Origin of the sequence: Monoglobus pectinilyticus (assembly GCF_002874775.1) — a bacterium.
Lineage (GTDB): Bacteria > Bacillota > Clostridia > Monoglobales > Monoglobaceae > Monoglobus > Monoglobus pectinilyticus.
The window spans coordinates 749,729-807,399 of sequence record NZ_CP020991.1 but is presented as its reverse complement, the minus strand read 5'-3'; the positions used below and the strand labels follow the sequence as shown (position 1 = coordinate 807,399).

Genomic DNA, 57,671 nt, shown 5'->3' with positions numbered 1-57,671 from the left:
GATATAATGTAACGAAATGTCTATATTGGAAATTAAATAGACTGAGATGTGCAGATATTTATGGAGGTGTAGTAATGTATAAAATTGTTAGAAAAGAAGTGCTTAATCCATCTGTTTCACTCATTGAAGTAGAGGCACCGTACATAGCCAGAAAGGCAGAGCCGGGTCAGTTCATAATTTTAAGAGTGGATGAGAAAGGCGAGCGTATTCCTTTCACAATAGCTGATTATGACCGTGACAAGGGGACGGTTACTGTTATTTTCCAAATAGTAGGAAAGAGCACGGAAAGTTTGAACGAACTCGGTGAAGGTGACAGTCTTCAGGATATGGTAGGGCCTTTAGGAGTCGCTTCAAATTTTGAGGGTGTAAAAAAAGTTGCTGTTATCGGCGGCGGTTTAGGTACCGCCATTGCGTATCCGCAGGCAAAAAAGCTTCATTCTATGGGCGTTTCTGTAGATATGATTAATGGATTCAGAAATAAGGATTTAATAATAATAGAAGATCTGTGCAAAGCTGCCTGTACAAATTTATATACAATGACAGACGACGGATCAAACGGGAATCAAGGATTTGTTACAGCAAAACTTGAGGAACTTATAAATTCCGGTGAAAAATATGATTTAGTAGTTGCAATAGGTCCGCTCGTTATGATGAAAGCGGTTTGTGACCTAACTCGCAAATATGATATAAAGACAATAGTGAGCATGAACCCGATTATGATAGACGGAACCGGTATGTGCGGAGGCTGCAGAATAACTGTGGGCGGAGAAACTAAATTTGCATGTGTAGACGGACCTGACTTTGATGGTCATTTGGTTGACTTCGACAGCGCTATTGCACGCTCGAGAATGTTTAAAAATCAGGAGGCAGAGTCGAGAGAACGCGCGCATAAATGTAGATTGGAGGGAATGAACAATGCCTAATATGTCACTTGAAAAGGTGCCAATGCCCGAGCAGGAACCAAATGTGAGAAATAAGAATTTTAAAGAAGTTACTTTGGGATATACTGAGGAAATGGCTGTAGAAGAAGCTCAGAGATGTCTTAACTGTAAGCATAAACCTTGTATGCAGGGGTGTCCTGTAATGGTTAAAATTCCTGAATTTATTGCGCTTGTTGCTGAGGGAAAGTTTGAGGAAGCATATAAAAAAATCCAGGAAACCAGTTCTCTTCCGGCGGTTTGCGGCAGGGTTTGTCCGCAGGAAAATCAGTGCGAAAAGTTCTGCGTCAGAGGTATTAAGGGCGAGCCGGTAGCTATAGGCCGTTTAGAAAGATTTGTTGCAGATTGGTATATGGAAAATTGTAAATCAGTTTCTGAAAAGCCTGAGAGCAATGGAAAAAAGGTGGCTGTTGTAGGGGCAGGACCGTCAGGCTTGACATGTGCCGGAGACCTTGCAAAGCTTGGCTATAAGGTTACTGTATTTGAAGCTTTTCACACACCGGGCGGAGTATTGGTGTATGGTATTCCTGAGTTTAGACTTCCTAAAGATATCGTTGCTGCTGAGGTTAATAAATTAAAGGAGTTAGGCGTTGAAGTTATGACTAATATGGTCATAGGCAAGGTGCTTTCCGTTGAGGAGCTTCTTAATGAAGAAGGTTACGACGCAGTATTTATAGGAACTGGGGCAGGGCTTCCGAGCTTTATGAAAATAGAGGGTGAATCTTTAAATGGAGTATATTCTGCAAACGAGTTTTTAACAAGAATAAATTTGATGAAGGCTTATAAATTCCCTGAGTATGACACGCCTGTTTATGTTGGTAAGAATGTTGTTGTTGTGGGCGGCGGAAACGTTGCCATGGACGCGGCGCGTTCTGCAAAGAGACTTGGGGCAGAGAATGTTTACATAGTTTATAGAAGAAGCGAAGAAGAGATGCCTGCGCGTCTTGAAGAAGTTCATCATGCGAAAGAAGAGGGAATAGAGTTTAAACTTCTTAACAATCCGGTTAAGATAAACGGCGACGAGAACGGCTGGGTTGATAGTGTAACTTGTATAAAGATGGAGCTTGGAGAGCCTGACAAGTCCGGAAGGCGCAGACCTGTACCGGTTGAAGGCAGTGAATTTGATTTGGATGCTGATGTTGTAGTAGTAGCAATCGGTCAAACTCCTAATCCGCTTATAAAGAATACTACTCCTGACCTTGAGACTAACCGATATGGATGTATTGTTGCTAAGGAAGAGACCGGAGAGACAAGTAAAACCGGAGTATATGCCGGCGGTGATGTTGTTACAGGAGCGGCTACTGTAATTTTAGCTATGGGAGCCGGAAAAACTGCTGCTGCGTCAATTGACGAGTATTTATCACAGCGTAAAAAATAATTAATTATATATATTATAATGAAAAGGAGAATTATGAACATGGCAATTTCAAACGGTTATTTAAAGAATGTTTTTGAGCAGGTTCAAAAGAGAAACGCAAACGAACCTGAGTTTCTTCAGGCAGTTGAGGAAGTTTTAGAATCTTTGGAGCCTGTTGTAGAAGCGCATCCTGAGTATGAAGCTGCTGGACTTATTGAAAGACTTGTTGAGCCTGAAAGAGTAATTTATTTCAGAGTGCCCTGGGTAGACGACAATGGAAAAACTCAGGTAAACAGAGGTTTCAGAGTTCAGTTTAACAGCGCTATAGGTCCTTATAAGGGCGGACTGAGATTTCACCCGTCCGTATACCAGGGTATCATCAAGTTCTTAGGATTTGAGCAGGTATTTAAAAACTCTCTTACAGGTCTTCCTATCGGCGGCGGTAAGGGCGGAAGCGACTTTGATCCTAAGGGTAAATCTGATGGTGAAGTAATGAGATTTTGCCAGAGCTTTATGACAGAGCTTTCTAAGCATATCGGAGCTGACACTGATGTTCCTGCTGGAGATATCGGAGTAGGTGCGCGTGAAATCGGATTTATGTATGGACAGTATAAGAGACTTAGAAATGAATTCACCGGAGTGTTGACAGGTAAGGGTCTTACTTACGGCGGTTCATTGGCTCGTACTGAAGCAACAGGCTTTGGACTTTGCTACTTTACAGAGGCAATGTTAAAAGCTAACGGTAAGTCGTTTGACGGCAAGACTGTTGTTATCTCAGGTTCAGGAAATGTTGCTATTTATGCTACAAAGAAAGCTACTGAACTCGGCGGTAAGGTAGTTGCTCTGTCTGATTCCAACGGATATATATATGATAAGAACGGTATTGACCTTGATTGTGTTAAACAAATCAAAGAGGTTGAGAGAAAGAGAATTAAGGAGTATGTAAATACTCATCCTGAGGCTGAATATCATGAGGGATGCAAGGGAATTTGGACTGTTCCATGTGATATTGCACTTCCATGCGCTACACAGAATGAGCTTGATGAAGAATCAGCAAAGGCTCTTGTTGCTAATAACTGCTTCGCTGTTGCTGAGGGCGCAAATATGCCGTCAACACCTGAAGCTATAGCTGTATTCCAGAGCAATGGAATACTGTTTGGCCCTGCTAAGGCAGCTAATGCCGGCGGTGTTGCTACATCTGCTTTGGAAATGAGCCAGAACAGCATGAGATATTCATGGACATTTGATGAAGTTGACGCTAAACTTAAAGGTATCATGGAAGGTATTTTTGAAAAGTGCGACAGCGCTTCAAAGGAATATGGCAAAGAAGGAAACTATGTGATGGGCGCTAATATTGCCGGATTCCAAAAAGTTGCTGAAGCAATGATGGCTCATGGTATAGTTTAATATAAATATAAGTTTATAAATTTGATTTAAAAAATATAATATATAATGAAAGCGGCTAAAAAGCGGCGACCTCTATAGTTAGACATGAAATCTAACAGTAGGTGGGTCGTACACAAAAAATCAGCCGCTTTTATTATATTTAATCAAAAATTTGTATCAGTCTCAAAAACTAGTCAATAACATTCCATTTATTTTTCGTAATATTTTAATCTTATAATTTTTTATTAAGAGAATATACTTTTAAATCAGAGTATTCACCTATAAGAGGAGCCATTTGCCTAAAACCGATTTTACCTCCGTCTAAAACTTTTCCATATTCATTCCCATCATCCTGCCAGGAAAATATATTAAGCTCATCTATGAAGAACTCAATTCTGCCTTTATATTTTATAATTTTTAATTCATAAAATTCTTTTGCGTCTTCGCAGTTCGGAAGCGGGTCTGCTCCTTGACACACAAGATGAAATCCGTTGCTTTTACGTAAATTACATGTGTGGAAACAGCGCTCTCTGTCCCATTTGCGCCTAAAATATGATATATGATATGTATTTATATCTCCATGTGTATATTGCCCATATTGTCCGTCCCGGGGAGAAAGTGAATAGTCAAATAAATCTTCTCCGTTAATTCCTTTCGCAGATAAAAACATTATGCAGAGCCCCGGCTCTTTAATAGGACGAAACTTCCACGATATTTCTATATCTGACGGAAACTCTTCCGGGCACCAATATACAAAATTTGATTTTTGTCCTTCATTTTCAGAAAGTCTATTCTTCATACGCATTTTTTGATTTACAAAATAAACATCTGCCTTGCCTTCCATTATAAAATCTTTGACATCTTCAGGACATGACAGAGGATTTTTATATATTATCTGCTTTTCCATAATAAACTCCTTTTACAGTATATTTTTAATGTTTTAATTTATATATTTCTTACCTTGTGAGTAATTTTCTGCTTTTTACAGAGAATAGTGATACGGTTGTTAATACTGCGATAAAATCACTTATCGGCTCCGCCAGAAACAGACCCCAAACTCCCAGGGCGCCTATTTTTGGTAATATTAGTGCTAACGGAAGCAACAATATTAGCTTTCTTTCTATAGCCAAAAACACTGATTCTTTTGCCTGCCCTAGAGCAAGGAAAGTCTGCTGACAAGCGGTCTGCATACCCATTAATGACATTGATAACATAAAGACCCGAATTGCGTTTTTACCTATTTCAATTATTTGTGCGTCCGATGTAAACATACCGATAAAAAATTGTGGGAATAATTCCAAAATTACAATTATCGACATTGAAAATACGAGACATAAAATAAACAATTTTTTGAATGCTGAAAAAACGCGCTCATTATTTCCAGCGCCGTAATTAAAACTAATTATCGGCTGAACTCCTTGGGCAAATCCCTGCATAGGCATCCATACCAACTGCATAACACTAAACAATATTGACATTAATGCGACATATGAATCATTGCCATACTTAAGCATTCCGTTATTAAAGACTAATTGAATAAAGCAGTCTGTGGACTGCATAACAAAAGGTGAAATCCCTAATGAAATAACCAAAAATACAATTTGTTTTGAAAGACGAAGATTTTTAATGCGTATTTTTATATGTGTCTTATTCCCTGTCAGAAATTTTAAAACCCATATACAAGAAATTCCCTGAGATATTATTGTTGCAAGCGCAGCACCTTGCACACCCAAATGAAAAACAAAAATAAAAATCGGGTCAAGAATTATATTTAAAACTGCGCCGATACAAATTGTTATCATACTGGTTTTAGTAAATCCCTGGTTAGTGATAAACGCGTTAAGCCCAAGAGTCAGCTGTAAAAACATTGTCCCGATGAGATAAATAGTGATATACGAAGACGCATATGGCAGTGTGTTTTCACTGGCGCCGAACATGATTAGAATTTTATCTTTAGTAATCATAAAAAAGACGGATAAGATTATAGAACAAATAATAAGCATCATAGTACAGTTGCCAAGAATTTTTTCCGCACGCTCATTATCATTGCATCCCATTGCTATGGCGGCTCTTGGTGCGCCTCCTGTGCCAAGCAGCGCTGAAAACGCTCCTATAAATATTATTATCGGAAATGTTACACCCAATCCTGCAAGAGCAAGTGAGCCTATTTCATTTATGTGTCCGACAAAAATACGGTCTACAATATTATATAATAAGTTTACCAACTGCGCCAAAACTGTAGGAATCGCGAGTTTTAGCATCAGTTTTCCTATCGGTTTGCTTGCAAGAATATTTTCACTTTCCATTATAATATTTTTCTCCTTATATTTTATACTTAAATATAATCATACTGCTAGGCTGGAAAATTTACTAGTCAAAAAATATAAAAATTAACTCAAAAAGTATAAAGCAAATAGCGTATGTTTGGATATAAATTTTTTATGATTCATGGTAAACAGTATTAACTAAATTTATTTTATTTGAGAAATTCAAAACAGGTTATAAATTTATTAGAAAATATTAATTAATATGCAGGGACAGTCATTATATGAAGAATTTAATTTCGTGCATATTTAAAGCGATTACCTACAAAGATAAGAATTAAAATATAAAAAAACATGTTTTAAGCTAACAAATATATTAGAAGCTCGATAATATAACAACGCCTGTTATAGGACGACGAAAAGCTATAGGTTCAAATTTGATAACCGGTAAAATAAGAAGACAATTAAATTTTAAAAAATTAATTATTTAGTAATAAAGAGGAAATATAGTTTTTAGAAACATCATGTATCCAATAATGTATTGCAACATTATTGGATACATGAAATAATTGATTTTTTAATATCGTTATACATATATAGTGTTCCCAATATTATCAGTGGTGTATTTGATTTATTGGAAAATGAAACAGCTGAACTTACAGCTTTGGATATATCGGTTTGATATTCCGAATTGACGTTGTTCTTTTTAAACAAATCTGATAATTCTGCGCCGTTTAAAGCTCTTTGATTATTTGGGGTAACGGTATAGACTTGATTTATATATGGACTTATAATATTTACCATTTTTTTATAGTCCTTATCCGCCATAACCCCCATGATTAAATTCACTTTCATGCCGGAGAAATATTCTTTTATACTATTAACAGTTGCAGTCATTCCCTGAGGATTGTGTGAACCGTCATATACTATTGGCGGATTGTCCGAGAATATTTCAAATCTACCGGGCCATTCAGTGACCGCTAATCCGTTATATATAGAATTTTTGGAAATATTAAAGCCTGACTTGTTTAAAATTTTGATTGAATCAATAGCGACCGCAGCATTGCCGGGTTGATACAGTCCGGCTAATTTTATTTTTAAGTTTGTGTATTCATTATAATTGAAAACAGACCCTTTTAAACCTGATGAGATAATTTCAGCGTTTTCTCTTTTAGTCAATAAAAGAGATGAGGAAAGTTTATTAGCTGCGGTTTGGATAACATTAAGCGCTTCCGGGTTATTTCCGCCGAATACTGTGGGACAGCCTGGTTTTATTATTCCGGCTTTTTCAGAAGAAATTTCTGAAATCGTATTTCCCAGGTAATCCATATGGTCGAGGGCGACGTCAGTTATTACAGAAAGAACAGGCGTATCTGAGATATTGGTTGCGTCAAGTCTTCCGCCCATACCAACCTCTAAAATTACAACGTCACATTTTTTTTGATAAAAATACCAAACAGCCATAGCCGTTTCAAACTCAAAGCTAGTGGGCTTATCATCCATATTTTCCTCAACAGTTTTTATATGAGAAACAGTTTCAGAAAAATCGGATTCAGATATATTCTTTTTATTAATTCTAAAACACTCGGTTTCGGAATCAATACACGGAGAGGTAAACAGTCCTGTTTTATATCCTGCTTCTGTCAGAACGCTTTCTAACATTCTGCATACAGAACCTTTGCCGTTTGTTCCGGCTACATGTATAATTTTTAATAATCTTTGGGGTTCGCCCAAAAGTTTTAGAATTTCAAGAATGCGAGACAGCCCGGGGCGGCTGCCTCTGTTTGATATACTTTTTAAGTAATCCAGCGATTCATTATAATTCATCTCATTTGCACTCTTTCCAGCTGATTTGCGAAGGTTTTGTTTTTCATAAGAAGATAAATTATATATCCTTCAACGGTGCCAATTACTATATAGAGAGGAATTCTCATTAATATTAACGGCATTGAATAGCTGAAATAGATATATAAGCCTATAGACTTTATAATCATAGAACCTATTATATGAGCAAGACCCACAGCGGCAATAAGCTTTAATTTAGGGTTGTCTTTAAACATATAAAAATAAATTGAACCTGAAATCAAGCCTATAGAAGCCGCGCCGAGCGTAACTAATGGATTTATAGCATACCCGACGATAATACAGCCGATAACATCGGCGCATATTCCGACCGTCATACCAACCAGCGGACCAAACATTATTCCTGCCATTAAAATGGTCAGGTTTTCAAAGCTGATTCGTATCGGACCCATAGTGAATGATAATTGTTTGCCCAGCACAATGCTTAAAGCAATGAACAATCCGGAAATAAGCAAGACTTTTAAATTTCCGAATAGGCGGATTCCGCCCAGAGATTTGTAACTTTCGTTTTTAGAAATTTGCATAAAAATAACAGCCTCCTTTCACCTCACTCATATAGCAAGGAAAGAAGACTGTGAAAAACAGATTCAAAACTTTGCTGTATGAAGCGGGATGCAGAACACGAACCGCAAGTCAAAGACTTTTCGTTTGCCTGGCAACTCCCCGTCCAAGCAACACTTAACGCACGCATTCTTACTCTTCAAATAATTTCGTACCCATTATAGCATATTTTAGAATTTTGTCAACAGTAATTTTATAATTAATTTTAAATTTTAAAAATCAATAAGATTTATCTGTAATAAAGGATTCAAAAAAATCTGTTTCAGGCAAAGGAGTGCTGTAATGATAACCCTGAACCGTATCAGGAAGATATTTTTCAATTATGTTTAAAGACTCTTCGTTTTCAACGCCTTCAACACAGATTTTGATTTTGAGTGAGTGACATAGGTCTGACAAGTGTTTTAAAATATCCCGGTCTATTTTGTTCTCTGAAACCTGCATAACGAAACTTTGGTCTATTTTTATCCAGTCCGCAGGAAGAGCTTTTAATATATCAAGAGACGAGTATCCGGTTCCAAAATCATCCAGAGCAATTTCGGCGCCCAAACGGTGGATAGCATGTACAAAGTTTTGAATAGACTTTATATCTTTAATCTGATATGTTTCGGTAATTTCAAAGGTTATATCAGAGCCATTAAGACCGTTCTTTTTTATCTCATCAGCGATAAAAAGCGGCAAATCATAATCTCCTATCTGAGGCACCGCAATATTTATATTAATGTGCATGTCAGGCTTGCATTTTTTCCATTCTCTAAGATGTTTCAAAGCTGTGGAAATTATCCACTTTCCGAGAGGAAGAATAAGACCTGTGGATTCTAAAACTTTTATAATATTTTCAAGACCATACTTATATGAAGCCGGATTTTCCCATCTTAAAAGAGCCTCAGCAGAGCGGATTGTATCTGTTTTAGGGTTTATTATCGGCTGAAAAAATAAGCAAAATGAGTCGAGATTTTTTACTGAACATATTAACTCGTCATAAAAGTCAATTTTTTCAATAGCCTGTTTAAAATCATTTTGTGAAAAAAACAGCGGAACGTCATACATTTTGTTCTTTTTTGCCAAATCAGAACAGTAATTTAGTCCTTTATAAATATTGCTTAATTCCGGCGGTGAAAAATCTTTGACTATAACTGCAGCGCAGGATACATTAATCTCAAGCTTATCATATTTGTGCTCATTTTTTATTTGTTCTTGAACTGTGCTTTTTATGTTTTTAAATAAAGTTAAAACATCATTTTTATCAGCTTCAGGATAATATAACAGTATATGATTTCCTTGACCGCGGTATAGTTTACCTTTTGTTGGGCATAAAAGAGTAAGTTCGCGTGCAAAAATAGAAAATATCCCGTTTACAAAACTATAAGAATATTTTATATTCATCTTTTTAATATCGGCGATTGAAAAATCCATTATTGCGCCTGTTAGCATATCTAATTCTATATATTGGCATATATCCCGTTTAAAAGCAAAAATATCTAAAAGACCGGTAATATTGTCAGAACCGTAATCAGCAGTGAGATTTTTAATTACACCTGTCATTATTTCCGGTCTGCCATCTCCTGTTCGGTTCACAAATCCGCGGCTCTGTATCCAATTGTATAGACCGTTGAGATTTTTTATTCTAAAATCACATCTAAGATTATTACTTTTTACGTTATAGATATTATTAATTTCATCAGTATACATTTTTATGTCGTCAGGGTGTATTATTTTCAGCCAATAATTTTGTGCCTGCGATATTTTTCTTACGTTGGATATATCAGTTATTTTTTTAATTTGTTCTGACCAAATAATTTCATCCGCCTCAAAATCAACAACGAAAATAATGTCATCAGTACATTGTGACAGTGATTTAAAAAGTAATTCATAATTATTTTGTGCTTTTAAATTCATTGAAATCACCTGCGGTCTAAATATAAATTATGTTGTTATGTAAAAATTTATATAATTATTTCCTTTTAAAAAATTCAGGAGTTGAAACAATTAATGACGGTAGTGCAAAGGTAAAAACACAAACGGTGATGTTCGGCGGAAACGAAGCAGAAGCAGCATTGCGGACCAGAGGTTTTCTTATTGTTCCGTCTATAGCCATACTGAAAAAATAATTATCAGATTATATTTAGTTTTAACATAATTCTCCATACTATTCCATTTCGTATAACTTGATTCTTAATCATTTTAACTATATTACAATATTTAAGAATTTCAATAAAAAATAAATATATAAAAAATAACAAATGAACTTTACTCTTATGAAATAGAAGATGATATCAGAATAATTAAAGTTTTTTATAATTACTTGACTTTGAAAATGTAAACTGTCAGATCAAGAAGTCAATTTATAATAGAAATCTCAGGTGAGTAATGGGTTGCGGATAGTTATATTTGTTATAAAAGGCGTTCAAATCAAATATAAGTTTGTAGCATACCATATACTTAGTTTAATTTTATATTATAGTTTGTATTTTATCTTTAACGCTCGAATATATATTTACAAAATATATTTGATATTATATTTTATAATTTTTATGATTACTTATTAAAAACTTACAAATAATAAGAAAGATAAAAGTTAATCGTCAAATTACTTGATTTTTTTTACAAATTGTGGTTAAATATAAAGATAGATTATTATGGTGGATTATGCCTAAAAATTATATTCATTTTTAGGTAATAGATAAAGTAATCGTATGAATTAATTTTTAGGATTTATAGTGATTTTAATATAGTACTATTGTATTTGAAGGAGTGTTTTAATGATATACGAGGAAAAGACGGTATCAACAGAAGAAATATTTGACGGTAAGATTTTAAAACTCAGGGTTGAACAAGTTGAAATGCCGGGCGGAAATCTTGCTGTTCGTGAAATAGTGGAACATCCGGGCGGAGTTGGAATCGTTGCTGTGACAGATGAAGATGAGATTATACTGGTTAAACAGTTTAGAAAACCTGTAGAAAAGGCAATATATGAGGTGCCTGCAGGGAAGCTGGATAATAATGAGGACCATAGAGCATGCGGAATTCGTGAGCTTAGCGAAGAGACCGGTTACAGTGCTGAAAATTTTGATTATCTTGGATTTATGTATCCATCCCCGGGATTTGCTGACGAGGTTACACATTTGTATCTTGCTACAGGTTTGACTAAGGGAGAAAATCATCTTGACCCTGACGAATATCTCGATGTTGAATTTATTCCTATAGACGATGTTAAAAAAATGATTATGGATAATGAAATTAACGATGCAAAAACTGTGTTTGGAGTATTTAAAGCGCTTGAAGTTTTAGGGAAATAATTTACTCTGAGAGATGAAAGAGGTTGTACTATGGAAGATAACACAAAGATGGAAGTAAAAATTAATAATATGGAATATACCATCGTCAGCAATGAGTCCGAGGAGTATGTCCAGCGCGTTGCGCTGTTGGTGAATAAGAAAATATCTGAGGTTAAGTCTCAGAACAGCCATTTAAGCACTGCAATGCTTGCCGTTATGGCCGCTATGAATCTAGCTGACGAGCTTTTAAAAAGTGAAGCTTCGGCAAGCAAACTGCGTACTGAAATAGGCGAGTATATGGTGGAATCCAGGTCAGAAAAAGCCGAGCTTGACGAGAAAAAACTTGAAGTAGAAAACCTTAAAGAAGATATGCATAAGTTGGAAATTGAGCTTGCTAAACGTGAAACAGAGTTAGAAAATCTGCGTTCATCACATTCGATGACTAGGGGAGCCGGTTCTGTAACCCAAAGCAGTGTCTCAAGACAGCCGAGAAGCACATCTGTTCAGCCTGGAATTAGAAGCGCAGGAGCGGCAGAAAACTTAGCCAAAAGAACTGTGGAAGATGAGCGGACTAAAAAAAACGGATATCCTTATGGTAACGTAATAGGACGCGGTGATGGTATAAAGAAAGACTGACGATTTATTTTTGTAATTAATATTTTATCTGGAGGATTTTATGTCTCTTACTGGTAACAGTGCTTCAGCAGCCAGCAGTATGAAAAAAGAAAAAAATATTTTACCTGAACTTTTGTCTCCGGCCGGAAGCTTTGAATCTCTTGCGGCGGCAGTTAATATGGGGGCTGATGCAGTATATTTGTCGGGTAAAAATTTCGGAGCTAGAAGTTACGCCGATAACTTTGACAATGGCCAGCTTGAAAATGCTGTAAGATATGCACATCTTCGGGGAGTTAAGGTACATATCACTGTAAATACTCTTATAGGTGATAAAGAATTTGCTGAACTTGAAGAATATTTAAAGTTTTTAAATTCCTTGCATGTTGACGCTTTAATAATTCAGGATTTAGGAGTATTAAGTCTTGCAAAAAACTTAGGTCTTTGTATGCAGTTTCACGCCAGCACTCAGCTTACTGTTCATAATTTAAGCGGTGCTTTGGCGGCTAAGGAATTAGGTTTTGACCGTGTGGTTCTATCCAGGGAACTTTCTTTTAAAGAGATAAAATATATATCGGAAAATTGCGGTATAGAGACAGAGATGTTTATTCACGGCGCTATGTGTATGTCGTATTCCGGGCAGTGCCTTATGAGCAGCGCTCTTGGGGGCAGGAGCGGGAACAGGGGACGATGCGCCCAGCCGTGCAGACAGTTATATAAGTCGGGTGAGAATAAAGAAAAATATTTTTTAAGTCTAAAAGATATGGCTTTGATTGAACGATTGGACGATATAAAAGAATCCGGAGTTACTTCTTTAAAAATTGAAGGAAGAATGAAAGGTCCGAGTTATGTTGGATGCGTAACGAAGATTTATAAAAAGTGTCTGGAAGAAGGCAGGCAGCCATCTAAATCAGAGATAAACGATTTAAACAGGATATTTTTTAGAGGAGGTCTGAGTTCCGGATATTTTGATAATAAAAAAGGCAGAGCAATGTTTGCTTTTAATAAACCGGACAATCCTTATAAAAAAGAAACGAGCAGTTTAGAAACAAAAATTTTAGATGAAATCAAGGATAGGGAAGATAAATTTAAAATTCATCTGACAGCCAAAGTAAATATTGCTGTAGGTGAAAAGATTAAACTTATTGTATTATATAAAAATAAGACAATTACGGTGAGGTCGAATAATACTGTTGAAGCGGCGTCTTCAAATCCAACTGAGAAGGAAAGGGTTATTCAGCAGATTTCAAAGACCGGAGGCAGCGTCTTCATATTTGATTCAATATCGGTTGAAGTCACCGGCAGAGCGTATGTTCCAATTAAAGATTTAAACTACATCCGCCGCGAAGCGCTGAAAATGATTGAAGATGAAATATTGTCTGACAGCATTGATATACAAAATAGAAATGAATCTATATCTTTAAATCATTCTGCTGGATGCGACAGCAGTTTGAGCGGTATGACAGCTTCAATATTTTCATATGAACAGTTCACTGCTGTTAAGGAGTTTGAAGAATCGACAGGGAAAATTTTTAGACTTATATATGTGCCGGTTCGCTTATTAGGGGAAGATTATAAACGGTTTATCTCTGATAAAGACAGGATAGTTATAGAGCCTCCTTCAATAATACATGATTCTGAGTATGAAAAATATATTGATTTTATAATGAGGCTGTTTAACTTGGGATTTAATAAGATTAGAGTACACAATATATCTGAATACCGCAGAATTTTTGATGGTTTTAAAATTTTTGGCTCTTACAGAATGAATATTACAAACAGTAATTCAGTAAAATTGTGTTCTGTTATAATGGGGTTTAGCTCGGTTATGCTGTCACCTGAACTGAGTATCCCTCAGATAAGGGATATAGCAAAGGGTTCAGATATACCGACAGAAGTATGCGTCTATGGTTATCAGCCGTTAATGCTGACTGAGAATTGTATTCTTAAAAATTTGGACAGCAACTCTTGTAAGTGTAATAGTATTGGCTGTATTACTGACAGATTGGGAAAAAAGTTTCCGGTTATAAAAGATGGGACAAATTGCAGAAGTGTGCTGCTGAACAGCTGTCCTACATTTATGGCAGACAAGATGGAAGAGCTGAAATGTTATAATATTAAAATGTATAATTTAAACTTTACTGTGGAATCACCGAATGAAATTAAAAGAATTTGCAAAGCCTATCTTTGCGGTGAAAATTACAGACCGGAAGAGTTTACAAGAATGCACTTTTATAAAGGAATATTTTAGGTTCACATTAAATATAATAATTTAGTTTTAAGAGGTTGAATATGAGATTTATATTAGCATCCGCTTCTCCGAGAAGAAGAGAGATTTTAGAAAACATTTCACTTGATTTTGAAATAATTGCCGATGAATCTGAGGAAATAATGATCGAAGGCGAAAAACCATACGACACCGTAAAGCGGCTGGCGATGCAAAAGGCAAAAAATATAGCCGCAGGAATTGAATCCGGTGAAAACACTATAGTTATCGGAGCGGACACAGTCGTTTCAATTGATGGAAAGATATTGGGCAAACCAAACGATGAAATAGAAGCTAAGGACATGCTTTTGACTCTTTCGGGCAGAATAAATACTGTGTATACCGGTCTTGCTGTAATTGAAACTCAGAGCGGGAAAGAGGTAAGTGATTTTGTTTCAACAGGCGTAAAATTCAGAAACTTGAGCGAAAAAGAGATAGAAAACTATATAAGATCCGGTGAACCAATGGATAAAGCCGGAGCATATGGTATTCAAAAAATAGGCGGATTGTTTGTTGAGTCTATAAACGGAGATTATTTTAATGTTGTTGGTCTGCCTCTATGCAGATTAGGAGAAATACTTTCAGAAGAGTTTGGTATAAATTTGATATAAATACCTGATTTTATATAACTTTCAGGAGGGATATATATGGCGATTGATTTAGGCATAGATTTTGGAACAAGCAGTACTCAAATTTATAATGCGAATGAAGAAAAAATTATAGTTGACGAACCTACTGTTGCGGTTACCAGAGGTGAGAGCCGTGAAGTAATTGCCGTAGGAACCGAAGCTTTAGATATGCTTGGAAAAACGGCCGACAGTTTGTCTGTTTTAAATCCCGTTAAAGACGGAGGAATAACAAACTTTGATGTTGCGGTTGGCCTGCTTAAAAAGTTTCTGGACAAGAATTTAAACAATGTATTTTCAAAAATAAGGGCGGCGGTAAGTGTTCCGTCAGGTATTGGAGACGTGGAAAAGAGAGCTATAGAAGAGGTCGTAATATCAGCCGGTGCAAAAGAGGTATATCTTATTGAATCACCGCTTGCAGGCGCAATAGGTGCAGGAGTCGATATAAACGAGCCTAAGGGGTATGTTATAGTAGATGTGGGCGCCGGAACGACAGAAGTTGCTGTTGTATCATTGGGCGGCGTAGTTGTTTCCAAATCAGTACGGTCAGCAGGTGACGCTCTTGATAATGATATTATTCAATTAATAAAGAAAAAATATAACGTTGAAATTGCAAAGTCTACAGCTGAAAAGGCAAAAATAAAGCTGGGTGCTGCAATGGTTGGGCTCACTACTAATGTTGTAGAGCTAAAAGGCAAGGATATGTATAGCGGAGTGCCTAAAGGCGTTGCGATTAGTGCGAACGAGATAAACTCTGCAATGCGCGATGATATAAACTTTATATTGGAAGCTGTGCGCTGTGTCCTGGAAGAAACTCCTCCCGAACTGGCTTCTGATTTAATAGAAACCGGAATAGTGTTGACAGGCGGAAGCAGTAATATGCGCGGTTTAGGAAAGCTTATAAAAAACGCTACTGGCATAAATGTTTATCAAGCTGAAGACCCTGTGTGCTGTGTCGCAAAAGGGGCGGGAACAGCTATGGCAGGAAAAGGCGGATTTAGAAATATGCTGACGCAGGCGACCAGAAGAAAGAATTATTAACTCAGGTGGTGCAGAATTTGAAATTTTTTAATAAACATAAAATGGCGCTCATCCTATCAGGATGTACGCTTTTGGTAGTGGCTTTACTTATATTTTTAGGTTTCAACAGCGGTAATTCTACTGCTGTTGAAGATGCAATAAAAACAACCACGTCCCCTGTTCAAAAGTTTTTTGGAAATATTGGGAGTGGTTTATATGATGTGACTCATTGTTTAGGTGAGTTAAAAGAACTGAGAAATAAGACGGATGAACTGTCAAAAAAGAATACTGAACTTGAAAAACAGAATAATGAAAATGCTGAAATGGCAGAAGAAAATGACAGGCTTAAGCGAATGCTCGAACTAAGACAGAATAATCCCGATTTAGATTTGGCCGCCGCAAATGTGACAGCTGATGAGCCTTCAAACTGGTTTTCCGGGTTTACAATAGATAAAGGGAAAAACAGTGGATTGGAAGTGGAGCAAACCGTTATATCTTCCGATGGTTTTTTGATAGGAAAGATTTCTAAAGTTGGTACGAATTGGGCGGATGTTGAAACAATAATTGACCCTGGGTTTTCTGCCGGAGCAATGGTGGAACGCTCTAAAGATTTGGGGGTTGTTGAAGGTGACAGCGAGCTTAGATATAACAGACAGTTTAAGCTGTCATATTTGTCGCGCGACACAGATATTGAAATTGATGATTACGTAACCACAACAGGTCTCGGCGGAGTTTTTCCGGCAGGATTCAGATTAGGAAAAGTCGCGGAAATTAAGGACGATACGGTTACGATGACCAGATATGCGGTTGTAAATGCTTGCGTTGATTTTCGTGATATCAGACAGGTATTTGTTGTAACAAACAATATGGATGTTGTTGCTGATGAAGAAAATGCTAATATGAAAGCCGCAAGGGAGAGAGCGGAACAGGAACAAAAAGAAATTGACGACAGAGCGTCTGCAAGTCCGAGTCCTGAGCCTGATGAAGAAGATGAAGATTCAGGAGGTTCAAGTAAAAATAATAATTCCTCAAAGTCAAAAAAGTCAGGTGATTCTGAAGACTTGGATGAAGAAAATGAAGATTAATAAGCAGGTAGGGAGATATATATGAAACTGTTACATCATGTTGTTTGGTTAATATTAATTGCAATCCTCCAGCCCGCGCTTATAAATGCTTTGTCTGTGTTTGGGGTAAACGGAAATGTTTTTCTATTATTTATTGTCTTAATAGGATTTTTTTGCGGAAGAATGCAGGGAATGCTCTGCGGAATATTATTTGGGTTGGTTTATGATATATATGTTGGGAGATTTATAGGAACCGATATGCTTATTTATTTGTTTATAGGCTATTTTTCTGCTGTTGTAAGCGACAGATTTTATGGTCGTCCTAACATTTATGTTTTTTCTGCAATGGCGGCAGGAGCCACAATAGCTGCAGAAATAATTTATCTAATACCATATTCTATGTTTTGCGAAGGTTCCTTTGTGTGGATTTCTGCTGTGAGGATTATATTTATAGAAACAGTTTTGAATGCTGTTTTGGTTTTGCCTATGCTGTGGTTTATAGAAAAGACACTTGTTTGGTTTAAGATAAAAAAGTATTGATAAAATTTTGGTGATAATAGATGAAAATAAACGATATTACAAGGCGGACTATAATTATCGGCGCCATTGTCGCTGTTTTAGCGATTAGCTGTATAATAAAGCTCTTTAATCTGCAAATAGTGAATGGCGAAGAGTATAGGATACAGGCTGATAACCGCACAATACGAACATACGCTACAAAAGCGCCGCGCGGAGAGATTTTTGACAGGAATGGTGTTCCGGTTGTTGAAAATAGGAGCGGATACAGCATTCAGATATTTAAAACTGATATTACTGCAGAAGAGTTAAATAAAAATATAAACGATATAGTAAAACTGCTTCACGAAAATGGAGATGAGTATACCTCAACTTTCCCGATAGAATATAACGAGGAAGAGGAGATACCTGAATATAACTTTGAAAAATCCGATTCAGCAGTTTCCTCAGCTGATGGTAACAAAAATAAAGAATCAGATGAAGAAAAAAAGGATAGAGAAAAGAAAATCCAAGAGGATACGGCAAAAAATATTGCTGAGTGGGAAAGCCAAAATAAAGTCGATACATTTAACACTTTAAGAGAAATAGTAAAATACTATGCGGAAAAATATGAGATTTCTGATGATTTCAATGAAACTGAAAAGCTGGATATTATGGCTGTCAGATATGAAATGGAGCAAAGAAAATTCAGCGGCAGCAATCCGTTTGTTTTGGCAACAGATGTAAGCAATATAGTCATTCAGAAAATCAAAGAGACGTATTATCCAACCGGTTTTGCTGATATAATAGCCGATACTATCAGAAATTATGCAAAAGGAAATATGGCGGCTCATATTTTAGGCAGAACAGGTATAATATATGCGGAGGAGTATGAAAAGTTAAAAGACAGCGGTTACGGCATGAACGACATAATTGGAAAAGACGGATTGGAAGCTGTTTTGGAACCATATCTCAAAGGCACTGACGGTTATAAAAAGGTTAGAATGACGTCTGACGGCAGATATGGAGACGTGGTAGATGTTAAACCTGCCAAAGCCGGAAATTATGCAGAGCTAACGATTGACGCCGAGCTTCAGGAGGCGGCGGAAAAATCGTTGAAAAAACGGATAAATGAAGCGGTCGGAGATAATGGGGCAGGTGCAGCGATAGCTGTGGATCCAAACACAGGAGAGGTGTTGGCTATAGCTTCGTATCCTGACTATGACCCTGAAAAATTTAATGAAGAATATGAGGAGCTGGTTAATAAAAAGTCTAATCCGCTTTTTAACCGCGCTTTGAATGGAACTTACGCTCCGGGTTCTACATTTAAAATCTTGACGTCTGTTGCCGGTTTGGAAACCGGTTTAATAGACCCTGACACTTATATAACCGACAGGGGAAAGTACACCTATTATTCAGATTATCAGCCGACATGTCTTGCATATTCGTCTCAGGGAGTTACACATGGCACAATAAATGTTTCGGAGGCTATAGGCGTGTCATGTAACTATTTCTTTTACGATATCGGGCGAAGAATGGGCATAGAAGCGCTTGATGAATACTGTGATAAATTTGGCCTTGGAAAGACGACAGGAATCGAGCTGGCTGAGAGCAGCGGCACGGTTGCAAGCCCTGAGGAAAGAGAAGCTGCAGGAGGAGAATGGCATCCCGGTGATGTTCTTCAGACAGCGATTGGCCAGTCTGATAATCTTTTCACTCCGGCACAAATCTCAAGTTATATAAGCACAGTGTTAAATAAAGGAAAACGTTATAGACTGCATTTAATTAAAGAGGTTGCGGATTATGATACCGGTGAAGTCATAATGCAAAAAGAGCCGGAAGTAATTTCAGATAATCCGATAAGCGATTCAACATTTGATGCGGTAAAAGAAGGTATGAGACAGGTTGTCGCAGATGGAACTGCCGCAAAAGTGTTTGGTAACAGCGAGTTAAAAGTCGGAGGTAAAACCGGAACGGCTGAGGTGTCTGACGGAAAAGATAATGTCTTGTTTACAGGTTTTGCTCCATACGACGATCCTCAGATAGTGGTTGCCGTGGTAATAGAGCATGGCGCCAGCAGTTCATTTGCGGCGCAGGTTGGAAAAGACATATTTGACGCCTATATGAAAATAATTCAATAAAATTAATAATTTTATGAAAAAACTACTTTACTTTTTGTGAATGTTGTGGTATAGTTTTAAATGCAGGGATTTGAAAAGATGAAAGTTATTTTTTTGAATTTGTATAGATAATTGCCCTGTTTGTATTTTTGTAATGATTTTTTATCGGTACTATATTTTTGTTGGTATTGCATTTTTATTGGTTGTGGTGAATCAATATTTATAAGACAGATGCAGTGTGCCGTATAAGATATTGCAAATTTTAGTATATGACGCAGATAAAGATTGTTTAGAAATTTATATAGGAGGCATAGGAAATGAACATAGCACTTATTGCTCATGATAAGAAGAAGGATTTAATGGTTGATTTTTGTATTTCATACAGTGCTATTTTAAAGAAGCATAATATTTGTGCTACTGGGACTACCGGTGCTGTTGTTGCGGACGCTACAGGATTGCCGGTAAAGTGTTTTCTTCCGGGGATTGACGGAGGAGACCAGCAGATTGGCGCGCGTATTGCGTATAATGAAATTGACGCCGTGCTGTTTTTCCGCGACCCGTTGACGCAGCAGAAATATGAACCAAATATTGATTCACTGTATCGTTTGTGTGATGTTCATAATGTGCCGCTTGCTACAAATATTGCTACGGCTGAGCTTTTAATCATGGGAATTGAGAATGGTGATTTGGATTGGCGTGAATATGTTAATTCCAAACGTATAGTGTAATATCAATTTTGTACAATAAAAATATAGCTGAAATTTAATTGAGTTTATATATTTATGTTAAAGATATAGCGTTTTATATATTGCCCCGGTTTGTACTTTTTGTGCAAGCCGGGGTATTTTATTTTTAGGAGTTTTTACTTATTTAAATTTTGCAAACAAATTTAGTGATTATAGAATTCTACAGTATATAAAAACCGTTTTTATCTCTGCGCTTTTTGCAGAATGTACGATAAGGTCACGCTGTGTCACTTCCTTTGGTATATCATAGAAATGTTAATTCAGACTTGTTGGTATGAATTGAATATTTAAAAAGAGTATGATATTATAATGGAAATAATAAATTGAGTCAGAACCGATGTGATCGGTGCGGTCGTCCAATCAAGGACCCGAACGCCAAATACGGCTGGCGGTGTGCGGAAATCATAGCGGCGGGCGGAAGCTTAACCATTGATTTATCAGCAATTTTCTCTATGCTTGAAAAATACGCTGACTTTTCTTTTGAATCACAGAATGACTTGTTCGATATTTCTGAGATATTCGAGAAAATGCTGACACTGTCGTCAGCGCCGTATTCTATGCAGGCAGAAAATGATTATGTTGAAAAGGGAGCAGCCCTCGCTTTTGCAATGTTTTCGAACTATGATGAGTTGGGAGACAAAGCAAGAAAATCTGCCGTATCGCATTTTATAGAAGAAATGCACAAAGCGGAGGAAACACTGCCGCCGCCGAGTTCAAGGTACACTTTGGCAGAACAAATGAACAACAAGTTAATTGATTATTACGAGGAAGAAAATAACCCGAACACAAATGATACAGTAGAAGACACCATTGACGAATTATTCGGAAACATACCTCTGTATCATTACTTAAATGCGATGTTTGCAAGAACAGGTGCTGAGTTTGACGACAGCTTAATAAAAGGTATAGAAGGGTCACTCAACGCATTTATGAGTCTGCCATACGCAAGTTCAATGATGGGCGACATAGCGGTCGTAGGACCGCAAATGGCATTTGTTCCGGAACCTTACGTCCCTCAGCCTGAGGCCGCGGGGAAGGTAAAAACTGGGAACTATGATGATTTGCCGAGTAATGCACAAAATGCTTATAAAGGTTATGAGAAAAATGGCTGGAAAGGGAATTATTCGGGGCAAGCATCGGGTACAAGAGCAGGAAAAGTATATGATAATTATGATTTTAAATTGCCAACCATGGATAGCAGAGGTAATTCGATAACCTATAAAGAATTCGACGTTAACCCACCCACCTCTGGAATTGGTAGAGATGCATCGCGATTTGTTACTGGCAGTGATGGGTCAATATACTATACTGATAGTCATTATGGTCAGAGTGTAAGTCCAACGGGATTGCCACCATTTATAAAAATAAAGTAGAGGAGGTTTTAATGTGGAAAATAGAATATATCAAATTACAAAAGATGAACTAAATTCAATTAAACAACAGCTTAATAGTAAAAGCAATACATGGATTGCAGAGATTGATGGTGACAACATCTCAACATGGCAAGATTATGCAGATGAAATTGAACGTGTTTTTAAATTCCCTGCCAACATTATAGAAATGCATGTAAATGGACTGAGTATCGATGGATATCTTGATTGGATAACTGATTTAAGTTGGTTAAACGCAAACGGCTATGCACTCATTATCAACAATTTTGATATCTTTATGTCAGGAGATTTGCGAAAAAAAGAAATCATCATAGAATCTTTTGAAAAAAATGTTTTGCCGTGGTGGCAAAGCCAAGTAGAGCAATATCAAGTTGGAGGTAAAGCAAAACCATTCAATGTTTATGTAGTGGATTGAATATGCAATCTCAAGAAGTACTGCATTGCAGGACTTCTTGCTTAAGTAATGTTAAATCTGTTTTTGCATTACCTCGACAGCAATTCTCATACCCAAGCATAACCCGTTAACAATACCATCCGCTATGGAGATTCAGCGCAAGTCACTTTGTGCTTTTGAGAAATTCTCAAACAAATTTTTTCCTCTGTATTTAAGCAAGCGAGAAGTTTTTTCTCATCGTCACATAACGTGCGTAGGATTCTATCGTATTCGGTGCTGCGAGTGAAAGGTTTGCTCGTTTAGGTTAATATTGTCGTAGTAGAACAGGGTGCTTTGCATTAAAAATATAGCTGAAATTTAATTGAGTTTATATATTTATGTAAAAGATATAACGTTTTATATATTGCCCCGGTTTGTACTTTTTGTGCAAGCCGGGGTATTTTATTTTTAGGAGTTTTTACTCATTTAAAATTTGCAAATAGATTTAGTGATTATAAAATTCTACAGTATATAGAAATGAGTTTTATCTCTGCACTTTTTGCAGAATGTACGATAAGGTCACGCTGTGTCACTTCCTTTGGTATATCATAGAAATATCAATTCAGACTTATTGGTATGAATTGAATATTTTAAAAAAATATGATATTATAAAGGAGATGATAAATTGAGTCAGAACCGATGTGATCGGTGCGGTCGTCCAATTAAGGACCCGAACGCCAAATACGGCTGGCGTTGTGCGGAAATCATAGCGGCGGGCGGAAGCTTAATCATTGATTTATCAGCAATTTTCGCTATGCTTGAAAAATACGCTGATTTTTCTTTTGAATCACAGAATGACTTGTTTTATATTTCTGAGATATTCGAGAAGATGCTGACACTGTCGTCAGCGCCGTATTCTATGCAGGCAGAAAATGATTATGTTGAAAAGGGAGCAGCCCTCGCTTTTGCAATGTTTTCGAACTATGATGAGTTGGGAGACAAAGCAAGAAAATCTGCCGTATCGCATTTTATAGAAGAAATGCACAAAGCGGAGGAAACACTGCCGCCGCCGAGTTCAAGGTACACTTTGGCAGAACAAATGAACAACAAGTTAATTGATTATTACGAGGAAGAAAATAACCCGAACACAAATGATACAGTAGAAGACTTCATTGATGAATTATTTGGAAACATACCTCTGTATCATTACATAAATGCGATGTTTGCAAGAACAGAAGCTGAGTTTGAAGACAGCTTAATAAAAGGATTAGAAGGGTCACTCAACGCATTTATGAGTCTGCCATACGCAAGTTCAATGATGGGCGACATAGCGGTTGTAGAACCTCAAATCGCATTTGTTCCGGAACCTTACGTCCCTCAGCCCGAAGGCGCAGGGAGTAAGATTCCTAAAGTATCTGATTTGAAAAATAGTGGTACTGTTCAATCCCACATGGATGATTATGTTAAACATGGTAAATACAAAGGTGAACCGGCAAGACCATACATTGATACTAATGGTACAAATACCTTAGTTGATGAAATAATGCAAGGCGGTACACCTATAAAAGACGCACATTTGCCTAATGGATTACGTTGGGATGTACCAGGCAGTTTTAGAGATGCAAACGGTACATAGGAATTGGTTGTCGATCTAAACAGTAATACAATTGTGCACTTTAACTTTATTGCAAACTAAAAAGGAGGATGTATAAAATGATTAGACTTTGTGCTGATACAAATAAACCAATGGCTGATGGCTATGTGTTTTATAATTTAAGTGAAAATGGAATGGATACTTATCCTGAGAAGAATTCTGAAATAACGCTACTGTGCACATACATTCAAACTGGTTTTGTCTCAGGTGATTCTGATGATACTAACTATGTAAATAATATGTGTGCTAATCAAATATTTGGACTTGCACCATATCAATCTTGGAAAGCCATAAAATTGAATATACCTAAAGTTACTCATAAATGTGCATTACGTCTATTAGATGTATTTGATTGGGGAACTAAGAGGCTTGATAATAGGGACGATGAATGGGAAATGTTCTTTGACTCTAGCTCTGGTTGGTTTTGCGTTGGAGATCCTGATTTTAAAGGAACTATTAATGTTAATTTCATTGAAAATGCTATTGCAACATTAAACAGTCAGGGTGAAATTAAAGCTTTATGGATTAAACCTGTATTCAGGGATGATATATCTTTAACAATTTAGTTTATTTAACCACAACACAACGTACAAATATATAGGTGTTGTGTTGTCCTCATGGTTAAAACTGTTTACCAATTATATCAACTGCAATCCACATATCCAAGCAGAATCTGTAAACAAAACCATCAGCAATGGATATACAGTGCAAGTCACCTTGTGCTTTTGAGAAATTTACAAACAACTCTTTTTTTCTGAATTCAAGCATTTCAGTAACTTTTCTTCATTGGCGCACACAAGACGAAGGTTTTATTGTACTCCGAGTTTCTTGTAAAGATTTGCTCGTTTGGGTTAATGTTGTCGTAGCAGAACTCATGTAAGATGCTTTGCATTATCTTTTTGCTTGTTTTTCAAGACAATACAATACCCTAAATTCAGTAATGTAGCTATTCACAGAACTCAACAAAATCGAGCGGTGAAAATATATTATAATAAAGATTAAAAACGTAAAATATGGCTGATGATTGGGTTGCTAACGGGAAGGTTTTAAGACAAAGCAGCGGAAATCATATTTACATTACCAGAGAAGGCGCTGTTGTGCTTAATAATGCCGGCGAACTTGTAACTACATATCCAAAAGCTGACTTTGATGCAAATATGGTAAACACTGTCGAGCAATTATTTGGAGAATAGGAGGAAAATATAATGGTAGAAGAAATAAATGTTATAATTGATGAATGGGATCCGATAGGTCTATTTCCTTTTGCCCCAAAAGATGAGTATTTAGACGAAAGTCAAGAAATTTGTAACGAGTATAAAAATGGAATGGGTACAAAAGAATTAGCTCATGTTATTTATCAGGTATTTTTGAATAGCTTTGGGTTAAATACTTTTACAAAACCAATAAGTGAATGTGAAGAAGTTGCAGAAAAAATCGTAAAGAGCATTTAGAAAAGCAAATTCATACATTCGTCCATTATGGACGGGTGTATGACTGTCGAAAAACTGTTTTTTGCCTTACACATTTGTGGGTTCTTCGACGGTTTGAACACTCCGTTTCACGGAACGTTTGATGTAAATTCGGGCACAAGTGCTCCATGGTTTGATCAACCGGGTGGTGGAACACAATATCAATTGCCTATGTCAATTCGAGAATTACGTAGATATGGTTATATCAAAATAATTAAAAAATAGAGTTATGAGGAAATAAAAGTATGAGTGAAATATTTGATACAAAAACATTGGAAAACCATGTTTTATCTTTATATACAAGAGCAGTACCAGTGATGAATGAAGATGGTATATCAATGCCTCTAAACACTTTTTTTCGCAAAAATACACTTAATGATATTCAAGGTGAATTTTGTTTTGCGGATGAAGATGGATATCATTATAGAGTTTTAGAAAGAGACATTCTATATAATGATGACATCACAAAAAGTTTGTCTAAAATAACTTATTGGGCTATCAAGGGGGCAATTTCTGATGCGGCCGCTATTTATGAAGCAAAAAATCGGATTTTAGGTCAAGATTTTCGGCGTATAATGTTTTCTAAAGAGTTACAGTATTTAAATGCTATAGGTAAGGAATATGCAGAAATGGCTGAATTAGAGTATGATAATATTTTGAAAGTAAATCCATTCCGGGATTGAAGGAACAAATAGTGTAATTATTTTAGGATGACAAACACATAATCACGAGGCTGTATTTGGAGATGTACTTGATGTTCGGTTACCTGATGGAACTGGAGTACGATGGTCTGCTGATGGTAAAACATTTATAGGTTTCTTGGAAAAGTATACAAAATAAAAACTAAAGGATTGAATAGAAATGAAAGAAAAAGGTGTTTGGAGTGCTGATTTTGGAAACGATCCATACGATGATTACAACTTAATCGTAGAGATACTCTACAATGAAAAAGATGTGGCAATCATTCGGAAAATTGATGGCTAGTTAATTCTCCAATGGTATGCGAAAGACTCTAACTTGGAAGTTCCTGTGGATTGGTTTTTGGGTTTACTGGAAGAAGCTAAAGTGAGATTAAGCTATGAATAAGTAATAAGACGCAAGACAAACAACCTCATTTTATATAGTGGTTGTCTGTTACGTTATTCTTAAAATAGAGGTGAAATAAATGAATTCTTTTAAAAAACTTATTGAACTTTGTCAAGCGTTTTCACAAGGGAAGATTACAATCCAAGATTTCCAAAGCAGAATTGAAACATTACCTTATCCTGATGTTTGTTCAAAACAATATTATAATATTTTACATAACGCTGTCAATCGTTTAGAAGAGATAATATTTTGTAATTCTAAATCCGAGTATATTCAATTGGGGTCAGAAGTAGCCCAAGGTCTTATTAAAGAAACAGAATTAGAAGAACAGAGGATTAGAACTACAAAATTTAATAATCAGTAAATAAATATTTGATTTGATACTCATTAATTCAAAGATATCAAATACTTGACAATTTGGTTGATAATAAACTAAATAAGATGATAAAAATAGATAATAATAGAGGAAATAATGATGCCGGTAATTAATGATTATGAAAAAAAACTTATATTAAAAAATACTGAATTTCTATTTAAAAAAGGTTTTATTATAATTGATGAAGACAGTTATTGTTTAATATATTCTAATGGAAAAGTCAAATTTTCCATTTTTTATGAACGTTATGAAGAAGCAAGTGATATATCAGTAAAGTTTATAAAGGAAAACGAGTCCTTTAGTGTTGGATGGATTTCACGAATAATGGACAAAAATAAACAAGTTAATTATAAACAAAAAATGGAGAATATTTTTTATTTACTTAAATTCATTGAACAAAATTATAATAGTGTAACTAATATTCATGTGTGTAAAAGAGTAATGGGTGAGGTAGAGAAGCTTTTTAGGGACGATAAATTCTAAACATAATTGTTCTATATAGGATGATATATTTCTATAAAAATAGCAACGAATTTGTTTTCAATAGAAACTTTATTTAAATACAATTACGCGATGCTCATTGACACTTGAGAACAGCTCATATCATTCTTTACTGTAAAACTCCCAATAAAACCACTTTATAAATAAAAAGCGCCAAATGATCATGGTATAGGATTTTTGAAGATGGAACATATGAAGTAAAAGAGATGAAAGGAACTATAATAATGATAAACCAAAATGACTGGAGATTAACTAATCAAATGAACTATTTGTTTGAAAAACAACTCAAACATGTATATTTCCAGAAACATTCAGAATCATGGGAGCATGAGCATTGTGAATTTTGCAATGAAACAATTTGTGATGAAAAAAATGGAGTACTGTACAATAGACAATTATCATTGGATTTGTGAAAATTGTTTTAATGATTTTAAAGATATGTTTAAGTGGACAGTAGTTTGATTTATAAATATAAAGAAAACTTAACTATCAACATTAAGTATTGTGTTGTACATTTGGGTGAAACTGTTTGCTCATTATATCTCAGTATGAGGTTGTGTGGAGGAGTCTGTAACGTCAAATAAATAGAATGTGTATGGGATATTACACCTTACAAGAATCATAACACCGCAACAAAGAATCTAGGATTAAAAGGTGAGCCAAACTCAAGTGTAGATATTTTAGATGATGCTGGAAATATTAAAACACGCAGATGGTTTGGAGAGAACGGTGACCAAATATGAGATGTAAATATGACCAACCACGGCAATCCGAAAACTCACCCTGAATGGCCGCATGAACATGGATCAAGATAATATAGAAAGAGAGTATGTATATGAAAAAAATTAGTTTTAAAGATTTTGAGTGTATCATGTCATACGATGTTGCTAAAAAACAAGACCCTTGCATTGAAATAGAGTTTTGTGTTGATGGATGTGTTGAATATCAATCATCATGGTTAGGAAAAATGATTGATGAGGAAACTAACAAATCTATATATTGGGTTGGATTAGTGGAAGACGGTTCACAAGCTTATGATTTTGATTCATTTGAGCAACTTGTAAATGCCAATATTTTTTATGGTAAAAGTATCAAGGACATATGGAATTTAGTAACATTGCTTTCCATAGACGCTTGTGATGTGCAAGAACGACTGCCATTTTATTTAGGGTAATGCCTAAAGAATCGCAGCACTCAGATTTTTTGAGTGTTGTAATTTGCTTTACTAAAACTGTTTTTGTATGACTGTAACAATAGTTTTCTTACCAAAGCAAAATCCATCCAAAAATCCATTAATAAGATTTTACATGATTCATGTGCTCTTGGCGGTGGATTTTTAAGAGATGAATGGGAATTTCTTGAGTCAACGTTAAATCTTACAGACTCAAATTTATTCTTTGAAGGAGGTTTTTGGTATGTTAAATAATTACTTAACAGACTGGGAAGCAGTAGAAAATATTGATTTAATAAAGAAAACAGCTTTACAAGTCTGGGGAGAAAATATTGAATTTGGTGAAATAAAAGGCAGCAACTCACCTTATCCTGAGTTTGAGTGGCAGATATATCTTTATAGTAAATTTAGCATTAAACTAGATTATGACCGTTCAACACTAAGCATAGGTGTTCCAACTAAAGACGGATATGTAGTATTAAGCAGCCTTACAAATGAATTAGTTTTTGGGGGATTTGATGGCATGAAACCGGAGAACTTGCTGCATAATTTTCAAGTGCTTGATCGCCTTATTCAGACGCAGAAAATTGATTAAAGTTGAACAATGCAAGGCAACCGCCGGAAATTGGGCGGTTGTATTGCTGCTTTTGGTTAAAACTGTTTTCATATTATATCAATTGCTATCAGCTTGGGGTACACAATATAAATTACTTATGTCTGTTGACTGATTGGAAGCTCCACAATAAATTCAGTAAATTTATTTGGTTCGCTTTTTAGTTTTATAGTTCCCTTATGTGAAACAACAATAGACTTTGCAATAGATAGCCCCAGGCCGTAGCCTCCGCTTTTTCTGTCTCTAGATTTGTCCGAACGATAAAACCTGTCAAAAATCTTTGATATATCTTCCGGCGGAATTCCATTCCCGGTGTTTTTAATTATAAATCTGGCTGTTTTATTATCAAGTTTTTTTAACGTCACTTCTATTGTTCCGCCTTGATTAGTATATTTAATCGCGTTATCCAAAAGAATCAGCACCAGTTGTTTTATTTGACTTTCATCGCCTGAAATATATATTTCATCATCCAAATCTTCAACTAAATTTAAACTTTTCTCATATATAACAGCTTCGGTTGTAAGGATGACATTTTCAGCAGCAGATGAAAATGAAAAAGTGGATTTTATTATATTATTTTCAGAACTGTGGTCAACTTTTGCCAAATAAAGCAGGTCATTGGTCAGCTTTGCCATTCTAGTGGATTCGTCTTTAATATAATTCAGCCACTTTTTTTCTTCATTAATAGTGCTGTCCCCATGCGTCATGAGAAGATCAATATTAGTATTAATTGTGGTCAGTGGAGTTTTTAGCTCATGTGACGCGTCGGCAATAAATTGATTTTGTTTGTTCCAGGCGTCTTCTATTGGTTTTATTGACCTGTTTGCAAAAAATAAGCATATTAAGAATACTAAAATTAAAGCAGCCAAAAGGACAATCGATAAAGTAATAATAAGTTTTTGCAGCATTCCGATTTGAGTATTAATATTTGAGATGCTAAGATAATAAACAGCTATTTCATTTCCGCTTGTATCTGTTTCATATGATGATATGATTAGGTATTTCCAATAGGAATCATCATATTTTATTATATGAGAAGTTTTTGTGTTGTTATTAGAACTATTACTTTTAATTCTTTTGATTGCGTCATCTTTTATTGTTGTATAGAATTCCTCATCATATTCATACGGCGACCGCGTCTGCATTATATTGCCGTCTAAGTCCAGTTTAAGCGAGCTCGGCTCATCAGGCGCAGGACCTTCGTTATTGGGAATATGAGGAAAAATTTCTTTTCTGTTCATGTTTGGGTCTGATTGAAATGGATTAAAAAATCTTTGGCCTTTGGGCTGAATATTAGAAATACCTCTGTCCAATTGTATGTTTACGGCAGTGTTGATGTTGTTGTAAGTCATCATAAAAACAACGCAGAACGCGCTGACAAGTAATATGGAAATCATAATCATATTAAGCGTTAAAAATTTATTTCTAAGTTTTTTAAACATAATATTATTCCTCTTTCAATGAGTACCCAACGCCTCTAACTGTAACTATTGAAGTTTTTGACCCTAAATATTTTAACTTTTTTCTAAGAAATGATATATAAACTTCTACGTGATTGGCTTCAGCCTCAGAGTCAAATCCCCAAAGTTTTTCAATTATCATATCTTTTGAAAGGACGGTTGATTTGTTTGTTATTAAATATTCTAATAATTCTGACTCTTTAAGGGTTAAGTTTATTTCTTTGGAAGCGCAGCTTAAAGTTAAAGCTGATGTGTCAAGCTCAATATCACCAAAAGTCAACCCTGTGGGAGTTGTAACTTCGCCCTTTCTTCTTCCCAAGGCTCGTATTCTAGCCAGTAATTCATCGGTGTTAAAGGGTTTTGCAAGATAGTCGTCGGCGCCGCTGTCCAGCCCTTTAACTTTGTCCATAACTTCACCTTTTGCGGTCAGCATAATCACCGGTGTATCATTTCCGGTCTTCCTCATATTCTTTATTATACTCAGTCCATCCATTTTGGGCAGCATTAAATCTAAAACGACAACATCATATATATTGCTCATTGCATAGTCAAGTCCGTCTTCACCGTCATACACACTATCAACAGTATAGTTCTGCTTTTTTAAAAGCTGAACAAGGGCTTCGGCTAAATGTATTTCGTCTTCTACAACAAGTATTCTCATGATATTTTAGTCCCTTCGTTTTGGAATTTAATAAATAAATTCACAATTATATTTTTATAATAACATAACGTACGTCTGTTATCAATAAAAGAATAATAGCAGAACAGTCTTAAATTAATCTTAAAATATTATATATTATTGAAAGAAGTTTTTAATATTTCAATTTTGAAAAAGTTTTAAAAAATAATTGATTTTTTAAGGTTGATTTAAGGTAATAAGATTATTATAATCACATCAAATTTAAACAGGTTGATGTGATTGGAGGTGGATATATGGCAATTGAAGTCTTTAACAGATTTGAAAAAAAGTTTTTTATGAATTCAAAAACATATTTCAGAGTCTCTGAAGAACTCAAAAAATATATGGAGTTAGATCCATACAGCGAGGTTGGAAAGGGATACACTATCAGCAATATATATTATGATACAAGTGATGACTTGCTTGTAAGAAGGTCTCTAAGCAAGCCAGTTTATAAAGAGAAACTGAGGCTGAGAGGTTATGGAGTTCCCGAGGAAAACGGCAAGGTTTATTTAGAGATAAAGAAAAAATTTAACGGTCTTGTTAATAAAAGACGAACTACATTATATCTTAATGAAGCATATGATTTTATAAAAACCGGAAAAGTTCCTGATTATAAGGAATATATGAATTTACAAGTTCTTAAAGAGATAGAATATTTTTTGAAATGTTACAAACTGGTTCCTGCCGCATATGTAGCATATGACAGGGTTGCCTATTTTGAAAAAGATAATCCTGATTTAAGGATATCTCTTGATACAAATTTAAGAACCAGGCGCTATGACCTTGAGCTGGAGTTAGGCGATTATGGAGAACCTCTGCTTGACAGCGCTGATTTATGGCTGATGGAAGTTAAGACAAGCAAAACTATGCCTGTTTGGCTTACTGATATATTGTCAAATTATAATATAATACCTTGCAGTTTTTCAAAATATGGATATGATTTTAAAAAGTCAGTCGGCGCTTATACTCCTATGCTTAAGCGTATTACCGCAAAAGCAGGAAGCTACGTTGAAGCAAAAGAAAAATACAGTGCCGTCAGGGAATCGGGAAATATTATAACTGCAGATTTTGAACAAAATTTTTCTAAGGGTTACAAAACTGCAAATGCCTGATATAAATTTTTGAAAGGAAATAATCTATGGAAGCTTTAACAAATCTTTTTAATCAAACAGTTATTGACGGAACATCAATAACATTTATTTCAGCTTGTGCTACCTTGTTTTCCGCCATTATATTTGGTCTTATTATATCAGTTACATATATGATTACTACAAACGAGGTAGTTCCAAACAGAAACTTTGTAATGTCGCTGGTTCTTATACCGGCAGTTATGGGATTAGTAATTTTGCTTGTGGGAAACAATTTGGTAAGAGTGTTTAGTTTAGCCGGAACTGTGTCGCTCATAAGATATAGAAGCGTACCGGGAGACCCAAAAGATATTGCGTATATACTTTTATGCGCGGCGGCAGGGCTTGCGGCTGGAATAGGATTCTATTTATATGGTGCACTTGGAGTGGTTTTACTATGTGTACTTATGATTCTGCTGAATAAATTTAACTTTGCAAGTAGTTTTGAGGCTCAGAAAATATTAAAGGTAACTATTCCTGAGGATTTAGATTATCAGGGTTTGCTTGATGATTTGTTCAAAGAATATACGACCGCCAGTGTTATGAGCAGAGTCAGGACAACTGATTTAGGTTCGCTGTATGAAGTTATGTATAGTATTAAAATGAAGAAAGACGTTAATGAGAAAGACTTTATTGATGCTGTTAGATGCAGAAACGGTAATCTGACAGTTACCCTGGCGCTTGCTCCGACGGAGTACGGAGCTTGATATTGTTAATTGCTTTAATGCAATTAAAGTTTTTCATATAATCCATTCATTGCGAAAGAGCCGAAACATATTGTTTCGGCTCTTTCGCTTGGTTCCGTATTATCCAATTTTTTGCTGGACAAAGCCGCATTATTCTGTTATACTGTCTTTTCCGGGAGGTTGTCCCGAGATAAATTAATCAAAGGAGAAAATATGGAACAAAATCAGGCGCTAGATAAAAATATATCTTTTAAAATGCTTATTAAATTTTCATTGCCTACTATAATTTCAATGATATTTATGAGTATATATTCTTCTGTTGATGGTGTTTTTGTTTCCAGATTAGTCGGAACCAACGCACTTTCTTCAGTAAACATCGTTATGCCGATAGTTTTGATGATTATGGCTATCGGAACAATGTTTGGTTCAGGCGGAAATGCGCTGATAGCTAAAAAACTTGGAGAGGGAAAGAATAGAGAAGCTAAAGAAAATTTCTCATTGTTGATAGTTGTAGCGTTTATAATAAGTTCATTGATTGCGGTGATATGCTATATATTTTTGAATCCTTTGCTTCATTTTCTAGGCGCAGATGATTCTATAATTGAATATTGCAGAGATTATGCTATACCTATTTTGGTACTTACCCCAGTTTCTATATTCGGTATGATATTTCATATGTCATTTATTACAGCCGGAAAAGCTCACTTTGGATTGATTTTTTCAGTTATAGGCGGTATAGTTAATATCATTCTAGACTATTTGTTTATAGCAGTTTTGGGAATGGGGATAAGAGGAGCGGCTCTTGCAACAGGTATTGGTTATTCTGTTCCGTCGGTCGTAGGGTTTATATACTTTTTATTCAAGCGAAACGGCTCAATATATATTATAAAACCTAAGTTTGATATTCAGGTTATTTTAAAAAGCTGTTCAAACGGAGCTTCTGAGATGGTTACCAGTCTGTCTAATGCGGTGGTGACAATTCTGCTCAATAATATATTGATGCGTTTGGCCGGTTCCGACGGAGTTGCGTCCATAACGATAATACTTTATACCCAGGGTCTTCTCGCTTCCGCATATATGGGTTATTCTTTTGGTATATCGCCTATAATAAGTTATAATTATGGAAAACAGGACAGTGAGCGTTTAAAGAAGATATATAAAATTAGCTTAAGAACAATTTTAGTTGCTTCAATTGTAACATTTTCGGCCAGTTTGTTATTTGCCGGGCCTCTTGTGAATATATTTACACATAGCGGAACAAACGTTTATGATATGGCTGTGAGAGGTTTCAGAATTTTTTCAATCTGTTTCCTGCTTATGGGATTTAACGGTTTCGCTTCAGCAATGTTTACTGCTCTTAATAATGGAATTGTTTCTGCGATTCTTTCATTTTTCAGGACGCTGGTGTTTATTGTAATTTCAGCTTTGCTTCTTCCTGTTGTGATAGGAATAGACGGTGTTTGGCTGTCAATACCGGTTGCAGAGGTTTTAGGAGTTCTAATGACTATATATTATTTCAAAAAAATGAAATCTGTTTATAATTATGCATAGGAGGCTTTAAAATGAATAGTAATAAAAACGGTAAGATTATAATCACAATTTGCAGAGAGTATGGCAGCGGAGGCAGACAGATTGGTGAAGAGGTAGCTAAAAGACTGGATATACCATATTATAATAGAAATCTTATAGACATGGTTGCAAAAGAGAGCGGTTTTGCCAGCGGTTATATAGACAAATTTGAAGAACATGTCTCCAGTCCTCTTATTTGGGGAATACCTATGCCCAGAGCTAATATGGCGTTTGCCGGTCTCGCAGTGCAAAATTACTATTCAAATGAGGAGAAAATGTTCGAAGCTCAGAGTAAAATCATTAGGGATATTGCGAAAAAAGGTTCATGTGTTATTGTTGGAAGATGCGCGGATTATCTTTTGAAGGATGAACCCGGATGTTATAGAGTGTTTATCCATGCTGACAAGGATTTTCGTATCAAACGAGCAAAGGAAGAATACGGTTTTTCTAAAGATTCTGAGGCAAAGCATGCCGTTAAGACGATAGATAGAAACAGAAACGCATATCATAAAAAATATGCAGGCTATGCGTGGGACGATTGCCATAATTATCATCTGACTGTGAACAGCGGTTTGCTTGGTATCGAACGCTCTGTTGATTTAATATCAGAAATGGTGTTTTCCAGATAGAAATTTTAATGTGTTTTATATTTGCAAAAAAGTGAAAAACCAACAAAACTGTCATAAAAAATAGTTGAAAATTTATTGAAGTTGTGTTAAACTAATTTATAGGAAAAAACAAACAATTTGCAAGGGGGAAATATTAATGGATTCAACAGAGCTTAAAGATTTGAAAATTCATGCGGCTCACGTCAGAAAAATGGCTTTAGAGGCCGTACACAGCGCTGGCGCCGGTCATCCGGGAGGTTCGCTTTCGGTTGCTGATATTCTTACATATTTATATTTTAAGGAAATGAATGTAAATCCCAAAGACGCAAAAAATCCTGAGCGGGATAGATTTGTCTTGTCAAAAGGTCATTGTTCTCCGGCTTTGTATGGTATTCTTGCTGAGGCCGGTTTTATCCCGAAAGAGGACATAAAAGGATTTAGAAATATAAATAGTTATCTCCAAGGTCATCCTGATATGAAAAATGTTAATGGCGTGGACATGTCAACCGGTTCTTTGGGTCAGGGTATCAGCTGTGCCTGCGGTATGGCTCTTGCCGGAAAGCTGGACAACAAGTCATATCGCGTCTATGCGGCTATGGGCGACGGCGAGATAGAAGAAGGTGAAGTTTGGGAAGCCGCTATGTTTGCCGCTCATTACAAGCTTGATAACCTTACGGCGTTCTTAGATTATAACGGTTTGCAGATTGACGGCGATATAACTAAGGTTATGAATTCTTTGCCTATTGATAAAAAGTTTGAAGCTTTTAATTGGCACGTTATCCATATAGACGCTCATGATTTTGAACAAATCAAAGCGGCGGTAGAAGAAGCTAAGCAGACAAAAGGAATGCCAACTCTTGTATTGGCAAAATCTGTTAAGGGCAAAGGAGTTTCATTTATGGAAGGTCAGGCCGCATGGCATGGCGCAGCTCCAAATGACGAACAGTATGCTCAGGCTATTTCGGAGCTTGACGCTTATATCGAGAATCTTGGAGGTGACAAATAATGAAATATAATATTGGTGATAAAATAGCTACGAGACAAGCGTATGGAGACGCTTTGGTTGAATACGGCGCCGACCCGAGAATAGTTGTTATGGACGCTGACTTATCAAAATCCACAAAAACTGACGGGTTTAAAAAGACTTATCCTGAAAGGTTTATTAATACTGGAATTGCTGAAGGAAATATGATGGCTACTGCTGCCGGTATTTCTACTTGCGGCAAAATAGTATTTGCAAGTTCTTTTGCTATGTTTGCTGCCGGACGTGCTTTTGAGCAGATAAGAAACTCTATTGGATATCCGCACTTAAACGTTAAAATTGGCGCCACACATGCAGGAATTTCTGTTGGAGAGGACGGCGCTTCACATCAATGTCTTGAAGATATTGGCTTGATGCGTACTATTCCGGGTATGGTTATTTTAAATCCGGCTGACGCGGTTGAGTCAAATTTAGCAGTTAAAGCCGCTATTGACTATGATGGTCCTGTTTATTTGAGATTTGGAAGACTTGCTGTGCCTACAATATTTGACGACAGCTATAAATTTGAAATAGGTAAAGGAGTAGAGTTATCCGGCGGAACCGATGTAACCTTGATAGGAACAGGACTTTTGGTTCCGGCATGTTCTGAGGCTAAAGAAATACTGGCCGGAGAAGGAATAAGCGCTAGGGTTATCAATATGGCTACTATTAAACCTATAGATAAGGATATTATTATAAAGGCTGCTACGGAGACCGGGGCTATTGTTACAGCTGAGGAGCATAACGTAATCGGCGGATTAGGCAGTGCTGTGGCTGAGGTGTTGGTTGAGAACGCGCCGGTTCCGATGCAAAGGGTTGGAACTCAGGATGTATTCGGCCGTTCAGGAAAGCCGTATCCGCTTCTTGAAATGTATGGACTTGATGCGAAGACTATTGCTGAAAAGGCTAAGGCTGCTATTGCTATGAAGACAAAATAATTTAAAAAGTTTTTATAAATATGATAACAGAATAAGCTAAAATTTAAATAAAGAAATAACCTCCTATGATAGAAAATATCACGGGAGGTTTTGTTTTATTATAAAGTTTATTTAAAAGCCGGTATTATTGATGTTTTATATTTATATAATTTTAAACTGGAACAAATGATTTTTATTTATAAATAACTGTTTAAAAGGTGATAATTAAATTTTATATTAATAAATTTCACAGATGTTGATTTATATAAAATGTCATATATTCAACTTATAAAGACTGCAATAAATTGGACAGACATGTTAAGGTCATATATCATAACAAAAAATATTAAAATTAATTAAATGTGGTTTTGCAAGCATCGGAGGGCTGTGATCACACTTTTCTTAAAAAGTGTGTGTTATACATACATACTCATTTCTTTACAGCCTACAATGTCTGTGACCCTACCTTTACAGGTGGAATTACATCTACCGATGTTCACTCCAAAACACCGCATTTGGGATAATAGTTTTAAAATTGTGTTTAACAAGCTTCGGCAAGTGTGATACCTTATAGGTGGGGTCACATTAAACCACAACTAAGTATTTTATTATATTACAACTAAGTTAATTATTGGCATCATAGTTTGCATAATACAACATTGTTTATATAACATACACTTTTAAACAAAAGTGTAGCCGCAATTGACTTTGTAGATTAGGCAAAACAAGTCACTTTGTATCACACCCAACCTGAAGGTTGGGTCATGATACATCACATTTAAGTCACTAATTGACATAAACGGTTTTTAAAAATTTCATCAAAAACAAAACGGGATATTTGGTTCAAAAAATTGGTTTGAATAACTGCTGTTTTTAAAGTGTGCAAAATCTTATACGGAGCCGGATACTGTGTTTTATTTTAACGTCAGAATGCGTCTTTCAAATATGAATTTTATAATAAAGTTTATATTAGAATAATATAAATATTTGCTGATGTAAAATATATAAAAAAGGTATAAAAATTAGTGCAAATTTATTTATTTGCTCTCCAAAAGTGTTAAAATATTGATTATCATTTAAAAAGTATAATTAATAAGTTTGTTGAACATGTTAATCTGCGTTTATTGTTTAAAAATTTCTGTAATTTAGAAATTATCTGAAACAGTTCACATGTACGTATAATCATTATATTGATAAAATATTGAATATATTGTCGATTGGAGGAGAATGCATTGAATTTGATAAAAGTAAATATAGGAAAAATGTTATATTCAAAGCGTATGGAGCTGAATCTGAGCCAGGAACAAATGGCTGAAAAATGCTGTATATCCGTCAGACAATATATAGACTTAGAAAACTCCAAAAGAATACCTATGCTTGAAACTTTTATAAATATAACTATTGCATGTGATATGGATATAGGGGTGTTTATTCATAATTTAATTGAGTCCGGTTATGAAATTACAGATGATAAAAATGCGAGGCAAGAGAAAAAATGAGAGAAAACTATAGATATTCATATTTAAAAGAAAGATACTATCATGAGGATATAGGAAGCTATTATTCTTATGCGATAAAAATAAATAATTATGTTAAGCAAAGTATTAGTATTCTGCCGGATATATCTCCGGATGAGGAGGTAGTAAAAAAGATTGTAAGAATATGCAATGAGATTCAGTTGGAACCTGAATACATAGATGAAGTTTTTGAGCAGTTTGTTTAATTGATATTTAAAAATAGTTGAACAGTAAAAAACAGAGCTGATGAAATCTTAAAGAATTAAAAGCAGTTTGATTATTAAAAATTAAGAGTAGTTTATATATTAAGAATTACAATATGTTTTTAATTGTTATCATTTTGATAAACAGCGTTATTTAAATACTGATGAAAACTAACCGATTTATAACCGGATGTCAAAAATGAATATATTGAAAAGGCAAGCACGCTCAAAAGAAGAATGTGCTTGCCTTTTTGATTAAATTATGTGAAATAAATTTAGCGCCTAGAGATTTATGATTATTCTTGTCAAAGTATTATTTTATATAGTTTGATTTCTTAACCCAAATATATTTGAGCCTGATAATTCCATTGTAAAATACCGGACACCACTATTTGCTGTATTGTAAACTTAGGCTTTATGTTGTACTTTTCGTTGGCTGTTTGTATAAGTTTGTCTAAAATGATTTTTCTGTTTTCTTCAGTACAATAAGAACACAAATATTTACCTCCGGGCAGAATTTTTAATCCTTCTATATCCGCATGGCGTATACATACAGCGAATAATCTTGATATTCCGTTCTCCGTATAGATACCAGCCAAATCTTCAAACGCAAACTGTTCTTTTAGCGACGGCTCAAATTTATCATAAAAATGGCTGAGATAGTTCCAAAGATTATCAAGTGTTGGCGTCTCCATAGTGTCTGAAAGCATAATTACACGTTCGGGAAAATTATATACAAAATTATTTTGAATATTTTGCCGTCCTTTCAGTTTTCTTTCGTAGTCCGCTTTAGCTAATTGAATTTTTGATTTGCTGTATTGGAGCGTCTCTATTTTTTCATCGGCATTCTTTTCTGCTTCTGTCAGAAATTTAATAATTTTTTCAAGGTCGTTATATTCCAGAACAGTTTTAATTTTCTGTAAAGGCAAATCCATCATCTGCAATGCTCGAACTGCGTTCAGACGTATAATATCCTGCTGTGTATAATAGCGGTATTTTGTCTGCTCATCATATTTGCTCGGTTTCACTAAATCAATCCGGTCGTAATGGCGGAGAGTCTCGCTTGTCATATTAACCATTTTGGCGGCTTCTCCGATTAAAAAATATTTTTTCATTTTTTTCACACTTTCTCTTGACTTATGTGTAACACAAAGGTTTATAATTTATTATAGCAAATAAAATCATAAAAATCAAAAATTATTTTGATAAGAACGAGGGGGTAAAAAAGCAATGAAGTCTGCAATTATTTTTTTATAACGTTATTGGAATAAAAGAAATTGTTGTTTAAAAATACAAGTTTAATGAAAGAAGTGAATTATATGAAAAAAGTTATAGTAATTATAATGTGTTTAACATTTGGAGCAATTCTTTTAATGGGATGTTCTGAGAGCGGCGAGGATAATTTTGAGAAAAAATACTATACTTTAAATGGAGAAGAGATAGCAGGATTAAATATTGACGTTCGGGATAGAGAAATAAAAATAACGTTTTCAAATGATAATCAAGTACATATTGACTATTTTGAAAGTGATAAGGAGTATTATAGTATTTTTGTTTCCAATGATAAGGTTCTTCATATGAATGCAGAAGACAGTAAAGAGTGGCCGGATTATATTGGAGGAAAAACGACGGCCGGTAATAGGAAAATATATGTGCAGCTGCCCGGCGAGTTTTTAAAAACGTTGTCATTGTCAACGTCAAACGGTAATATAACGCTGCCGAGTTTAAATGTAACGGATTCTATATCCATTTCTGCAAACGGAGGAAATACAACATTTGATAAGCTTAATGCGGGAAATAGTATAATAATAAAATCAAAAAACGGAGATATAAACGGTTCGGTTAAAGGAAGTTATGATGAATATTCTGTTGAGAGCAATATAAAAAAAGGGGAAAGCAATCTGCCGCCGGACAAAAAGGGCGGTGAAAAGATTTTAAGTGTGTCAAATAACAATGGTAATACCAATATTGATTTTGTCAGCGATTAAATTATTTATTTTAAAACTATTATCCCAAATGCGGTGTTTTTAAGTGAACATCGGAAGGGTGTGACCCCCACCCTTTGGGTGGGTATGATACAAATCGGCGTGTCTATATAAACCAATGTTTCTGAGTGAACATCGGTAGGGTGTGCAAGCACACCACGTTAGGTGAGCTGCCATCTCACGCGAAGCGTGAATATATATAGAATACTTTGTTATATAATAAAAATTGCCGGGACTGCGCGCCTAACGCGGCAGATTTCATCTTCATTGAGTATTCATAATAATGACACTGTAGGCTATAGCAAAATAAAATCATATGTATAACACACACTTTTTAAGAAAAGTGTGGTCACAGCCCTACCGAAGCTTGCAAAACCACATTTTATAAAATCTATTATTTTAGAACTATTATCCCAAATGCGGTGTTTTGGAGTGAACATCGGAAGGGTGTGCTTGCACACCGCGTTAGGTGAGCTGCCATCTCACGCGAAGCGTGAATATATATAGAATACTTTGTTATAAAATAAAAATTGCCGGAACTGCGCGCCTAACGCGGCAGATTTCATCTGCCCTACCGAAGCTTACAAAACCACATTATATAAGATTTATTATTTTAAAACTATTGTCCCAAATGCGGTGTTTTGGAGTGAACATCGCAAGGGTGCGCTTGCACACCACGTTAGGTGAGCTGCCATCTCACGCGAAGCGTGAACATACTAGTAATATTTTGTAATAAATCACTTTATAAAAAAGTTTTCCAGGACTGCGCGCCTAACGCGGCAGATTACATCTTCATTGAATATACATATTAATGACCTTGTAGGTTATGGCAAAATAAAATCATATGTATAACACACACTTTTCTTAAAAAGTGTGGTCACAGCCCTACCGAAGCTTACAAAACCACATTATATAAGATTTATTATTTTAAAACTATTATCCCAAATGCGGTGTTTTGGAGTGAACATCGGAAGGGTGTGCTTTTGCACACCGCGTTAGGTGAGCTGCCATCTCACGCGAAGCGTGAATATACATATGGCAACTTGTCATAATACCTTACTATATAACTATAATGAGTTATATAACATCAGGCTCCCCGCTCTCTAGAGTTTCAGGTTCAATTTCTATCAGTTCAGATGTACAATGAGGACACTTTGTCGCATTTATGTCTATTTCTGTGCAGCAGTATGGGCAAACTTTGGTTGTAACAGGCTCGTCTGCAGGTTTCTTTTTTCCGAAACTTATCACACTGTTAACTATTTTAACAAATATGAAAATAACTACGGCCATAATTAAAAAGTTTATTATAGCAGTAATAAATGAACCATATTTGAGGTTAACTCCTCCGATAGACAAAACCATGCTTGAAAAATCAAGACCTCCGAATAAGCCGAGTATCGGTGAAATTATGTCATTTGTCAGTGAATCAACGATGGTCTTAAACGCTCCGCCGATTATAACGCCGACTGCCAAGTCGAGCACGTTTCCGCGCATTATGAATTCTTTGAACTCGCCTATAATTTTTTTCATAATTCAACCTCCTTTTTAATTAAAACAAATTATACTACAAATTTTTACAAATTTCAATAAGAAATTTCCTTGATATTGTAAGAATTATATGATAAAATATTTTTACAACTGAGTTAAGAAGTAACCCGCCGCAAATGCGGCGTGTTCGCTTAATATTTTAATGGACAGCTTTTATTGCCAATGAAAACGTTGAATGGCGGCGCAGTGCGCCTTATTGAAAAGTGGTAATTATAATGAATATACAATTTTTAATCGGACCGGTTATTGGGCTTATTATCGGATATGTTACTAACAATATTGCGATAAAAATGCTGTTTAGGCCGCTGAAGCCTGTATATATCGGCAAGCGGCGCGTTCCGTTTACGCCCGGTTTGATACCGAAAGAAAAAGAGCGGATAGCGAAAACTATCGGAGGAGTTGTCAGCACTGAGCTTTTGGACAACGATACCATAAACAAGACGCTTTTGTCGGACGGTATAATATCAGGTATAACCGGGCTGGTGGAAAAACTGTTTAATAAAATGAAACTGAGTGAGAAAACTGTCCGTGAGGAGCTTTATCAGAAACTTGATAAAGATTTGGTTGATAATATGACCGAAAAGGCAGAGGAAGATATAGCCGCTCTCATACACGCCAAACTTTCAAAATTTAATTTCGGAACTGAGATATCCAAAAAAGTTATAGTTAATATCAGAAATCAATATATAGAAAAGGGCAGGATAAAAGCCGCATTTGCCAAATTGGTGGATGACAATATGATTAACAGCCTGGCGGAACCTATTGGAAAGACCATTGACAAAATGGTTTCTGAAAATTCGGAGGCAATAGTAGGCGACTTAATAAAAAATGAGACCGGCAGGATTATGGACACAAAGACCAGTGAAATTGCTGAAAGATATTGGCATTCAATACCCAAAATAAAGTCCGCGGTTCAGTCTGTATATATCAGAACAGTAAAAAATGATTTGCCTAAGGTTATGGAAAAACTTAATATTGCGAAAATTGTTGAAGATAAAATAAACGGATACAATATTAAAGAGTTTGAAGATTTGTTGTTTTCCATAATGAAAAAGGAATTAAACGCTATAATTTGGCTCGGAGCTTTGCTTGGATTTGTCATGGGATTTCTAAACGCGTTTATATCCATAATATTCAGCTGATTATACAAACGGAGGATTTTTAAATGAAAAGAAAAATTTTTCAGAAAACAGCTCTTTTATTATCTGTAGTTTTAATTATATGTTCTTTATGTTTTGCTCTGAGTTCCTGTACTCTGACTCAGTCTAACCTGTCAGACAGCACGAGTAAAAGCATAGATATTCGTGAGGACGGAAATTACAGTTCAAAAGAAGAGGTCGCGGGATACATACATAAGTATGGAAAGCTGCCAGGAAACTTTATAACAAAATCCGAAGCCAAAAGTTTGGGCTGGGACAGCAAAAAAGGAAATTTATGGGAGGTTGCTCCGGGTAAAAGTATCGGCGGCGACAGATATTCAAACTATGAGGAGACTTTGCCGGTTAAAAAGGGAGTAAAATACTTTGAGTGCGATATAAATTACAGCGGCGGACATAGAGGAGCGGAGAGAATCGTGTATTCCAGCGATGGGCATGTGTATTATACAAACGACCATTATGAAACGTTCTCTGAAGTTTAGCAAAGTTTTATATTGAGCATAATATATAGGAGAAAAGACAAATGAAAGAAATAGTAATCGACTGCGGACCAATACAGAATAAAAAAACTATGCACAAGTGTTTGGCGGAGAGGCTGAACGCGCCTGATTATTATGGAAATAATTTTGACGCCTTGAGCGATGTTCTATCCGATATAGGCGGCAGTGAAAGAGTTATGATTGTTTTTAAAAATATGTCGGATTTTTTAAATGATAATAAAAAACTATGCGCAAAATTAATTCGTGTTTTAGCAGAAGCGGAAGAAGAAAATGAATATTTGTCCGTATGGTTTGATGTTAAATAGTCTGTAATATATTGTGTTATATTGACAACATCTGCCGTCAGGTATAAAATTAATAATAATACTTAATAAAAATTTAAAACTACAAAAGAAGGGCAGTGAATGACATGAAAAAGATTATGGCAGTATGCTTAAGTTTAATTTTATGTTTCTCTGTGATTCCGGTTTCAATTTTTGCGGCTGAAACATCAGGGGTTTTCAGCTCAGGCGTTAGCTGGGAATATGACTCCGGCAGTCAGACTTTGTCAATTTCGGGAAACGGTGATATTGATGATTTTAAAGATTTAGTTTCAATACCATGGAAGTCATATTCTAAAGAGATTAAGAATATCAATATATCAGAAGGTGTTACCGGGATTGGCGATTATGCTTTAAGCTGGTGTGAAAACGTGACTTCAATTGTGCTTCCGAGTACGGTTGCCAGAATAGGTGTTGACGCATTCGGCTGGTGCTCTAATCTAAAGAATATAACCTTGTCTGATAATCTTAAGACAATTGATTCTGAGGCTTTTGCCTGGTGTAAATCTTTGGAAACAATTGAGATTCCGGCAAATGTTAACGATATAGACAGCAAAGCTTTTCTTTGGTGCTATTCATTAGAATCTATAACTGTTAATTCTTCAAATAATAAATATAAGTCGTTTGACGGCGTGCTGTTTGATACAGAAGAAAACAGTTTGGTTTCATATCCGCCCGGAAAGGGAAACGCTGAATATACTGTTCCTGAAAATATTGCAGAAATTGAAGAATCCGCTTTTATGGATAATAAAATTTTGACAGGAATAACTATAGGAAATATAAAGGAAATAGGGGATAAAGCGTTTTTTGGCTGTGAGAAGCTCTACGATATAAATATTTTAGGGGTGGAAGAAGTAGGAGAGCTCGCCTTTTATAGATGTTCGTCTATGGTTAAAATAATTCTGCCCGAAAATACAAGAGCAGTAGGTAAAAATGCTTTTAAAAACTGCACTAATCTAGAACTTGCGGCATTTTACGGCAATGATACAAAGTTTGATAAAGACGTTTTTGAAGGAGCTTCACAGGCGGCGATAGCCGGGAATGAACATTCTTCTGTAATGAAATATGCTAATAACAATGAAATCCCGTTTTATCAAATTGTTAATGTAATATACGGCGGAAATAACGTTAATTTTGACCCTATGGCTTTTGTTGTGAATAATTCAACCACCTTGGTTCCTATGAGAGCGGTGTTTGAAATGCTGGGCGCTGATGTAGACTGGGATGAAACCAGCAGCACTGCGATTGCTTCAAAAGATGGAATAACTATTTCAATTCAGATTGGAAGCAGCATTCTTTACAGAAATGGTGAGGCCATTACCCTGAGCGAAGCAGGGAGGTTGACAGCAGACAAAACCTATGTTCCGCTCAGAGCAGTTTCCGAAGCTTTTGGAAACGATGTTCAATGGGACGGCGAAACCGCCGCAGTTATAATAAATTAACAAATAAGAAAAAACTGGAAAAAAGTTGTAAAAAAAGTATTGACAATGGTTTTTATGTGTGATAAAATCAAAATGTAATAAAGAATGGGTTATTTCCCATTATAATTATTAAATTAATCTAATATTTGGCAAAGGAAATGAAAGTTTCTGACGCAAAGTTAAGAGTCTAAGCTTCTGTTTTTGAAGTATGATTGTCTAGCTGCAATGTTTGAGCAAAAACGCTCACAATATTGCAGCTTTTTAAATGTCCACAATAAAGTGTTTATCAGCTTTATTACAGGTAATAATATTAATATGATTGTTTTATAAGGAGATGGAAATTATGAAGAAATTATTGTGTATTGTTTTAACAATTGTTCTCGGTATCTCTATGTTTTCAGTCACCTCAGTCTTTGCAGCAAGCGTAACAAATGATATTCCCGGGACAGACAGCAAATGTCCGCTTTATGTTGAAAACGAGGCTCGGTTTATTGCGAGCGGCTCAATCTACGGCGGTACTGCATATGTGAAAAACGGTCCGTTTTATGCAAACGGCGGTAAGGATAACTGGTATATAGACGGCAGAGCTTTAGCAGATAAACTAATGATTGGCGAAGGCGCAGAAATTGATTTAAAAAATAATGATGTTAAGGAATTGGCCAATATCGAACGCTATGTTCCTGATAATACTTCCTTTGAAGCTTTTAGGTTTGATACGGACAATATCCCGGGAAGCGAATTTTTTGAAGGCAGTAAATATAATGACGGAACGCGCAATGTAACTATAGGGTGGAGCCAAAGCTCTTGGGGAAACAACGATACTTATCAGTCTAATTATACACTTTCTGAAAATTCATATTTTAATGAACTGACAATAAGTGATACTCTTGATATGAACATATATGTTCCTGAAGGCGAGATAAGAATTATAAGAGCGGAAAAGGTTAACTTTAAAGGAGCTTTGAAAATTCAAGGCGGAGGCAGAGTTATAATCTATACAAACGACATTTTCGGCGGCGGAGGTTATCCTAATTCTAACTCTTTAATAAATGCAACAAACAGCGTTTATGGAAATCCCGACAGCTTGACATTCGTATATACAGGAAACGTTTTAAATCTTTCTAACTTTGCAAAGATATCCTGTAATATTATTTCATTGTCTAAAAAGGTGAACGTCAGCAATATAGACTTTAACGGAAACATTTATTCAACCGGTGATATGAAGTTTTCAGGAACGTCTGTTGTTCACGGTATGATTTACGCTCCTGAGTCTAATGTGACGGTTACAGCTCAGTCGATAATATACGGCTTAACAGTCTGCGATACAGCGGAAGCAAGCGGCACCGGAACATTTGCGGTTGGCGACGCTAAAACTATAGACAGTGAAATAATAGATACAATAATAAACGGCGGAGAAACAAAACCCGAACCTACTGAAGCCCCGGCGACTGAACCGCCGTCAGCAACGGAAAATCCTATTCCGACAGATAGCCCTATAGATAAGAATACAGCCAGGGTTGTAAGATATATTGTTGAATCGGGTGAGTATTCGCTCGGTACTATGAGAATAATGGATCATACGCCTATCGGACATGAAGACCTGAAATATAAAGTTTTGGACGAATCTTCTTATGTGATAACAGGTCCGCAGGATATTGACGGTTATGATGTTATAAAACATAAAGTTCAGCGTATCTTGAATACCACAGACGATGTTTTTGTTCAGAGAGAAAATGAAATCGTTTACAGCCGTTTCGGCAGGGTAGACTCAAACGGTTATGACACGTCTTTAACTATAGCTCCTTATGTTGTGCCGCAGATTGATGATGAGGTTAATACAATGTGGCTCGCATTCGGCGACAGAAACGGCAAGGTTCAAACAGTTTGGATGGTAATAGAATAAGCGCTGATGATTGAATATCTGACAATTGAACAATTATTAATTTAAGTAATTATTGCAGAGACTGCTCTTTAAAACGGGCAGTCTTTTTTTAGTAAAATTTGTTTGTAATTAGAGGTTTAAATTAATTGACACAATTTATATAATAATATATAATTATCCAAATAGCAAAAGTTAACAAAGGGTGAGAAATATGCTGAAAAAAATTGATTTTGACCAAGGATTAAATAATATAAATCTTATAAAGACGTCGCATGCGTCACAAAAAGCAGCTGCGGAGGGAATTGTTCTTCTTAAAAATGAAAATGGCGTGCTGCCTTTAAAATCCGGAACGAAAATATCGGTTTTCGGCAGGAGCCAGCTGGATTATAACACCGGCGGAACCGGCTCGGGCGGAAGCGTTAATGTTTTATATGTGGCTGACATATTAAACAGTCTGAGAAAAAAACTGAAAATAAAGGTAAACGAAGAGTTGGCGGCTGTGTATGAAGAATGGATAAAAAATAATCCTATTTCAACAGGCCTGGGCGTGTGGGCCGCGAGACCTCATTTTCAGAAAGAGATGACAGTGACGAGTGAAATTGCCGCTAAGGCAGCAGAGCATTCTGAGACTGCTTTAATCATTATCGGCAGAACAGCAGGAGAAGAGCAGGACAATTTTAACGGCGAAGGCAGTTACCGCCTTACCCAGCAGGAGCATTTAATGCTGAAAAACGTCACTGATGTCTTTGATAAGACAGTTGTTTTGCTTAACACGTCAAATATAATCGATATGAAATGGGTTGACGAGTATGATATCGACAGCGTTCTGTATATCTGGCAGGGCGGACAGGAGGGCGGTGAAGCCGTTGCTGATATACTCTGCGGTGATAAGTGCCCCAGCGGCAGACTGACTGATACAATAGCGAATAATTATACCGATTATCCGTCGTCTGAGAATTTTGGCAGCAAGGAAGAAAATCTGTATAGAGAGGATATTTATGTTGGTTACAGATATTTTGAAACCTTTGCAAAGGATAGGGTAAAGTATCCGTTTGGTTTTGGATTGTCGTATACGGATTTTAAGATAACCTGCGCTGATTTCAGAATTGAAAACGATATAGTAAAGTTTGAGACGGCAGTAAAAAACGTTGGCAAAGTTTCGGGCAAGGAGGTTGTTCAGGTTTATTTTACTCCGCCCGAAGGGAAAATCAATAAGCCCAAAATACAGCTGGCGGCGTTTTATAAGACAAAAACACTGCTGCCCGGAGAAAGTCATAAAAAGACGGTTTCGTTTCCTATGAGCCGTATGTCTTCATTTGATGATTCAGGACATACAGGGGCGGACAATAGGTTCTGCTATTGTCTGGAAAAGGGCGAGTATAAGGTTCTGATAGGTAAAAATGTCAGAGACCCGGAGTTCTGCACTTTTTCTTTTAAGCTTAATGAAACTAAGATAGTTAAAAAATGTGTTTCAGCACTGGCTCCGCACCAAAAGTTTACATGTATGAAGGGAAAGCCCGGAGGCGGGTACGACTATGTAAACGTACCGCAAAGAGAATATGATATCAGAAAAAGGATAGAGGACAACCTTCCTGACAGAGTTGAACTCACTATTGATAAGGGATATAAACTTGCGGATGTTAAGAATGGAAAAGTGAGCATGGATAAGTTTATAGGTCAGCTCACTATTGAGGATTTGGCTTGTTTAGTCCGCGGCGAGGGAATGGGAAGCAAGAGAGTAAGACCCGGGACGGGATGTGCGTTTGGCGGCGTTTCAAGCAGGCTTTTGGATTTTGGAATTCCGGTGGCCGCCGGAACCGACGGACCGTCCGGACTCAGGTTCGACAATGGTGACGCGGCGTCGCTGGTTCCGATAGGAACAATGCTTGCGTGTACCTGGAACACACCGCTGGTTAGAGAGGTTTATAAATGTATTGGCGGCGAGATGCTGGCAAATGATATTGACCTGTTGCTAGGGCCGGGTATGAATATCCACAGAAACCCGCTGTGCGGAAGGAACTTTGAATATTATTCCGAAGACCCATATATAAGCGGAGTTATGGCGGGGGCGGCAATAAATGGTCTGAGTGATAAGGGCGTTATGGGAACGCTGAAACATTTGGCGGCAAACAATCAGGAGACAAAGAGGAAGCGTGTTAATTCCGTAGTCTCTGAGAGAGCGGTAAGGGAAATATATTTAAAAGGGTTGGAATATGCCTTAGAATACTCAAAGCCTACGGCTATAATGACGTCTTATAATCCGTTGAACGGGCAGTGGTGCGGCTCGAATTACGATTTAACCACTACAATAATAAGAAACGAGTTTGGATATAGCGGAGTAATAATGACTGACTGGTGGGCAAGCATGAATGAGATTGGCAGTCATGTGGCGACAAAGGAAAATACAGCCGCAATGCTCAGGTCAGGCACCGATATTTATATGGTAGTTAACGATCCGGAGCATAACAGCGGAAAGGACAATACCATTAGGGCTATAGGCTCCGGCGATTTGACCTTGGGAGAACTCCAAAAAGCGGCCAAGAATATCTGCGGACTGCTTATCAACCTGCCCTGCATGGAAAGAGAATCCATAGTTCAAAGGGGACGCGGAGCTTTAAGCAGAATAAAGAAAAAATTAATTTGGTGGAAGTGTTAGAATATTTTAAATTAGTTAATTTATAAAAGGGCAGGGAGTGTGTTTTATGAAAAAGACAATTCTGTTAACAGCGGTTGTATTTATTATTTTTCAAAGTTTAGCGGTTTGCGCTTCCGGCGATATTGAAGATAACGGCGTGTTTAATGATATTTATGATAATAACACAACGTTTGTCAGTGATATTGAGTATTGGCAAAGCAAAGGCGTTATAGAAGGCGATGGCTTTGGCAGATTTGAGCCGTTAGAGAGAGTTACTCGGGCAGAGTTGGTTAAAATGGCCGTGCTGGCAGCCGAAAAAACAGAGATTTCGGGAGGGACAGAACCTGAATTTTCTGATGTGAGTGAGGACGACTGGTTCTATCCCTATGTCAAAATTGCTTATCAGAACAAGATTATTAAGGGGAACGAAAACGGTTCTTTTGAACCTGACAAATATGTTGATTTTATGGATATCGGCACTATTTGTTACCGTGCGTTTCAAAAGCCTTCAATGGTGTCATTTTTCGGCGATACTCCAAGGCGCTGTGACGCTGTTCATGTTTTAAGTATGTTTGAAAGTTCTGAGAATACACTAATTCAGGTTGACGGAGCCATAGAGAAATCCTTCCCTGAATTTGGTTTGTACAAAACGGTTTCAGAAGCTCTCCGGGCAGCGCCTGAAGCTGACAGTGAAGAAAACAGAGTGTATATATACATAAGTCCCGGAACGTATCGTGAAAGAATTTGGATAGACAAGCCATTTTTGACGTTTGAAAAAAATCCTGAATACAGAGACCTGCCGAATGAGGTTTTATTGACTTTTTATTACGGAGCTTCAAGAAATTATAAAAGCTATGATAATTTAAGCCCTGAAATGGAATATCCGGCTGATTGTTCTTCTGATGAAGAATTTGCAAAATTGGTAAAGGAGTATGAAAGCAAAAAGTCATTGCTGAACGGAAAGCCATATGTCAAATCTGACGGATATATAAGCGGTGTGGGAACGCAAAACAGCGCCAGCGTTACGATTACAGAAAATGCGCATGATTTTATAGCTCAAAATATAACGTTTGAAAACTCATATAATATTTACAAGTCTGACGAAGAGCAGGAGGATATATATGAGCCTGTCAGTGAAACAGACGTTTTGCTGAAAAAAAATTTGGATACTAAAAAGCGCAATGAAGCTTGGTACCAATCCGCCAAAGCCAGAAAGGCTGATGTGACTGTGAGCGAAAGCAAAGACGCGCAGACCCAGGCTGTGGCAGTCAGATGTTCGGCGGACAGAAGTTTCTTTAACAACTGCCGTTTTATAGGGCGGCAGGACACACTATATATTAAGGATAAAGCCAGATGCTATTTTCTTTTGTCATATATTGAGGGAACTGTAGATTTTATATTCGGAGATGCGAACGCAGTGTTTAATCACTGCAATATTCAAAGCCGCGCATATCCAAATGGGGGATATATAACCGCAGGTTCGCATTCGGAACAGCAGACCAGGGGATTTCTGTTTTATTGCTGCCGCTTAAACGGTGATGATGAGTTATCACAGCTGGAAAACAGCGGCAAAGTTAAATTAGGCAGACCGTGGAAGCAGGGAGCAATTTCTGTATTTTATAAATGTTATATGGGCGACCATATAGCAGTGGGAGAAGACCGTTTTGCGGACATGGGCGGCAGTAAAAAGGAGAACGCCCGTTTCATGGAAATGAGCAGCCGTGATTTAGACGGGAATTATCTTGAAGGCGTATATTCGAGTTATGAATATATTGAAGACTGCAGATATAAGTATTTGAATGACAAAAAATATGTTTCATCCGGTTTTGATAAGAAAAACAATGCCGCTATGCAGCCTGATAACTGGAATCCAGGAAAAGGAATAATTTTGGAAATGTTTGATGACGGCGAAATAGTAGACGGCGTACCCGTATGGTATGATAATAATAATGAATATTTCATACCTGAATTATAATTGATTTTGATATAATTTAGATACTGTATTTTTATAATTTATTATATAATTAATATCTAACATACGGTGTTAATAGTGAACATCGGCAGCTGTGACCACACTTTTCTTAAAAAGTGTGGTCACAGCCATGTCAAAGCTTGCTAAATCACATTTTTTATAAGAAATTTTTAGGAATTAATATCTTCAAAACAGTATTTTTGGTGAACATCGGTAGGATGTGCGTAAGCACATCTCGTTAGGTGAGCAACCATTTCACGCGAAGCGTGAATATACTAATAACATTTGTCATAATCCTTTTATAAAATCTGTTCCGAGACTGCGCGTCTAAAGAAGCTTGCAAATCATATTTTTTAATAACTATTTAATATACGATGTTTATAATGAATACCGGCAGGCTTGTGACCACATTTGTATATAATTTTTATTTATTTTTATTATACATAATTTTAATTTTTCTGTCCGTTTTAACCTTTCCATAGCCGGCTCGTTGAAACTGAGAAAACTAATGTACAAAATAAAAACTGATGAAGCAGTTAAACGCTTCATCAGTTTTTTTATAGTTATTTATTTGATTCTAAAGCCTGGTCAAGCCAAAACATTCCAATATCAAAAGCCTTATATAATCCGTCGCGCTCTGCCTGGCGAATCAGCTTTGAAGCTTTTCCCTCGTTGGTCTTAAGCTCTATTATAACCCTTTTGGATATTGATAAGTCCATCAAGTCCTCGCTGTCTTCAAGACGGAAGGTAACTATATATGGTTCATCAGGATTGCCGTAGTATATCTCGTTGCCTACTCTGACAAGTTTCTTGCCTTTGTAATCAAGATATTCGTTGCCGGTTTCCTGAACCTTCTTTTTTGTTGTTTTCTTTTTAGGCTTTACATCCGTCTTTTTCTCTTCATTTTCTTTATTGGTAGCAGCTGCCATTAACATAACCTACCTTTCTATATTTTGATCTCTTCCGGGGCCTACACCGATAGAAGTAATCTTACAGCCTATTAATTCTTCAACTCTAAGAATATACTTCTTTGCGGCTTCAGGCAATTTGTCAAATTCTTTAATATTGCTGATGTCCTCTTTCCAGCCATCCATTTCCTCATATACAGGCTTGCACTCTGCAAGCTCTTCAAGAGTTGGAGGGAAGTCTTTGGTTATTTCACCGTTTTTGTCATACGCAACACAAAGTTTGATTTTGTCAAGACCGCCGAGAGGGTCAATTTTATTAAACACAATTGAGGTCAGCGAGCTTGTGCGAACAGCATACCTGGCTATAACAGCGTCAAACCATCCTGTGCGGCGCGGACGTCCGGTTGTCGTTCCAAACTCAAATCCCTTTTGTCTTATAGCTTCGCCTACCGCATCGTCAAGCTCTGTCGGAAACGGTCCGTTTCCTACCCTTGTTGTGTAGCCTTTTAGTATTCCGATACACTCGTCTATAGCTTTCGGGCCGATACCGCTGCCGACGCATACGCCGCCGGAAATCGGGTGTGATGAAGTGACATAGGGATATGTTCCGATATCGATGTCAAGAAGTATACCCTGAGCGCCTTCAAACAATACTTCTTTGTCGCTTTCAACAGCTTCATAAAGTATTGGTATAGTATCGCATACATAACCGCGGAGCCTGTCAGCATACTCGTTATATTCGTTTATAATAGCGTCTGCGTCAAGAGGTGTTCCCCCATAAACGAGCTCTATCATCTTGTTTTTTATAGCCAGATTTTCTCTAACCTTTTCACTGAATTTTTCTTTGTCAATAAGGTCGCTCATACGGATACCGCATCTTTCAGCTTTATCCATATAACATGGTCCGATACCCTTTTTGGTGGTGCCAATATCGCCTTTACCACGGGCAATCTCTGACAAACCGTCAAGTTCAATATGATACGGCATGATAACATGAGCCCTGGAATCTATCATTAGGTTTTTGGTGCTGATTCCTTTAGACTCAAACCCGTCAATCTCCTCAAGCAAAACCTTAGGGTCAACAACGACGCCGCATCCGATAATATTAAGAGTATCCGGATAAAGTATTCCTGACGGCATAACATGAAGCTTATATGTAACATCGTCAACCTTTAACGTATGACCCGCATTGTTGCCGCCTGAAGTTCTGACAACGACGTCAGCCTTTCCGGCCAGTATATCAATTGTCTTTCCCTTGCCTTCGTCTCCCCATTGGGCACCAATCACGACTTTTGTTGGCATAATAATCACTCCTTGAATAATTAAGGGCTGAGAGATGGAGAATAAAAATCCGGCTCTTTGCTCTTATTTAGTAAAACTGCTGCTGAGTAAGCACACAAAGATATAATAACAGAAAGTGTCAATAAATGCAAGTTTTATTTTTCAAACAGTTTATTTATAAGTGTGTACCCGTTTTCATTAAATATACCGGTCTTTTTGGCTTCTTCTTCAGTATATCTTGAACATCCGCTGTCGATAATCTTATTTTTGCTGGAATACAAAAGATAAGGAATAGGCTCTGAAGAATGCGTCCTGGTGGCAAGAGGCGTAGGGTGGTCAGGCATAACAAGGATAGAAAAATCTTCGCCGCTGTTAACCAAATAATCCAAAATAGGCGCGACTATCTTTTGGTCAATAAGTTCAATAGCTTTAACCTTGTTTTCTATCTCATGACGGTGTCCGGCTTCATCAGGAGCTTCAAGATGAATATACACGAAATCATTATCGCCTTTAAGGGCGTTAATTGCGGCTTCTGCTTTGCCGTCAAAGTTTGTGTTTACATTTCCTGTTGCGCCTTCAACCTCTAAAACGTCAAGTCCGGCACAGTAACCTATACCCTTAATAAGGTCAACCGCCGAGACTACCGCGCCTTTTATTCCAAATCTTTCCTTGTATGTGTCAAGGTTTGGCTTGGTTCCGTTTCCCCATATCCAAATGGAGTTTGCAGGGTGCAATCCTCTTGCTTCTCTTTCTTTATTAATAGGGTGGTCTTTTAAAATATCATAACTTTTTTTCATTAAATTAAGTATGGTCTCATCCTTTGGCAGATATTCACCGATTACCCGGTCGGATATGTCATGCGGTGGGGTAAGGCTGAAATTATTCTCTTTATTGTGCCAAACCATCAGGTGCCTGTAACTGAATCCGCCGAAAAACTCGTATTCGTCACAGCCAAGTTTCTCATTGACATATTTTATAAGCTCTCGGGCTTCTTCAGTAGAAATTTCATCTGAGCTGTAGTCAACCATTACTTTATCTTCGTAATTTTCCGCGTCCGATAATGTAACAAGATTGGTTCTGAATGTGGTATCAGTGAGTTCAAGCGGAACGTTCATAGATACAGCCTCCAGCGGAGAACGCCCTGTATAGTATTTTTGAGGGTCGTATCCAAATACTGCTAGATTCGCAACATCGCTTCCGGGAGGAAGATTATTCGGGACCGTTTTAACCATACCGACTTCGCTGTGCCTTGCAAGGCTGTCGATAGTAGGTTTATTTGCAGCTTCAAGCGGCGTCTGTCCGTTAAGCTCCTTTACAGGTGTGTCAGCCGCTCCGTCTGCCAAAACAACAACATATTTCATTTTATCACCTCATATATTTATCGTTTAAACAACATTTTATTTTTAATTGCCGCCCTGGGATAACCAAAGCGATACTAAATAATTATACCGCTAGCCGTTTGTTATGTCAAGGGCAAAGCCCGGAGACAGACTGATATTAAAAATACAAAGCGTCCGAAGTTTATAATCCGGACGCTTTAAATTTTAATTAGGAGAAAATCAAATACAGTATTGTAAATTAACAAATAATTCTAATTATAAATCAATAAATAATTCTAGCGGCTGCCGCCGTTTATTCTTTTTAGTTCACTAACCAAATATTCGTATCGGCTCATTGTTTTTTGGATATCATATATACATACGTCTATTAGTTTGTCTTCACAAATAAAATCAAAGTTGTTCTGACAGCGCCTGAAATCGTCCAAAGCGTCGAGAGCTTCAGCCCTAAGTCTTGAATACGCCGCCTGCTCATGTTTTAAAATTTTTTTGTCGGGCTTGACTTTAACCGAGCTGTTTGCTTTTACCATTCCGTTTGCAGTTACGGCTGCTGATTTTGCGTGGCTCATATTTATATTTTCCTCCTTACATAGTTGTTTAATCTAGTTTTCCCGAAACGCCAAACTTTTATAAAATATTTTTAGATTGTTCATAAATTATTTAGACATTTATGAAAACTTGTGCTATAATATTGAAATAGAGTAAAAGTATTTATATTTTAAATCTTATAGATGCTTGTAATAATGTTAGAATTAAATGCGGAGGTGTTTGTTATGGAAAATAAACCCAAAATTTTAATAGTAGACGATGAGGAAAACATATGTGAGCTTGTGCGTCTATATATCGAAAAGGAAGGCTTTGACGCCATTATAGCCAATGACGGACAGGAAGCCGTGGCGAAATTTAATAAGGAGAAACCGGATTTAATTCTTCTCGATATTATGCTGCCAATAAAGGACGGCTGGCAGGTATGCCGTGAGATCAGAGCGCAGAGTAAGGTTCCGATAATTATGCTTACTGCCAAAGGCGAGACTTTTGACAAGGTCTTGGGTCTCGAACTTGGCGCGGATGATTATGTGGTCAAGCCGTTTGAGCCGAAGGAGCTTATAGCCAGAATAAGAGCGGTGCTCAGAAGAAGCGCAGACTCAGTTGATGAAAAGGCGGACGAGGACGAGCTTAGTTTTGATGGTTTAAAAATAAACCAGTCTACTTATGAAGTTTATATCGACGACAAAAAGGTTGAGATGCCGCCTAAGGAGTTTGAACTTTTATATTTTCTCGCTAAAAATACCAATAAGGTATTCACAAGGGACCAGCTCCTCGACGAGATATGGGGCTATGAGTTCTTTGGGGATTCCAGAACAGTTGATGTTCATATAAAGCGTATTAGGGAGAAACTTGAGGGCGAAAACAGAACCTGGGCGCTGAAAACGGTTTGGGGAGTAGGATATAAATTTGAGGTGAGCTAATTGTTTGGCAAAACTATATTTTCAAGGGTATTGTTCACAAATTTATCTACGGTTCTTATCGGAATAATCATTTTGGCGTCGCTTCAAATGGTTCTGATGAGCAACTATATTTCAAAACAAAACGAGAGCACACTCGCCAAAAATGCTGAATCGATAGTGAGTTTAATAAACAACGGCATATCGCAGGAGAATCTGAACTCGGTTTTAAATGGGTTTTCCAGGAGCAGCAGCAGTCATAT

58 protein-coding genes and 2 riboswitches (1 of these 60 cut by a window edge) are annotated in these 57,671 nt (G+C 36.5%); of the genes, 44 read left to right on the top strand and 14 right to left on the bottom strand.

Annotated elements, in window-relative coordinates; all coding sequences use genetic code 11:
• Positions 1 to 74 precede the first annotated feature (74 nt).
• Genes B9O19_RS03715 through gdhA form a run of 3 tightly spaced genes read left to right on the top strand, consistent with a single transcriptional unit; the run spans position 75 to position 3,702 of the window.
• The gene (locus tag B9O19_RS03715; RefSeq protein WP_102365164.1) at positions 75 to 923 is read left to right on the top strand and encodes a sulfide/dihydroorotate dehydrogenase-like FAD/NAD-binding protein; all 849 of its coding nucleotides are present in this window, start codon (positions 75 to 77) and stop codon (positions 921 to 923) included.
• The gene (gene gltA, locus B9O19_RS03710; protein ID WP_102365163.1) at positions 916 to 2,316 is read left to right on the top strand and encodes an NADPH-dependent glutamate synthase; all 1,401 of its coding nucleotides are present in this window, start codon (positions 916 to 918) and stop codon (positions 2,314 to 2,316) included. Before B9O19_RS03715 ends, gltA begins: the two co-directional genes overlap by 8 nt.
• A gap of 39 nt (positions 2,317 to 2,355) precedes the next feature.
• Entirely contained in the window at positions 2,356 to 3,702 is a 1,347-nt protein-coding gene (gene gdhA, locus B9O19_RS03705) for an NADP-specific glutamate dehydrogenase (protein ID WP_102365162.1), read from the top strand.
• A gap of 211 nt (positions 3,703 to 3,913) precedes the next feature.
• Here the strand turns inward: gdhA and B9O19_RS03700 are convergent, their stop codons facing one another.
• The 5 genes from B9O19_RS03700 to B9O19_RS03680 all read right to left on the bottom strand — a co-directional run bounded on the left by B9O19_RS03700 (position 3,914) and on the right by B9O19_RS03680 (position 10,265).
• A complete protein-coding gene (locus tag B9O19_RS03700; protein ID WP_102365161.1) occupies positions 3,914 to 4,588 on the bottom strand; it encodes a DUF1961 family protein in 675 nt (224 codons plus the stop codon).
• A gap of 49 nt (positions 4,589 to 4,637) precedes the next feature.
• A complete protein-coding gene (locus B9O19_RS03695; RefSeq protein ID WP_102365160.1) occupies positions 4,638 to 5,987 on the bottom strand; it encodes an MATE family efflux transporter in 1,350 nt (449 codons plus the stop codon).
• Positions 5,988 to 6,494: 507 nt separating this feature from the next.
• A complete protein-coding gene (locus B9O19_RS03690) occupies positions 6,495 to 7,772 on the bottom strand; it encodes a bifunctional folylpolyglutamate synthase/dihydrofolate synthase (protein WP_102365159.1) in 1,278 nt (425 codons plus the stop codon).
• The gene (locus B9O19_RS03685) at positions 7,769 to 8,332 is read right to left on the bottom strand and encodes a folate family ECF transporter S component (RefSeq protein ID WP_102365158.1); all 564 of its coding nucleotides are present in this window, start codon (positions 8,330 to 8,332) and stop codon (positions 7,769 to 7,771) included. The genes B9O19_RS03690 and B9O19_RS03685 overlap by 4 nt, the downstream gene beginning before the upstream one ends.
• Positions 8,333 to 8,411: 79 nt before the next feature.
• Positions 8,412 to 8,511, bottom strand: a riboswitch (THF riboswitch).
• A 77-nt stretch (positions 8,512 to 8,588) separates the two neighbouring features.
• Entirely contained in the window at positions 8,589 to 10,265 is a 1,677-nt protein-coding gene (locus B9O19_RS03680; RefSeq protein WP_102365157.1) for a sensor domain-containing phosphodiesterase, read from the bottom strand.
• 29 nt (positions 10,266 to 10,294) lie between these two features.
• Between B9O19_RS03680 and B9O19_RS03675 the strand changes: the two genes are divergently transcribed.
• From B9O19_RS03675 to B9O19_RS03610, 14 genes are all read left to right on the top strand, one after another.
• On the top strand, positions 10,295 to 10,477 hold the full coding sequence (locus tag B9O19_RS03675; RefSeq protein WP_102365156.1) for a hypothetical protein: 183 nt from the start codon (positions 10,295 to 10,297) through the stop codon (positions 10,475 to 10,477).
• Between the two features lie 651 nt (positions 10,478 to 11,128).
• Positions 11,129 to 11,665: an NUDIX hydrolase gene (locus tag B9O19_RS03670; protein ID WP_102365155.1), complete on the top strand. Its 537-nt coding sequence runs from the start codon at positions 11,129 to 11,131 to the stop codon at positions 11,663 to 11,665.
• A gap of 30 nt (positions 11,666 to 11,695) precedes the next feature.
• Positions 11,696 to 12,280, top strand: a complete 585-nt coding sequence (locus tag B9O19_RS03665) for a cell division protein ZapA (protein ID WP_102365154.1) — start codon at positions 11,696 to 11,698, stop codon at positions 12,278 to 12,280.
• Positions 12,281 to 12,320: 40 nt separating this feature from the next.
• Complete coding sequence (locus B9O19_RS03660) at positions 12,321 to 14,507, top strand: U32 family peptidase (RefSeq protein WP_102365153.1); 2,187 nt, start codon at positions 12,321 to 12,323, stop codon at positions 14,505 to 14,507.
• A gap of 41 nt (positions 14,508 to 14,548) precedes the next feature.
• Complete coding sequence (locus tag B9O19_RS03655; protein WP_102365152.1) at positions 14,549 to 15,133, top strand: Maf family protein; 585 nt, start codon at positions 14,549 to 14,551, stop codon at positions 15,131 to 15,133.
• Between the two features lie 36 nt (positions 15,134 to 15,169).
• Positions 15,170 to 16,189 carry a rod shape-determining protein gene (gene mreB, locus B9O19_RS03650; protein WP_102365151.1) on the top strand — a complete coding sequence of 340 codons (1,020 nt, stop codon included), beginning with the start codon at positions 15,170 to 15,172 and terminating at the stop codon, positions 16,187 to 16,189.
• Positions 16,190 to 16,206: 17 nt separating this feature from the next.
• On the top strand, positions 16,207 to 17,253 hold the full coding sequence (gene mreC / locus B9O19_RS03645) for a rod shape-determining protein MreC (protein ID WP_102365150.1): 1,047 nt from the start codon (positions 16,207 to 16,209) through the stop codon (positions 17,251 to 17,253).
• Positions 17,254 to 17,274: 21 nt separating this feature from the next.
• Complete coding sequence (mreD, locus tag B9O19_RS03640; RefSeq protein WP_102365149.1) at positions 17,275 to 17,772, top strand: rod shape-determining protein MreD; 498 nt, start codon at positions 17,275 to 17,277, stop codon at positions 17,770 to 17,772.
• A gap of 20 nt (positions 17,773 to 17,792) precedes the next feature.
• Entirely contained in the window at positions 17,793 to 19,868 is a 2,076-nt protein-coding gene (locus B9O19_RS03635) for a penicillin-binding transpeptidase domain-containing protein (RefSeq protein WP_102365148.1), read from the top strand.
• 296 nt (positions 19,869 to 20,164) lie between these two features.
• Entirely contained in the window at positions 20,165 to 20,575 is a 411-nt protein-coding gene (locus tag B9O19_RS03630; RefSeq protein ID WP_102365147.1) for a methylglyoxal synthase, read from the top strand.
• A gap of 341 nt (positions 20,576 to 20,916) precedes the next feature.
• A complete protein-coding gene (locus B9O19_RS11625) occupies positions 20,917 to 21,966 on the top strand; it encodes a ribonuclease domain-containing protein (RefSeq protein ID WP_154058608.1) in 1,050 nt (349 codons plus the stop codon).
• A gap of 13 nt (positions 21,967 to 21,979) precedes the next feature.
• Positions 21,980 to 22,399, top strand: coding sequence for a barstar family protein (locus tag B9O19_RS03620; protein ID WP_102365146.1), 420 nt, complete (start codon positions 21,980 to 21,982; stop codon positions 22,397 to 22,399).
• Positions 22,400 to 23,042: 643 nt separating this feature from the next.
• Positions 23,043 to 23,993, top strand: a complete 951-nt coding sequence (locus tag B9O19_RS03615; protein ID WP_102365145.1) for a hypothetical protein — start codon at positions 23,043 to 23,045, stop codon at positions 23,991 to 23,993.
• A gap of 77 nt (positions 23,994 to 24,070) precedes the next feature.
• Positions 24,071 to 24,577 (top strand): hypothetical protein, encoded by a 507-nt coding sequence (locus B9O19_RS03610; protein WP_102365144.1) that lies wholly within the window; start codon positions 24,071 to 24,073, stop codon positions 24,575 to 24,577.
• A gap of 203 nt (positions 24,578 to 24,780) precedes the next feature.
• Here the strand turns inward: B9O19_RS03610 and B9O19_RS12225 are convergent, their stop codons facing one another.
• Entirely contained in the window at positions 24,781 to 24,903 is a 123-nt protein-coding gene (locus tag B9O19_RS12225) for a DUF6809 family protein (RefSeq protein WP_353964134.1), read from the bottom strand.
• Between the two features lie 121 nt (positions 24,904 to 25,024).
• On the opposite strand from B9O19_RS12225, the gene B9O19_RS03605 reads away from it, so the two are divergent.
• From B9O19_RS03605 to B9O19_RS03565, 9 genes are all read left to right on the top strand, one after another.
• Positions 25,025 to 25,204 (top strand): hypothetical protein, encoded by a 180-nt coding sequence (locus B9O19_RS03605; protein ID WP_102365143.1) that lies wholly within the window; start codon positions 25,025 to 25,027, stop codon positions 25,202 to 25,204.
• Between the two features lie 12 nt (positions 25,205 to 25,216).
• Positions 25,217 to 25,462 carry a DUF1871 family protein gene (locus B9O19_RS03600; protein ID WP_102365142.1) on the top strand — a complete coding sequence of 82 codons (246 nt, stop codon included), beginning with the start codon at positions 25,217 to 25,219 and terminating at the stop codon, positions 25,460 to 25,462.
• 27 nt (positions 25,463 to 25,489) lie between these two features.
• Positions 25,490 to 25,705: a TNT domain-containing protein gene (locus B9O19_RS12220; protein ID WP_102365141.1), complete on the top strand. Its 216-nt coding sequence runs from the start codon at positions 25,490 to 25,492 to the stop codon at positions 25,703 to 25,705.
• Between the two features lie 20 nt (positions 25,706 to 25,725).
• Positions 25,726 to 26,163, top strand: coding sequence for an Imm63 family immunity protein (locus B9O19_RS03590; RefSeq protein ID WP_102365140.1), 438 nt, complete (start codon positions 25,726 to 25,728; stop codon positions 26,161 to 26,163).
• A gap of 178 nt (positions 26,164 to 26,341) precedes the next feature.
• Positions 26,342 to 26,464 (top strand): hypothetical protein, encoded by a 123-nt coding sequence (locus tag B9O19_RS12100; RefSeq protein ID WP_281254335.1) that lies wholly within the window; start codon positions 26,342 to 26,344, stop codon positions 26,462 to 26,464.
• Between the two features lie 181 nt (positions 26,465 to 26,645).
• Complete coding sequence (locus B9O19_RS03585; protein WP_102365139.1) at positions 26,646 to 26,930, top strand: hypothetical protein; 285 nt, start codon at positions 26,646 to 26,648, stop codon at positions 26,928 to 26,930.
• Between the two features lie 108 nt (positions 26,931 to 27,038).
• The gene (locus tag B9O19_RS03580) at positions 27,039 to 27,425 is read left to right on the top strand and encodes a hypothetical protein (RefSeq protein WP_154058606.1); all 387 of its coding nucleotides are present in this window, start codon (positions 27,039 to 27,041) and stop codon (positions 27,423 to 27,425) included.
• A gap of 853 nt (positions 27,426 to 28,278) precedes the next feature.
• Complete coding sequence (locus B9O19_RS03570; protein WP_102365136.1) at positions 28,279 to 28,617, top strand: hypothetical protein; 339 nt, start codon at positions 28,279 to 28,281, stop codon at positions 28,615 to 28,617.
• Positions 28,618 to 28,858: 241 nt separating this feature from the next.
• Positions 28,859 to 29,209: a hypothetical protein gene (locus B9O19_RS03565; protein WP_102365135.1), complete on the top strand. Its 351-nt coding sequence runs from the start codon at positions 28,859 to 28,861 to the stop codon at positions 29,207 to 29,209.
• Between the two features lie 116 nt (positions 29,210 to 29,325).
• Here the strand turns inward: B9O19_RS03565 and B9O19_RS03560 are convergent, their stop codons facing one another.
• Together B9O19_RS03560 and B9O19_RS03555 are read right to left on the bottom strand one after the other, a co-directional pair.
• Positions 29,326 to 30,669: a sensor histidine kinase gene (locus B9O19_RS03560; RefSeq protein ID WP_102365134.1), complete on the bottom strand. Its 1,344-nt coding sequence runs from the start codon at positions 30,667 to 30,669 to the stop codon at positions 29,326 to 29,328.
• 4 nt (positions 30,670 to 30,673) lie between these two features.
• Positions 30,674 to 31,348, bottom strand: coding sequence for a response regulator transcription factor (locus B9O19_RS03555; RefSeq protein WP_102365133.1), 675 nt, complete (start codon positions 31,346 to 31,348; stop codon positions 30,674 to 30,676).
• Positions 31,349 to 31,620: 272 nt separating this feature from the next.
• Here B9O19_RS03555 and B9O19_RS03550 point away from each other — a divergent pair, with 272 nt between their 5' ends.
• From B9O19_RS03550 to B9O19_RS03515, 8 genes are all read left to right on the top strand, one after another.
• Positions 31,621 to 32,481, top strand: coding sequence for a polyphosphate polymerase domain-containing protein (locus tag B9O19_RS03550; protein ID WP_102365132.1), 861 nt, complete (start codon positions 31,621 to 31,623; stop codon positions 32,479 to 32,481).
• Positions 32,482 to 32,507: 26 nt separating this feature from the next.
• Positions 32,508 to 33,203 (top strand): DUF4956 domain-containing protein, encoded by a 696-nt coding sequence (locus B9O19_RS03545; RefSeq protein WP_102365131.1) that lies wholly within the window; start codon positions 32,508 to 32,510, stop codon positions 33,201 to 33,203.
• A gap of 192 nt (positions 33,204 to 33,395) precedes the next feature.
• Positions 33,396 to 34,733, top strand: a complete 1,338-nt coding sequence (locus B9O19_RS03540; protein WP_102365130.1) for an MATE family efflux transporter — start codon at positions 33,396 to 33,398, stop codon at positions 34,731 to 34,733.
• 11 nt (positions 34,734 to 34,744) lie between these two features.
• The gene (locus B9O19_RS03535) at positions 34,745 to 35,380 is read left to right on the top strand and encodes a cytidylate kinase-like family protein (protein ID WP_102365129.1); all 636 of its coding nucleotides are present in this window, start codon (positions 34,745 to 34,747) and stop codon (positions 35,378 to 35,380) included.
• A gap of 136 nt (positions 35,381 to 35,516) precedes the next feature.
• Positions 35,517 to 36,365, top strand: coding sequence for a transketolase (locus B9O19_RS03530; RefSeq protein ID WP_102365128.1), 849 nt, complete (start codon positions 35,517 to 35,519; stop codon positions 36,363 to 36,365).
• Positions 36,366 to 36,376: 11 nt separating this feature from the next.
• The gene (locus tag B9O19_RS03525) at positions 36,377 to 37,318 is read left to right on the top strand and encodes a transketolase family protein (protein ID WP_102366594.1); all 942 of its coding nucleotides are present in this window, start codon (positions 36,377 to 36,379) and stop codon (positions 37,316 to 37,318) included.
• Between the two features lie 1,211 nt (positions 37,319 to 38,529).
• Entirely contained in the window at positions 38,530 to 38,796 is a 267-nt protein-coding gene (locus tag B9O19_RS03520) for a helix-turn-helix domain-containing protein (protein ID WP_102365127.1), read from the top strand.
• Positions 38,793 to 39,020, top strand: a complete 228-nt coding sequence (locus tag B9O19_RS03515) for a DUF6514 family protein (RefSeq protein ID WP_102365126.1) — start codon at positions 38,793 to 38,795, stop codon at positions 39,018 to 39,020. Before B9O19_RS03520 ends, B9O19_RS03515 begins: the two co-directional genes overlap by 4 nt.
• Positions 39,021 to 39,352: 332 nt before the next feature.
• On the opposite strand, the gene B9O19_RS03510 is transcribed toward B9O19_RS03515, so the two are convergent.
• Positions 39,353 to 40,132, bottom strand: a complete 780-nt coding sequence (locus tag B9O19_RS03510) for a MerR family transcriptional regulator (protein WP_102365125.1) — start codon at positions 40,130 to 40,132, stop codon at positions 39,353 to 39,355.
• A gap of 204 nt (positions 40,133 to 40,336) precedes the next feature.
• Between B9O19_RS03510 and B9O19_RS03505 the strand changes: the two genes are divergently transcribed.
• Positions 40,337 to 41,005 (top strand): DUF4097 family beta strand repeat-containing protein, encoded by a 669-nt coding sequence (locus B9O19_RS03505; protein ID WP_158648905.1) that lies wholly within the window; start codon positions 40,337 to 40,339, stop codon positions 41,003 to 41,005.
• Positions 41,006 to 42,079: 1,074 nt separating this feature from the next.
• Here B9O19_RS03505 and mscL read toward each other — a convergent pair.
• Positions 42,080 to 42,532: a large conductance mechanosensitive channel protein MscL gene (gene mscL, locus B9O19_RS03500; RefSeq protein ID WP_102365123.1), complete on the bottom strand. Its 453-nt coding sequence runs from the start codon at positions 42,530 to 42,532 to the stop codon at positions 42,080 to 42,082.
• A 233-nt stretch (positions 42,533 to 42,765) separates the two neighbouring features.
• On the opposite strand from mscL, the gene B9O19_RS03495 reads away from it, so the two are divergent.
• From B9O19_RS03495 to B9O19_RS03465, 7 genes are all read left to right on the top strand, one after another.
• A complete protein-coding gene (locus B9O19_RS03495) occupies positions 42,766 to 43,692 on the top strand; it encodes a DUF445 domain-containing protein (RefSeq protein WP_102365122.1) in 927 nt (308 codons plus the stop codon).
• A gap of 23 nt (positions 43,693 to 43,715) precedes the next feature.
• A complete protein-coding gene (locus tag B9O19_RS03490; RefSeq protein WP_102365121.1) occupies positions 43,716 to 44,189 on the top strand; it encodes a ribonuclease domain-containing protein in 474 nt (157 codons plus the stop codon).
• 41 nt (positions 44,190 to 44,230) lie between these two features.
• Positions 44,231 to 44,512 carry a barstar family protein gene (locus tag B9O19_RS03485; RefSeq protein ID WP_102365120.1) on the top strand — a complete coding sequence of 94 codons (282 nt, stop codon included), beginning with the start codon at positions 44,231 to 44,233 and terminating at the stop codon, positions 44,510 to 44,512.
• Between the two features lie 104 nt (positions 44,513 to 44,616).
• The gene (locus tag B9O19_RS03480) at positions 44,617 to 45,969 is read left to right on the top strand and encodes a leucine-rich repeat protein (RefSeq protein WP_102365119.1); all 1,353 of its coding nucleotides are present in this window, start codon (positions 44,617 to 44,619) and stop codon (positions 45,967 to 45,969) included.
• 117 nt (positions 45,970 to 46,086) lie between these two features.
• A riboswitch (cyclic di-GMP riboswitch) is annotated at positions 46,087 to 46,176 on the top strand.
• 115 nt (positions 46,177 to 46,291) lie between these two features.
• On the top strand, positions 46,292 to 47,851 hold the full coding sequence (locus B9O19_RS03475) for a hypothetical protein (RefSeq protein ID WP_102365118.1): 1,560 nt from the start codon (positions 46,292 to 46,294) through the stop codon (positions 47,849 to 47,851).
• 190 nt (positions 47,852 to 48,041) lie between these two features.
• Positions 48,042 to 50,486, top strand: coding sequence for a glycoside hydrolase family 3 protein (locus B9O19_RS03470; protein WP_102365117.1), 2,445 nt, complete (start codon positions 48,042 to 48,044; stop codon positions 50,484 to 50,486).
• A gap of 46 nt (positions 50,487 to 50,532) precedes the next feature.
• Positions 50,533 to 52,440 (top strand): pectinesterase family protein, encoded by a 1,908-nt coding sequence (locus tag B9O19_RS03465; RefSeq protein WP_102365116.1) that lies wholly within the window; start codon positions 50,533 to 50,535, stop codon positions 52,438 to 52,440.
• Positions 52,441 to 53,000: 560 nt separating this feature from the next.
• On the opposite strand, the gene B9O19_RS03460 is transcribed toward B9O19_RS03465, so the two are convergent.
• The 4 genes from B9O19_RS03460 to B9O19_RS03445 all read right to left on the bottom strand — a co-directional run bounded on the left by B9O19_RS03460 (position 53,001) and on the right by B9O19_RS03445 (position 56,532).
• Positions 53,001 to 53,366, bottom strand: coding sequence for a hypothetical protein (locus tag B9O19_RS03460; protein ID WP_102365115.1), 366 nt, complete (start codon positions 53,364 to 53,366; stop codon positions 53,001 to 53,003).
• A 9-nt stretch (positions 53,367 to 53,375) separates the two neighbouring features.
• The gene (locus B9O19_RS03455) at positions 53,376 to 54,647 is read right to left on the bottom strand and encodes an adenylosuccinate synthase (protein ID WP_102365114.1); all 1,272 of its coding nucleotides are present in this window, start codon (positions 54,645 to 54,647) and stop codon (positions 53,376 to 53,378) included.
• A 134-nt stretch (positions 54,648 to 54,781) separates the two neighbouring features.
• Entirely contained in the window at positions 54,782 to 55,987 is a 1,206-nt protein-coding gene (locus B9O19_RS03450; RefSeq protein WP_102365113.1) for a cofactor-independent phosphoglycerate mutase, read from the bottom strand.
• A 254-nt stretch (positions 55,988 to 56,241) separates the two neighbouring features.
• Positions 56,242 to 56,532 (bottom strand): DUF2508 family protein, encoded by a 291-nt coding sequence (locus B9O19_RS03445; protein ID WP_102365112.1) that lies wholly within the window; start codon positions 56,530 to 56,532, stop codon positions 56,242 to 56,244.
• A 204-nt stretch (positions 56,533 to 56,736) separates the two neighbouring features.
• Here B9O19_RS03445 and B9O19_RS03440 point away from each other — a divergent pair, with 204 nt between their 5' ends.
• Together B9O19_RS03440 and B9O19_RS03435 are read left to right on the top strand one after the other, a co-directional pair.
• The gene (locus B9O19_RS03440) at positions 56,737 to 57,432 is read left to right on the top strand and encodes a response regulator transcription factor (protein WP_102365111.1); all 696 of its coding nucleotides are present in this window, start codon (positions 56,737 to 56,739) and stop codon (positions 57,430 to 57,432) included.
• Positions 57,433 to 57,671, top strand: the start of a protein-coding gene (locus tag B9O19_RS03435; protein ID WP_102365110.1) for a HAMP domain-containing sensor histidine kinase. Its footprint extends 1,240 nt past the window's final position; only the first 239 of its 1,479 coding nucleotides appear in the window; it begins with the start codon at positions 57,433 to 57,435; its stop codon lies off the right edge, out of view.

Coding starts and splice junctions, on each gene's coding strand:
- B9O19_RS03715 (WP_102365164.1), top strand. CDS start 75: ATGTATAAAATTGTTAGAAAAGAAGTGCTTAATCCATCTGTTTCACTC.
- B9O19_RS03675 (WP_102365156.1), top strand. CDS start 10,295: ATGTTGTTATGTAAAAATTTATATAATTATTTCCTTTTAAAAAATTCA.
- B9O19_RS03590 (WP_102365140.1), top strand. CDS start 25,726: ATGAGTGAAATATTTGATACAAAAACATTGGAAAACCATGTTTTATCT.
- B9O19_RS03480 (WP_102365119.1), top strand. CDS start 44,617: ATGAAAAAGATTATGGCAGTATGCTTAAGTTTAATTTTATGTTTCTCT.
- B9O19_RS03505 (WP_158648905.1), top strand. CDS start 40,337: ATGAAAAAAGTTATAGTAATTATAATGTGTTTAACATTTGGAGCAATT.
- B9O19_RS12100 (WP_281254335.1), top strand. CDS start 26,342: ATGAAAGAAAAAGGTGTTTGGAGTGCTGATTTTGGAAACGATCCATAC.
- B9O19_RS03465 (WP_102365116.1), top strand. CDS start 50,533: ATGAAAAAGACAATTCTGTTAACAGCGGTTGTATTTATTATTTTTCAA.
- B9O19_RS03700 (WP_102365161.1), bottom strand. CDS start 4,588: ATGGAAAAGCAGATAATATATAAAAATCCTCTGTCATGTCCTGAAGAT.
- B9O19_RS03680 (WP_102365157.1), bottom strand. CDS start 10,265: ATGAATTTAAAAGCACAAAATAATTATGAATTACTTTTTAAATCACTG.
- B9O19_RS03655 (WP_102365152.1), top strand. CDS start 14,549: ATGAGATTTATATTAGCATCCGCTTCTCCGAGAAGAAGAGAGATTTTA.
- B9O19_RS03685 (WP_102365158.1), bottom strand. CDS start 8,332: ATGCAAATTTCTAAAAACGAAAGTTACAAATCTCTGGGCGGAATCCGC.
- B9O19_RS03600 (WP_102365142.1), top strand. CDS start 25,217: ATGGTAGAAGAAATAAATGTTATAATTGATGAATGGGATCCGATAGGT.
- mreD (WP_102365149.1), top strand. CDS start 17,275: ATGAAACTGTTACATCATGTTGTTTGGTTAATATTAATTGCAATCCTC.
- B9O19_RS03540 (WP_102365130.1), top strand. CDS start 33,396: ATGGAACAAAATCAGGCGCTAGATAAAAATATATCTTTTAAAATGCTT.
- B9O19_RS03660 (WP_102365153.1), top strand. CDS start 12,321: ATGTCTCTTACTGGTAACAGTGCTTCAGCAGCCAGCAGTATGAAAAAA.
- B9O19_RS03490 (WP_102365121.1), top strand. CDS start 43,716: ATGAAAAGAAAAATTTTTCAGAAAACAGCTCTTTTATTATCTGTAGTT.
- B9O19_RS03455 (WP_102365114.1), bottom strand. CDS start 54,647: ATGCCAACAAAAGTCGTGATTGGTGCCCAATGGGGAGACGAAGGCAAG.
- B9O19_RS03695 (WP_102365160.1), bottom strand. CDS start 5,987: ATGGAAAGTGAAAATATTCTTGCAAGCAAACCGATAGGAAAACTGATG.
- B9O19_RS03450 (WP_102365113.1), bottom strand. CDS start 55,987: ATGAAATATGTTGTTGTTTTGGCAGACGGAGCGGCTGACACACCTGTA.
- B9O19_RS03550 (WP_102365132.1), top strand. CDS start 31,621: ATGGCAATTGAAGTCTTTAACAGATTTGAAAAAAAGTTTTTTATGAAT.
- B9O19_RS03510 (WP_102365125.1), bottom strand. CDS start 40,132: ATGAAAAAATATTTTTTAATCGGAGAAGCCGCCAAAATGGTTAATATG.
- B9O19_RS03585 (WP_102365139.1), top strand. CDS start 26,646: ATGAATTCTTTTAAAAAACTTATTGAACTTTGTCAAGCGTTTTCACAA.
- B9O19_RS03670 (WP_102365155.1), top strand. CDS start 11,129: ATGATATACGAGGAAAAGACGGTATCAACAGAAGAAATATTTGACGGT.
- B9O19_RS03555 (WP_102365133.1), bottom strand. CDS start 31,348: ATGAGAATACTTGTTGTAGAAGACGAAATACATTTAGCCGAAGCCCTT.
- B9O19_RS03495 (WP_102365122.1), top strand. CDS start 42,766: ATGAATATACAATTTTTAATCGGACCGGTTATTGGGCTTATTATCGGA.
- B9O19_RS03515 (WP_102365126.1), top strand. CDS start 38,793: ATGAGAGAAAACTATAGATATTCATATTTAAAAGAAAGATACTATCAT.
- B9O19_RS03665 (WP_102365154.1), top strand. CDS start 11,696: ATGGAAGATAACACAAAGATGGAAGTAAAAATTAATAATATGGAATAT.
- mreB (WP_102365151.1), top strand. CDS start 15,170: ATGGCGATTGATTTAGGCATAGATTTTGGAACAAGCAGTACTCAAATT.
- B9O19_RS03445 (WP_102365112.1), bottom strand. CDS start 56,532: ATGAGCCACGCAAAATCAGCAGCCGTAACTGCAAACGGAATGGTAAAA.
- B9O19_RS03470 (WP_102365117.1), top strand. CDS start 48,042: ATGCTGAAAAAAATTGATTTTGACCAAGGATTAAATAATATAAATCTT.
- B9O19_RS03570 (WP_102365136.1), top strand. CDS start 28,279: ATGAAAAAAATTAGTTTTAAAGATTTTGAGTGTATCATGTCATACGAT.
- B9O19_RS03565 (WP_102365135.1), top strand. CDS start 28,859: ATGTTAAATAATTACTTAACAGACTGGGAAGCAGTAGAAAATATTGAT.
- B9O19_RS03475 (WP_102365118.1), top strand. CDS start 46,292: ATGAAGAAATTATTGTGTATTGTTTTAACAATTGTTCTCGGTATCTCT.
- B9O19_RS03530 (WP_102365128.1), top strand. CDS start 35,517: ATGGATTCAACAGAGCTTAAAGATTTGAAAATTCATGCGGCTCACGTC.
- B9O19_RS12225 (WP_353964134.1), bottom strand. CDS start 24,903: ATGCAAAGCATCTTACATGAGTTCTGCTACGACAACATTAACCCAAAC.
- B9O19_RS03610 (WP_102365144.1), top strand. CDS start 24,071: ATGATTAGACTTTGTGCTGATACAAATAAACCAATGGCTGATGGCTAT.
- B9O19_RS03535 (WP_102365129.1), top strand. CDS start 34,745: ATGAATAGTAATAAAAACGGTAAGATTATAATCACAATTTGCAGAGAG.
- B9O19_RS03580 (WP_154058606.1), top strand. CDS start 27,039: ATGATGCCGGTAATTAATGATTATGAAAAAAAACTTATATTAAAAAAT.
- B9O19_RS03485 (WP_102365120.1), top strand. CDS start 44,231: ATGAAAGAAATAGTAATCGACTGCGGACCAATACAGAATAAAAAAACT.
- B9O19_RS03635 (WP_102365148.1), top strand. CDS start 17,793: ATGAAAATAAACGATATTACAAGGCGGACTATAATTATCGGCGCCATT.
- B9O19_RS03630 (WP_102365147.1), top strand. CDS start 20,165: ATGAACATAGCACTTATTGCTCATGATAAGAAGAAGGATTTAATGGTT.
- B9O19_RS03545 (WP_102365131.1), top strand. CDS start 32,508: ATGGAAGCTTTAACAAATCTTTTTAATCAAACAGTTATTGACGGAACA.
- B9O19_RS12220 (WP_102365141.1), top strand. CDS start 25,490: ATGGACGGGTGTATGACTGTCGAAAAACTGTTTTTTGCCTTACACATT.
- B9O19_RS03690 (WP_102365159.1), bottom strand. CDS start 7,772: ATGAATTATAATGAATCGCTGGATTACTTAAAAAGTATATCAAACAGA.
- gdhA (WP_102365162.1), top strand. CDS start 2,356: ATGGCAATTTCAAACGGTTATTTAAAGAATGTTTTTGAGCAGGTTCAA.
- B9O19_RS03605 (WP_102365143.1), top strand. CDS start 25,025: ATGGCTGATGATTGGGTTGCTAACGGGAAGGTTTTAAGACAAAGCAGC.
- B9O19_RS03560 (WP_102365134.1), bottom strand. CDS start 30,669: ATGTTTAAAAAACTTAGAAATAAATTTTTAACGCTTAATATGATTATG.
- B9O19_RS03440 (WP_102365111.1), top strand. CDS start 56,737: ATGGAAAATAAACCCAAAATTTTAATAGTAGACGATGAGGAAAACATA.
- gltA (WP_102365163.1), top strand. CDS start 916: ATGCCTAATATGTCACTTGAAAAGGTGCCAATGCCCGAGCAGGAACCA.
- mscL (WP_102365123.1), bottom strand. CDS start 42,532: ATGAAAAAAATTATAGGCGAGTTCAAAGAATTCATAATGCGCGGAAAC.
- B9O19_RS03460 (WP_102365115.1), bottom strand. CDS start 53,366: ATGGCAGCTGCTACCAATAAAGAAAATGAAGAGAAAAAGACGGATGTA.